Annotated in this window: 51 protein-coding genes; 29 read left to right on the top strand and 22 right to left on the bottom strand. The window is 43.5% G+C overall.

The window, feature by feature from the left end; translation table 11 throughout:
* Positions 1-245 precede the first annotated feature (245 nt).
* On the top strand, positions 246-1,547 hold the full coding sequence (locus M1L62_RS10625; protein ID WP_254413015.1) for a DUF3472 domain-containing protein: 1,302 nt from the start codon (positions 246-248) through the stop codon (positions 1,545-1,547).
* Here M1L62_RS10625 and M1L62_RS10620 read toward each other — a convergent pair whose 3' ends face one another.
* Entirely contained in the window at positions 1,548-2,123 is a 576-nt protein-coding gene (locus M1L62_RS10620) for a Crp/Fnr family transcriptional regulator (RefSeq protein WP_254413014.1), read from the bottom strand. It abuts the gene before it with no gap.
* A 188-nt stretch (positions 2,124-2,311) separates the two neighbouring features.
* On the opposite strand from M1L62_RS10620, the gene M1L62_RS10615 reads away from it, so the two are divergent.
* The gene (locus M1L62_RS10615; protein ID WP_254413013.1) at positions 2,312-2,884 is read left to right on the top strand and encodes an outer membrane beta-barrel protein; all 573 of its coding nucleotides are present in this window, start codon (positions 2,312-2,314) and stop codon (positions 2,882-2,884) included.
* A 10-nt stretch (positions 2,885-2,894) separates the two neighbouring features.
* Positions 2,895-3,470: a hypothetical protein gene (locus M1L62_RS10610; RefSeq protein WP_254413012.1), complete on the top strand. Its 576-nt coding sequence runs from the start codon at positions 2,895-2,897 to the stop codon at positions 3,468-3,470.
* A gap of 86 nt (positions 3,471-3,556) precedes the next feature.
* Here M1L62_RS10610 and M1L62_RS10605 read toward each other — a convergent pair whose 3' ends face one another.
* Complete coding sequence (locus M1L62_RS10605; protein WP_254413011.1) at positions 3,557-6,187, bottom strand: valine--tRNA ligase; 2,631 nt, start codon at positions 6,185-6,187, stop codon at positions 3,557-3,559.
* Between the two features lie 118 nt (positions 6,188-6,305).
* The gene (locus M1L62_RS10600; RefSeq protein WP_254413010.1) at positions 6,306-8,126 is read right to left on the bottom strand and encodes a sensor histidine kinase; all 1,821 of its coding nucleotides are present in this window, start codon (positions 8,124-8,126) and stop codon (positions 6,306-6,308) included.
* Positions 8,127-8,325: 199 nt separating this feature from the next.
* On the opposite strand from M1L62_RS10600, the gene M1L62_RS10595 reads away from it, so the two are divergent.
* The 17 genes from M1L62_RS10595 (at position 8,326) to M1L62_RS10515 (ending at position 28,129) form a co-directional block, all read left to right on the top strand.
* Positions 8,326-9,114, top strand: coding sequence for a T9SS type A sorting domain-containing protein (locus tag M1L62_RS10595; protein ID WP_254413009.1), 789 nt, complete (start codon positions 8,326-8,328; stop codon positions 9,112-9,114).
* Positions 9,115-9,270: 156 nt separating this feature from the next.
* The gene (locus M1L62_RS10590; protein ID WP_254413008.1) at positions 9,271-9,843 is read left to right on the top strand and encodes an adenylate kinase; all 573 of its coding nucleotides are present in this window, start codon (positions 9,271-9,273) and stop codon (positions 9,841-9,843) included.
* Between the two features lie 120 nt (positions 9,844-9,963).
* Positions 9,964-10,971 (top strand): GTPase ObgE, encoded by a 1,008-nt coding sequence (obgE, locus tag M1L62_RS10585; protein WP_254413007.1) that lies wholly within the window; start codon positions 9,964-9,966, stop codon positions 10,969-10,971.
* 104 nt (positions 10,972-11,075) lie between these two features.
* Positions 11,076-14,237, top strand: a complete 3,162-nt coding sequence (locus M1L62_RS10580; RefSeq protein WP_254413006.1) for a T9SS type A sorting domain-containing protein — start codon at positions 11,076-11,078, stop codon at positions 14,235-14,237.
* Between the two features lie 72 nt (positions 14,238-14,309).
* Positions 14,310-15,944 (top strand): glycosyltransferase family protein, encoded by a 1,635-nt coding sequence (locus tag M1L62_RS10575; protein ID WP_254413005.1) that lies wholly within the window; start codon positions 14,310-14,312, stop codon positions 15,942-15,944.
* A 169-nt stretch (positions 15,945-16,113) separates the two neighbouring features.
* Entirely contained in the window at positions 16,114-18,249 is a 2,136-nt protein-coding gene (locus M1L62_RS10570; protein WP_254413004.1) for a T9SS type A sorting domain-containing protein, read from the top strand.
* Between the two features lie 196 nt (positions 18,250-18,445).
* A complete protein-coding gene (locus M1L62_RS10565; protein ID WP_254413003.1) occupies positions 18,446-18,820 on the top strand; it encodes an NADH-quinone oxidoreductase subunit A in 375 nt (124 codons plus the stop codon).
* A 28-nt stretch (positions 18,821-18,848) separates the two neighbouring features.
* Positions 18,849-19,391: an NADH-quinone oxidoreductase subunit B gene (locus M1L62_RS10560; RefSeq protein ID WP_254413002.1), complete on the top strand. Its 543-nt coding sequence runs from the start codon at positions 18,849-18,851 to the stop codon at positions 19,389-19,391.
* Between the two features lie 7 nt (positions 19,392-19,398).
* Positions 19,399-19,899 (top strand): NADH-quinone oxidoreductase subunit C, encoded by a 501-nt coding sequence (locus tag M1L62_RS10555; RefSeq protein WP_254413001.1) that lies wholly within the window; start codon positions 19,399-19,401, stop codon positions 19,897-19,899.
* A gap of 23 nt (positions 19,900-19,922) precedes the next feature.
* Positions 19,923-21,149: an NADH dehydrogenase (quinone) subunit D gene (nuoD, locus tag M1L62_RS10550; RefSeq protein WP_254413000.1), complete on the top strand. Its 1,227-nt coding sequence runs from the start codon at positions 19,923-19,925 to the stop codon at positions 21,147-21,149.
* 43 nt (positions 21,150-21,192) lie between these two features.
* Complete coding sequence (locus tag M1L62_RS10545) at positions 21,193-21,690, top strand: NADH-quinone oxidoreductase subunit NuoE family protein (RefSeq protein WP_254412999.1); 498 nt, start codon at positions 21,193-21,195, stop codon at positions 21,688-21,690.
* 33 nt (positions 21,691-21,723) lie between these two features.
* Positions 21,724-23,061 (top strand): NADH-quinone oxidoreductase subunit NuoF, encoded by a 1,338-nt coding sequence (nuoF, locus tag M1L62_RS10540; RefSeq protein ID WP_254412998.1) that lies wholly within the window; start codon positions 21,724-21,726, stop codon positions 23,059-23,061.
* Positions 23,062-23,263: 202 nt separating this feature from the next.
* On the top strand, positions 23,264-24,697 hold the full coding sequence (locus tag M1L62_RS10535; RefSeq protein ID WP_254412997.1) for an ArnT family glycosyltransferase: 1,434 nt from the start codon (positions 23,264-23,266) through the stop codon (positions 24,695-24,697).
* A gap of 26 nt (positions 24,698-24,723) precedes the next feature.
* Complete coding sequence (locus tag M1L62_RS10530) at positions 24,724-25,839, top strand: NADH-quinone oxidoreductase subunit G (RefSeq protein WP_254412996.1); 1,116 nt, start codon at positions 24,724-24,726, stop codon at positions 25,837-25,839.
* A gap of 37 nt (positions 25,840-25,876) precedes the next feature.
* A complete protein-coding gene (gene nuoH / locus M1L62_RS10525; protein ID WP_254412995.1) occupies positions 25,877-26,956 on the top strand; it encodes an NADH-quinone oxidoreductase subunit NuoH in 1,080 nt (359 codons plus the stop codon).
* A gap of 22 nt (positions 26,957-26,978) precedes the next feature.
* Positions 26,979-27,572, top strand: coding sequence for a NuoI/complex I 23 kDa subunit family protein (locus tag M1L62_RS10520; protein WP_254412994.1), 594 nt, complete (start codon positions 26,979-26,981; stop codon positions 27,570-27,572).
* Between the two features lie 38 nt (positions 27,573-27,610).
* Positions 27,611-28,129, top strand: coding sequence for an NADH-quinone oxidoreductase subunit J family protein (locus M1L62_RS10515; RefSeq protein WP_254412993.1), 519 nt, complete (start codon positions 27,611-27,613; stop codon positions 28,127-28,129).
* Positions 28,130-28,461: 332 nt separating this feature from the next.
* Here M1L62_RS10515 and gcvP read toward each other — a convergent pair whose 3' ends face one another.
* Together gcvP and M1L62_RS10505 are read right to left on the bottom strand one after the other, a co-directional pair.
* Positions 28,462-31,353 (bottom strand): aminomethyl-transferring glycine dehydrogenase, encoded by a 2,892-nt coding sequence (gene gcvP, locus M1L62_RS10510; protein WP_254412992.1) that lies wholly within the window; start codon positions 31,351-31,353, stop codon positions 28,462-28,464.
* A 445-nt stretch (positions 31,354-31,798) separates the two neighbouring features.
* Entirely contained in the window at positions 31,799-33,064 is a 1,266-nt protein-coding gene (locus M1L62_RS10505; protein ID WP_254412991.1) for a metallophosphoesterase, read from the bottom strand.
* A gap of 177 nt (positions 33,065-33,241) precedes the next feature.
* On the opposite strand from M1L62_RS10505, the gene M1L62_RS10500 reads away from it, so the two are divergent.
* A complete protein-coding gene (locus tag M1L62_RS10500; RefSeq protein ID WP_254412990.1) occupies positions 33,242-33,463 on the top strand; it encodes a hypothetical protein in 222 nt (73 codons plus the stop codon).
* Between the two features lie 33 nt (positions 33,464-33,496).
* Here M1L62_RS10500 and M1L62_RS10495 read toward each other — a convergent pair whose 3' ends face one another.
* Positions 33,497-34,057 carry a YqgE/AlgH family protein gene (locus tag M1L62_RS10495; RefSeq protein ID WP_254412989.1) on the bottom strand — a complete coding sequence of 187 codons (561 nt, stop codon included), beginning with the start codon at positions 34,055-34,057 and terminating at the stop codon, positions 33,497-33,499.
* Between the two features lie 133 nt (positions 34,058-34,190).
* Between M1L62_RS10495 and M1L62_RS10490 the strand changes: the two genes are divergently transcribed.
* Positions 34,191-34,709, top strand: a complete 519-nt coding sequence (locus M1L62_RS10490; RefSeq protein WP_254412988.1) for a gamma carbonic anhydrase family protein — start codon at positions 34,191-34,193, stop codon at positions 34,707-34,709.
* A gap of 37 nt (positions 34,710-34,746) precedes the next feature.
* Here M1L62_RS10490 and M1L62_RS10485 read toward each other — a convergent pair whose 3' ends face one another.
* Positions 34,747-35,382: a DedA family protein gene (locus M1L62_RS10485; RefSeq protein ID WP_254412987.1), complete on the bottom strand. Its 636-nt coding sequence runs from the start codon at positions 35,380-35,382 to the stop codon at positions 34,747-34,749.
* Between the two features lie 65 nt (positions 35,383-35,447).
* Entirely contained in the window at positions 35,448-37,334 is a 1,887-nt protein-coding gene (locus tag M1L62_RS10480; protein WP_254412986.1) for an ABC-F family ATP-binding cassette domain-containing protein, read from the bottom strand.
* A gap of 142 nt (positions 37,335-37,476) precedes the next feature.
* On the opposite strand from M1L62_RS10480, the gene M1L62_RS10475 reads away from it, so the two are divergent.
* Positions 37,477-38,463, top strand: coding sequence for a formylglycine-generating enzyme family protein (locus M1L62_RS10475; protein WP_254412985.1), 987 nt, complete (start codon positions 37,477-37,479; stop codon positions 38,461-38,463).
* Between the two features lie 28 nt (positions 38,464-38,491).
* The gene (locus M1L62_RS10470) at positions 38,492-39,835 is read left to right on the top strand and encodes a Gfo/Idh/MocA family protein (RefSeq protein WP_254412984.1); all 1,344 of its coding nucleotides are present in this window, start codon (positions 38,492-38,494) and stop codon (positions 39,833-39,835) included.
* Positions 39,836-39,890: 55 nt separating this feature from the next.
* On the opposite strand, the gene M1L62_RS10465 is transcribed toward M1L62_RS10470, so the two are convergent.
* The gene (locus tag M1L62_RS10465; RefSeq protein WP_254412983.1) at positions 39,891-40,781 is read right to left on the bottom strand and encodes an FAD:protein FMN transferase; all 891 of its coding nucleotides are present in this window, start codon (positions 40,779-40,781) and stop codon (positions 39,891-39,893) included.
* 145 nt (positions 40,782-40,926) lie between these two features.
* Here M1L62_RS10465 and M1L62_RS10460 point away from each other — a divergent pair, with 145 nt between their 5' ends.
* Positions 40,927-41,115 carry a hypothetical protein gene (locus tag M1L62_RS10460; protein ID WP_254412982.1) on the top strand — a complete coding sequence of 63 codons (189 nt, stop codon included), beginning with the start codon at positions 40,927-40,929 and terminating at the stop codon, positions 41,113-41,115.
* On the opposite strand, the gene aroC is transcribed toward M1L62_RS10460, so the two are convergent.
* Both aroC and M1L62_RS10450 read right to left on the bottom strand, forming a co-directional pair.
* Positions 41,112-42,191: a chorismate synthase gene (aroC, locus tag M1L62_RS10455; protein WP_254412981.1), complete on the bottom strand. Its 1,080-nt coding sequence runs from the start codon at positions 42,189-42,191 to the stop codon at positions 41,112-41,114. The genes M1L62_RS10460 and aroC overlap by 4 nt on opposite strands.
* A 6-nt stretch (positions 42,192-42,197) precedes the next feature.
* The gene (locus tag M1L62_RS10450; RefSeq protein ID WP_256527670.1) at positions 42,198-43,592 is read right to left on the bottom strand and encodes a BatD family protein; all 1,395 of its coding nucleotides are present in this window, start codon (positions 43,590-43,592) and stop codon (positions 42,198-42,200) included.
* Between the two features lie 102 nt (positions 43,593-43,694).
* Here M1L62_RS10450 and M1L62_RS10445 point away from each other — a divergent pair, with 102 nt between their 5' ends.
* The gene (locus M1L62_RS10445) at positions 43,695-43,901 is read left to right on the top strand and encodes a hypothetical protein (protein ID WP_090337142.1); all 207 of its coding nucleotides are present in this window, start codon (positions 43,695-43,697) and stop codon (positions 43,899-43,901) included.
* Positions 43,902-43,996: 95 nt separating this feature from the next.
* Here M1L62_RS10445 and M1L62_RS10440 read toward each other — a convergent pair whose 3' ends face one another.
* The 6 genes from M1L62_RS10440 to M1L62_RS10415 form a co-directional block, all read right to left on the bottom strand.
* Positions 43,997-45,766, bottom strand: a complete 1,770-nt coding sequence (locus M1L62_RS10440) for a tetratricopeptide repeat protein (RefSeq protein WP_254412979.1) — start codon at positions 45,764-45,766, stop codon at positions 43,997-43,999.
* A gap of 79 nt (positions 45,767-45,845) precedes the next feature.
* On the bottom strand, positions 45,846-46,802 hold the full coding sequence (locus M1L62_RS10435) for a PstS family phosphate ABC transporter substrate-binding protein (RefSeq protein WP_254412978.1): 957 nt from the start codon (positions 46,800-46,802) through the stop codon (positions 45,846-45,848).
* A gap of 224 nt (positions 46,803-47,026) precedes the next feature.
* Complete coding sequence (locus M1L62_RS10430; protein ID WP_254412977.1) at positions 47,027-47,851, bottom strand: energy transducer TonB; 825 nt, start codon at positions 47,849-47,851, stop codon at positions 47,027-47,029.
* 56 nt (positions 47,852-47,907) lie between these two features.
* Positions 47,908-48,480, bottom strand: coding sequence for an ExbD/TolR family protein (locus M1L62_RS10425; protein ID WP_254412976.1), 573 nt, complete (start codon positions 48,478-48,480; stop codon positions 47,908-47,910).
* Between the two features lie 27 nt (positions 48,481-48,507).
* Complete coding sequence (locus M1L62_RS10420) at positions 48,508-49,122, bottom strand: ExbD/TolR family protein (RefSeq protein WP_254412975.1); 615 nt, start codon at positions 49,120-49,122, stop codon at positions 48,508-48,510.
* A 64-nt stretch (positions 49,123-49,186) separates the two neighbouring features.
* Positions 49,187-50,026 carry a MotA/TolQ/ExbB proton channel family protein gene (locus M1L62_RS10415; RefSeq protein WP_254412974.1) on the bottom strand — a complete coding sequence of 280 codons (840 nt, stop codon included), beginning with the start codon at positions 50,024-50,026 and terminating at the stop codon, positions 49,187-49,189.
* A gap of 609 nt (positions 50,027-50,635) precedes the next feature.
* Between M1L62_RS10415 and gatC the strand changes: the two genes are divergently transcribed.
* Positions 50,636-50,923 carry an Asp-tRNA(Asn)/Glu-tRNA(Gln) amidotransferase subunit GatC gene (gatC, locus tag M1L62_RS10410; RefSeq protein ID WP_254412973.1) on the top strand — a complete coding sequence of 96 codons (288 nt, stop codon included), beginning with the start codon at positions 50,636-50,638 and terminating at the stop codon, positions 50,921-50,923.
* Positions 50,924-50,930: 7 nt separating this feature from the next.
* On the opposite strand, the gene M1L62_RS10405 is transcribed toward gatC, so the two are convergent.
* Genes M1L62_RS10405 through ruvX form a run of 3 tightly spaced genes read right to left on the bottom strand, consistent with a single transcriptional unit; the run spans position 50,931 to position 52,807 of the window.
* Entirely contained in the window at positions 50,931-51,719 is a 789-nt protein-coding gene (locus M1L62_RS10405) for an amidohydrolase (protein ID WP_254412972.1), read from the bottom strand.
* Positions 51,720-51,746: 27 nt separating this feature from the next.
* Positions 51,747-52,337, bottom strand: coding sequence for a peptide deformylase (gene def, locus M1L62_RS10400; protein ID WP_254412971.1), 591 nt, complete (start codon positions 52,335-52,337; stop codon positions 51,747-51,749).
* A gap of 56 nt (positions 52,338-52,393) precedes the next feature.
* Complete coding sequence (gene ruvX / locus M1L62_RS10395) at positions 52,394-52,807, bottom strand: Holliday junction resolvase RuvX (protein ID WP_254412970.1); 414 nt, start codon at positions 52,805-52,807, stop codon at positions 52,394-52,396.
* 143 nt (positions 52,808-52,950) lie between these two features.
* Between ruvX and recJ the strand changes: the two genes are divergently transcribed.
* Entirely contained in the window at positions 52,951-54,663 is a 1,713-nt protein-coding gene (gene recJ / locus M1L62_RS10390; RefSeq protein ID WP_254412969.1) for a single-stranded-DNA-specific exonuclease RecJ, read from the top strand.
* 36 nt (positions 54,664-54,699) lie between these two features.
* A complete protein-coding gene (gene lptB, locus M1L62_RS10385; RefSeq protein ID WP_254412968.1) occupies positions 54,700-55,431 on the top strand; it encodes an LPS export ABC transporter ATP-binding protein in 732 nt (243 codons plus the stop codon).
* A 347-nt stretch (positions 55,432-55,778) separates the two neighbouring features.
* Here lptB and M1L62_RS10380 read toward each other — a convergent pair whose 3' ends face one another.
* Together M1L62_RS10380 and M1L62_RS10375 are read right to left on the bottom strand one after the other, a co-directional pair.
* Positions 55,779-56,987: a GTP-binding protein gene (locus tag M1L62_RS10380; RefSeq protein ID WP_254412967.1), complete on the bottom strand. Its 1,209-nt coding sequence runs from the start codon at positions 56,985-56,987 to the stop codon at positions 55,779-55,781.
* Between the two features lie 82 nt (positions 56,988-57,069).
* Positions 57,070-57,624, bottom strand: a complete 555-nt coding sequence (locus tag M1L62_RS10375; RefSeq protein WP_254412966.1) for a copper chaperone — start codon at positions 57,622-57,624, stop codon at positions 57,070-57,072.
* Positions 57,625-57,671: the final 47 nt, after the last annotated feature.

The following is a 57,671-nucleotide window of genomic DNA, read 5'->3' as shown; positions in this document are numbered from 1 at the left end:
TAAAATATGAACAAGTTATCAATATATCAATTCACCATCTGATGTATCAAATTTCAAACACTTTTCGGAAAAATCAGCAGGTTATGCAATATATTTTTTAAGTAGAAAATTACCTATATACGTCATTCAGGGTGAATGAATTAATCGCTCGTCACGCGACATTCATGAATAAAATACACATATATTTTTATCCCAAACTTGTTCTATTTTTACACGTTAAAAAATATCATATCCTACCTGAACCCATGTATCAATTACTTTTTATCGTTTTATCACTATTCAAATTCCCATTTTCAGAAAGTGCAGCTGCTGAAAATAAATTAACAACCACAAAGGATTCCAGCCAGATCAATGTCCCGATTGGGGGTAATTCCTGGGTAACTAAGGGAAAAACTGAAAAAATTTCCGAAGCAGGTTTAACACAGTGGACGAGCCCGGAAGCGCTTTCGCAGACCTATATCAAATTTGCGAAAACCGGTAAGGTCAGCATTTCGCTAAAAGCCTCTGTCCCGGCAGGAAAAAGCAAAATCCGTGTTTCTTTTTTAAATAAATCAAAAGAAATAGAAATAACGGGCCCTGAAAAAGTTTACGATCTGGGCATCTGGGACGTTGAAAAAACCGGTTATCTGCAACTCACTTTGCAGGGGATTTCCAAATCAGGTAAAGAATTTGCCGAGCTGAATGAATGGATTTTATCAGGCGACGCAGCAAGTGAAACTGCGTTCGTTAAAAACAATCAGGATAATTTTTTCTATTGGGGAAGGCGCGGACCATCGGTTCACCTCAATTATCCGCTCCCCGCTGATGAAGACATCGAATGGTTTTATAACGAGGTAAAAGTCCCGGAAAAAGAGGACGTGACAGGTTCTTATTTTATGGCAAACGGCTTTGGCGAGGGTTATTTTGGCATGCAGGTTAACTCGCCCACCGAACGCCGGATTCTCTTTTCGGTATGGAGCCCTTTTCACACGGATGACCCTAAATCGATCCCAAAAGACAAACAGATTATGATGCTAAAAAAGGGTGCTGACGTTCATACGGGTGAATTTGGCAATGAAGGTTCGGGCGGCCAGAGTTATTTGAAATACAACTGGAAGGCGGGCAATACCTATAAATTTCTGTTACAGGGAAAACCGTCCGGCGACAGCACCACCACTTACACGGCCTACTTTTTCGCGCCGGAAGAGGGTCAGTGGAAACTTATTGCCAGTTTCAAGCGTCCGAAGACCCATACGTATCTTAAAAAGTTTCATTCCTTTTTGGAGAATTTCATACCCGAAACAGGTGACAAAGGCCGGATGGTTTATTTTGGGAATCAATGGGTCGGGAATACCGCCGGGAAATGGACTGAGCTGAATCAGGCAAAATTTACAGCAGACGCCACGGCCAGAAAGGGTTATCGTCTTGACTACGCCGGAGGCAGGGAGAATAATTATTTCTTCTTAAAAAATTGCGGTTTTTTCAACGAACTGACAACGATCAACGAAATATTTATCCGGGAACGATCCGGGCAAATGCCAAATATTGACTTTAATCTTTTACCCTGATTAATGAACCTGTTTGAAGCGCTCCGGGCCAATGGCTTTCAGACAACGACTGAAAGTCGCGCCTGTAGTGCCCAGATAGGTAGCAATGTAATGATCGGGAATGCGCCGGAAAACGGACGAAGGATGATTGATATAATATTCAATCCGCTGCTCCACGGATAAGTATTTAAAAACTTTCACCTTGTCTGTGAAATTGACCAGATGCTGTTCGAGCAATTTTACAGCCAGGCCGGCCATATGCACATCCTCCTCGATCAGCTTCCGGTAAACATCGTAAGAAATCGAATAAACCGTTGTGTCTTCCAGCGTTTCTAAAACTTCTTTGGATAGTTTCTGCAAAAAGAAACTTTCTGCGATGCAGACGACATCACCATCCGAAACCAGCAGCGACGTAATATCCTCAGAACCTCTGAGATAATAAGTCCGCATCACACCCTTCTGGATAAAATAAAGGGAAGGACTTACCTGTCCAAGATCGACCAAAACCCGGCCTTTGGGAATGGTAAAAGACCCGAAATTTTCCTGAATCCGCTCCATTACCGAAGGTGTCAGATTGAACTTCGATGCCTCCAGCATGTTCTGCAAGGGTTTAAAGCTTTCCATTATCTCATAAATCAGCGGTGAGTTTACCAGTTGTTGTCCTGCTGCAAGTCAAAATCTTGTCGTAGAACAACTTGAATCCTTGTCATAGAACAAGATATAGATTTATATGATAGAACTTACTTTGTATTGAATAAAAATAATACTCACCAACAAAGTAGACCATGAACAGATTTATATCCAAAATGATATTAATGGCCGCCGTCACATACCCATGCCTGGCTCAGGATAAAGGCAGGAGTGAAATTTCAGCGAGCTATTCCATTCTGCCCTCCGAGAACACGTTCGGAAATATCTGGCTCGGATTTTCAGACAAAGGTCCCCATGGAAACCGGGACCTGACCCTCCGCCGGGGAGCTTTTTTTGCTGGCTATAAATACTTCGTCACGGATCGAATTGCTGTCGGGGCAGCTACGGGTTTTAACGGCCATGCCCATGAAAGCAACTTTCGGTATACGGATTTCACCGGGCTTGAAGCGCAAACTTTGACCGTGGCGGGCGAAGTAACATGGATCTATTTAAAAAGGCCGGCAATTAAACTTTACGCAACGGCCGGACTTGGGTTTTATACCATGCGCGCCTCGGTAGACAGTTATCATTCAGCGACCACCACCAATGGAGCCACTGCGCAGATAACACCTATCGGCATTCGATTTGGAAAAAAGCTAGGCGTATTTACAGAGCTGGGTTACGGGTATAAGGGCATACTGAATACCGGGTTTAGTATTAAATTTTAAATACACAACCATGATACGAAATCTGATTACGAGTACGGTACTGATTTTGGCAGCACTTGATGTTCCGGCACAAACAACCGGTAAACATGAAATACAGATTGGGGTGGGATTGCATTCCGATGAAGCCGTGATACCTCATATGTTGGAAAATTTTGTCAATGTACTTTTTGGGTGGTCACCCACGAGTATTGAGCCTAAAACTTTTCTGAATATTTCATACAGATACAGGCTTAAACCCAAATTCTCGCTAGGCGTTACAACCGGTTATAGAAGTCGTACTTATGACAAAAAACACGATAGAAGCGGCAGGTACGGCTATAAAAGCAAATCGGCTGTGATGGCCTTTGAGTGTGTCTTCCACCATTATCACAAACCCAATATAGCAGTATACAGCCTCGCCGGCCTTGGAAGTTATTTCAAAGAGGAGCGATCCATTTTGTATCCGGATGAGACCTATTCCGATGCGGCTATGACTTTTCAGGCAACTCCGTTGGGTATAAGGTTCGGTAAAACAGTAGGCGTATTTGCAGAACTGGGATATGGATATAAAGGAATATTGAATTTTGGAATCAGCGGTAAATTCTGATCAACAGGATTTCCATTTTTAATCCGGAAGGGTTAATTATCCAACATAACAGCTAACCCTTCCGGAAAAATTTTTTATTTCTATAATCAACCTAAACGAACCAGTGCCTCTTTCAGCGTGACAATCTTCGCTTCTGCGTCAGCCAGTTTTTGTCTTTCTTTCTCGACAACATCCGCATTCGCATTCTGTACAAAACGTTCGTTCGAGAGTTTTTTAGCAACCGAATTCAGGAAGCCCTGCGTGTATTCCAGTTCTTTTTGCAGGTTTTCACGCTCTGCCTCAACGTCAATTTCTCCTTCCAGATTGATAAAGAATTCGTCAGAACGGATCAGGAATGACATACCCGGTGCCTGTTCGGTCACGAAATTAATTTTGGCCACGTTGGCAAGTTTTCTCACCAAGGCTTCCAGTCCCTTATAAAGCTCCGGCTGATCACTTTTCACCGCCAAAGGAAGTTCTACTTTCGGACTGATATTTTTGGTATTTCTCAAATTCCGAACGGCAGATATCAGCTCAAACAGAACTTCAAAATTTGCCAGCAAGTTGTTGTCCACCGCGCCAACCGTCGGGAATTCGGCCACACAAATACTTTCCTTTTCCTGACGCTCACGAATATTCTGCCAGATTTCTTCTGTGATAAACGGCATGAAAGGATGCGCCAGACGCATCAGCTTGTCAAAAAATTCAAGCGTTGCTTCAAATGTTTTTGCATCGATCGGCTGTTCAAAGCCAGGCTTGATCATTTCCAGATACTGCGCACAGAAATCATCCCAGATCAGTTTGTAAACCACATTCAGGGAATCTGATATACGGAATTTGGTAAAATGATCCTGAACTTCGGCCAGCGTCTGGTTGAGTTTGCTTTCAAACCAGTTAACGGCAAGGGCTGAACCTTCCGGTGTCGTTAACGAAGTATCTACGCTCCATCCCTTTACAAGACGGAATGCATTCCAGATTTTATTACAGAAATTCCGTCCCTGCTCAATCAGTTTTTCATCATAAGGCAAATCATTACCCGCCGGCGAGCTGAAAAGCATACCCGTACGAATTCCATCCGCACCATATTTCTCAATCAGGTCAATCGGATCCGGAGAATTACCCAACGATTTCGACATTTTCCGTCCCTGTTTATCACGAACGATACCCGTCAGATATACATTCTTGAACGGATAAGTGCCTCTGTATTCATAACCGGCAATGATCATACGTGCCACCCAGAAAAACAGAATTTCAGGAGCCGTTACAAGGTCATTGGTCGGATAGTAATAATTAACTTCTTCATTATCCGGATTTTTTATTCCGTTGAAAACCGAAATCGGCCACAACCACGAAGAAAACCACGTATCCAGTACGTCGTCATCCTGCGTAAGATCTTCCTCTGTCAAAGCAAAAAGCTGATACTCATGCTGCGCGATGTGCAAAGCTTCGTTTTTACTTTTGGCAACAATCACCGTGCCATCCTGTAAATAATAGGCCGGGATCCGGTGTCCCCACCAAAGCTGACGGCTGATATTCCAGTCGCGCACGTTTTCCATCCAGTGACGGTACGTATTTTTGAATTTTGGCGGAATAAGCTGGATCGTATCATTCATGACATTTTCCAGAGCAGGCTCGCTCAACCGGCTCATTTTCAAAAACCACTGTTCCGAAATTCTCGGCTCAATCACAGCGTTCGTACGCTCCGAATGCCCCACATTCGATTTATATTCTTCGCTTTTTACCAGATTTCCTGACTCTTCAAGCAACTTGATGATCTTCTTACGGGCAACGAAACGGTCCTCTCCAACCAGAATCTGTGCTTTTTCACTCAGCGTTCCATCCTCATTCAAAAGATCGATGATCGCCAGGTTGTGTTTTTTACCCAGTTCATAGTCATTGGTATCATGTGCCGGCGTCACTTTCAGCGCACCCGTACCAAACTCCATTTCCACATATTCGTCCGCAATGACGGTAATGGCACGATTAATCAACGGGATATTTACCTGTTTTCCGATCAGATTCTGATAACGTTCATCATTCGGGTTCACACAGATCGCCGCATCGGCCATGATGGTTTCCGGACGGGTTGTCGCGATAACCACACCTTCTCCTTCTGCGCCGCCAACAAGGTCGTAACGGATATAAACCAGTTTCTGGTTAACTTCCTTTGTAATTACCTCCTCATCAGAAACCGTTGTACGTGCCTGCGGATCCCAGTTTACCATACGGTGACCGCGGTAGATATCCCCTTTTTTGTACAGGTCAATAAATACGTCGATAACGGAATCGTAAAGATCCGGATCCATCGTAAAGCTGGTACGGTCCCAGTCGCAGGAAGCACCCAGTTTACGCAACTGCTGCAAAATGATACCGCCATATTTATGCGTCCATTCCCAGCAATATTCCAGGAATTCGTCACGGGAAAGATCACGTTTGTTGATGCCACGCTCTTTTAACATCGCCACCACCTTGGCTTCTGTCGCGATGGAAGCATGATCCGTTCCGGGCACCCAGCAAGCCTCCTTACCCTCCATCCGCGCTTTACGGATCAGAATATCCTGAATGGTATTGTTCAACATATGCCCCATGTGCAACACGCCTGTCACATTAGGTGGCGGTATCACGATGGTATAAGGTTCCTTATCAGTATTTGGCTTGGAATTAAAATATTTGTTTTCGATCCAGTAGCTATACCATTTATCTTCTATCTCTTGCGGCGCGTAGGTTTTGGAGATCATTCTTTTTGTAAAATATGGGCGTTGATAACAATTGCAGTCTTAAAAAGATGGCAAGTTATCACTTGAAACCGATATTTTCACGTGAATGTTAGGAGATTAATGCTTGCCGGGACAATTTTTATGCTTCCGAAGGAGCAATCGGCAGCCAGATTTTAAAAGTACTTCCATGCCCCGGCCGGCTCTGCACCTGCACAGTTCCTTCGTGAGCTTCCACCATTTTTTTTACATAACTCAGGCCAAGACCAAAACCTTTTACGTCATGGACATTGCCGGTTGGCACCCGGTAAAATGTGTCAAAAATGCGTAGCAATTGTTCCTTGCTCATGCCCAGGCCATGATCCGCGATGGAAATGGAAACACCATTATTTTCATTTTCCGTTCTGACCGTCAGATGAAGTTTATCAGGAGAATATTTGATCGCGTTATCAACCAGGTTATTGAGCACATTGGCAATATGCACTTCATCACAGGAAATCATTTCGTGAACGGCCTCAAATTCCAGGTCCAGCTCTCCTTCCTTCTGTTCAATCTGCACACTCTGGCTGTTCAGTACTTTTTCAATCAGATTATGGATATTGGCTTCGCTGCGTTTCAGTTTCACATGTCCTTTATCCAAAAGGGCCATTTGCAAAACTTTCTCAACATGGGTGCCAAGCCGTTTATTTTCTTCCCTGATAATGCCCAGATAACGTGTCATTCGGGGTGAAACCTCAGTCCCGGATGAGCGCGAATTCTCCTGCGCCATTTCCGCTGCCAGGGCAATGGTAGAAATCGGCGTTTTGAATTCATGGGTCATGTTGTTGATAAAGTCGTTTTTGATATCAGAAAGCTTTTTCTGATGCAGGATTGTGGAAACGGCCATGTAAAAACAGGCCATGATCACAACGATCAGAATCCCCGAACCACCGAACATCACACCCATGTTGCTCAAAATATATTTCTGCTGATCGGGGAAAAAGACATAAAGCAGGTTATTGCCCTGCAACGTTTCGTTCGGGAAAAGCGAGGCTTTGTAGGATCGCTGCTGCCATTCGTTTGATTTCAGGCTCGCCGTTGAAAAAATCATCCCATTATTAACATTACCCTGCACCGCAAATTCATAAGGCAAAGTAATCCCGTTTTCCGTCAGCTCTTTTCTCAGCAATGTATCCAGCAAAAACCGGTTCACACGCTCCTGAATAGGCCTTTTGGTATACATCAGATCCTTCATAACCTCACGCAAAAGATCGGCCCGGTCGAGATCCTTTGCTTTTCCGTTGATAAGTGGTTTCGTGCCGGTCAACTTTCCGGATTTGTCGCCGCCCGGATAAGCTCTCCTGTATTCCGTCGCACGATTAAGAGAATCGCGCCTTCCCTGATTCCTTGCGCCATTTTTTTGATTTGGAAAAACCTCCTGAAAAGCATTGCCCAGTTTTCTTTCATCATCCATCCTTCTGCGCATAAACTCGTCCATGCCCTCCGCACCGAAACGCTGCGCCTGAAAAAACTCCTCGATAATTTGTTGCTGATGATCGACCATCACCCTGAAATTGGGGCTCAGCACATCTGACGGCGCCGCTTCGGCCAAAACCTGGTAATGTATTTCTTCTCCGTTCGGGCCGATAAAAACCTGAATGTTGGGTGGCGTTGAAGCCGCCGAGACGCGTTTTTTCTCGTTATGCTGCGAAGCCGTCCTCTTCACCGGCATCTCTCTAAGCTGCGTGATCCGGTTCAGTTTATCTTTTTGCTGTTCAGTTTCAATGCGTTGTTGCAGCAGGTACATCATTTCCTGTTTTTCCAGACGGTGCACCACTTCCTGTACCGACTCGGCTACTTTATTGTTGAACTGCTCATTCCGGATCGCGATGGCTTCACGGATCCAGTACCACTGAAAACCGATGAGGCCGATCAATGCCAGGCACATTAAACCAATAATTATCTGAATCTTCCGCTTCGTCATTGCTATTTAGATCTTCCTCGCAAAACTGTTCGTGCAACATTGTTCATGCAACATTGTTATTTTTCCTGCGACTTTATTCTGTTCAACAAATTTAGTGTATCCCGGATACCCGTTTCTCTTTTTAACAAAATTTAACAGCGTTTCAATTCAGGCAGGAGTTAAATTTGTAATCATCTCACAAACAAAACAATAGAACATCATGACGCCAAACATCCTATCCCGAATAGCCTTGTCTGCACTGGTCATCAGCGGGCTTTCTTTTGCAGAAAAAGCCGTGGCGCAGTCCGACAAGGAGCCGCAGAAAAAAACGACCGTCCGTATTAAAGTTATCGAAGATAAGGATGATAAAGCCAAAACGATCGAAAAGAAGTATGAACTTCCGGATATGTCTGACAGCGAGCGAGAAGATTTTGTCGACAAAGCACTGGATTCTCTGAAAGTCGATTCCAATGGAAAAAGCCAGGTGACCATAACGGTTGACGATGGAAACGGCAATAAAAACGAACAAAGACGCCGCATGAAAATTCATAAAAAATCGGGTGACGACGATGTTTTTGCATACAATTTTAACAAAGATTTCAATTTCGATGATTTGCGGAGTAAGACCCGAAACTTTGAAAGAGAGTTCAGGCCAAAAGCCAAGATCATGATGCGGGATATGGAAGATTTTGGAAACCGTGTCGGCGAACGCATGGGAGACTTCTGGAATAGTGAATCGGCCAAGGCTTCCACCGTCCGCGAATTATCGGCCTATCCGAATAATCCTGATAATGGCGTACTTAACCTGCGTTTCTTTGTTCCGCAAAAAGGTGACGTCAATATTATTATTTCCGATACAAAAGGTAAGGAAGTCGGACGCAAAGAAATCAAAGATTTCAGCGGAGATTTTGTCGGGCAAATTGACGTGAAGAAAAATATAAAAGGAACTCTGTTTGTGACAGTTACACAAAATGAAGATGGTGCCGTGAAGCGGGTTATTATCCCCTGATTTTTTGGCCTTTTTCGGGTTATTCCTCTTGATTAGTAATAATTAAGAGGATTTTTTATTGGAAAAAAACGAGACAATAGCGCCTACATGTATTAAGTAATTGTAAATTTGTGGCCAAATCATCATTTTGTCCAAAATTTGTTTCATTAAGCAACTATGCTGAATCTTATACTATTTGGTCCTCCGGGCGCCGGAAAAGGCACCCAAAGTGAGAAAATTATAGCAAAATACAAACTCATTCACCTTTCTACCGGCGACTTGCTTCGTTCTGAAATTCAGGGAGGTACCGAACTAGGGCTTAAAGCAAAAACCTTAATGGACCAGGGTTTATTGGTTCCTGATGAAGTTGTTATCGGGATGATCGATAACAAACTAAAGGAACACAAAGGCGCGCCGGGATTTATTTTTGATGGTTTTCCGAGAACAGTAGCGCAGTCCGAAGCATTGGATGCCCTATTGGCAACTTATGACGAAAGCATTTCTGTGATGGTGGCACTGGTTGTTGACGACAACGAGTTACTGGCCCGTTTGTTAAACAGAGGAAAAACTTCCGGCAGACCTGACGACCAGAATGAAGAGCTGATCAGCAAGCGCATTCAGGAATACAACAGCAAGACAAAACCTGTGGCGGATTATTACCAGGCACAAGGAAAATACATAGCAATCAATGGTATCGGTGAGATCGAAACGATTTTCGAAGGCATTACAGAGGCTATCGAGCAAGCATAATATCAATTTCAAAGAGGTGTGGAAAACGAGGTTTTTAGGGCCTGATTTCTGCACCTTTTTGCTGTAAATACACGAACGTAAATTACACTTCTCATTTTATCTTAACAACGGCAGCAGGGTATGGCATCTTCCAACTTTATAGATTACGTAAAAATAAATGTTCGTTCCGGTGCAGGTGGCGCGGGAGCATTACACTTTCGTCGTGAAAAACACGTCGAAAAAGGTGGTCCGGATGGTGGAGACGGAGGCCGTGGCGGTCACGTGATCCTGAAAGGCACTACACAGGTCTGGACACTTTTACATTTAAAATATACAAAACACATCCGCGCATTCGACGGCAAAGGTGGTGAAGGTGGAAGACGAAAAGGGGCTGACGGAAAGGATATTATCCTGGAAGTTCCGCTGGGAACCATTGCCCGTGACGTAGAAACCGGAGAGCAGTTGCTGGAAATAACAGAAGATGGACAGGAAGTGATATTGATGAAAGGCGGCAGAGGCGGAATGGGAAATGATCATTTCAAATCCTCCACAAATCAGACGCCTCAGCACGCACAACCGGGTGACCCTTCGGTGGAATCCTGGATTATCCTAGAATTGAAAGTATTGGCGGACGTCGGTCTGGTGGGTTTCCCGAATGCCGGAAAATCAACATTACTTTCTGTGGTTTCGGCAGCACGTCCTGAAATTGCGGATTATCCGTTCACGACGCTTGTTCCCAATCTTGGTGTCGTTGCCTATCGTAATTACAAGTCATTTGTAATGGCAGATATTCCGGGAATTATTGAGGGTGCCTCGCAAGGAAAAGGACTTGGTTTGCGTTTCCTTCGCCACATCGAAAGAAACTCGATCCTGCTGTTCATGGTCCCGGCAGACAGCGAAGACATTGAAGCCGAATACAATACACTTGTAAACGAACTTCAGCTTTACAATCCGTCGCTTTTGGACAAACACCGGCTTCTCGCAATTTCCAAAATGGATATGTTATTTGATGAGGAACGTGAAGAAATTGCAAAAAAACTACCAAAGGATATTTCCTGCACGTTCATTTCTTCGCTGACTCAGGAAGGGATTGATCAGCTGAAAGATAAAATCTGGGAGTTGCTCAACGAGGCTAATCCCGTTGAATAACAATTTCCCGTTAAATAAATTAAGAGATACATATTTTTAAAAACAACCATTTAGGCCCTTCTTTGCGTTCAAGAAGCCATAGCCATTGCGTTGTCCTGATTTCCATGAAGCCTAATTTATCGTTTTTCTGCACCACACTATTATTATGTCTGGGTTTACTTCCCGTTTTTGGACAAATAAATATTGACTATCCGGCCAACAGAGCCGTATTTCAACGTGACAAAGGCAACAATGCAACGGTTTATATCGCGGGCAGTTATACCAAGATTATCGACCGTGTGGAAGCCAGACTCAATGCGATAAACGGCGGCAACTCCACTAACTGGACAACCATTCAGTCCAATGTTCAGGGAGGGGTGTATTCAGGAAGCATTGACGCAACAGGCGGATGGTACGAACTTCAGGTTCGCGGATGGAACGGCGACCAGCTTGTGGGTTCAGCACAGGTATCAAAGGTCGGTATTGGTGAAGTTTTCCTGATCAGCGGGCAATCCAACGCACAGGGATATAAAAATTACGGTGGTCCCGGCGCAGGTGACGACCGTGTGAACTGCATAAGTTATTACAACGAAGGACAACCCAACAGTGATTTATCCGCACCGACTTTTTCCCATTTAGATGCAGATTCTTATATCGCACCACGCGGAAATTCAGCCTGGTCGTGGGGAAAACTGGGGGATTTGTTAGCAAACCGGTTTGGCGTCCCGATTTTATTTTACAACATCGGCTGGTATGGCTCGGCAGTGAAAAACTGGCGGGAAAGTATCAATGGTACAGCCTATTCGGTTTACAATGGAGAGGCTTTTTATCCAAACGGTGCACCTTATGGCAACCTTCGGTCTGTTCTTCAATATTATGTCCCTGTTACCGGCATCCGCGCTGTGTTATGGTTCCAGGGAGAAGCGGAAATAACTGACCAGAGCAGTTCAACGGCTTCTTACTTCAGTGATCTTTCCACTGTTATCCAGAGCTCACGTAACGAATCGGGCAAAAATCTGTCCTGGATGGTCAGCCTTACTTCTTACAGCAACGTCACAGGCGTAAACACCAAAGCGACGGCGGGACAAAAACAGGTAATTTCATCTGTACCAAATGTATTTGCAGGCCCCAATACGGATGCCGTGCAGGTTCCCCGTATTGACGGTGTTCACTTTCAGGGCGACGGTCTGGTTCAACTTGCAGAAGCATGGAGCGCCCAGATCAACGATGATTTTATGGCAAGGTCGGAGCCTTATAAGGCAGTAAGTCCTTTGAAACTATCGGCCTCCTGTGCCGGGAACAATAACCTGAAATTATCCGTAAATACAGATGGTTATTCGGCTTTCAACTGGACGAACGGACAAAATGCAAGCAGCATACAGGTTGGAAACGGAACCTACCGTGCCCGGGCGAGAGACGGCCATAACAACGTGATCTTTTCGCCTGAATTAAGAATTAACGAAAGCATACAGCCCGCACAGCCTATCCTCACACTTCAGGGTAGCAATCCGGTTTGTAAAGGAAACACCGCTACTTTAATTTCGAATACAACAGAAAATCTGAAATGGAATACGGGGCAGACGGCAGACAGAATAACCATCAGCACCGGCGGTGAATACTTTGTCACAACAAAAAATGCGTATGGCTGCGAAACCAGTTCTTCCCGCATCGCGATTGAAGTGCTGACTTCACCTTTGCCGGACAAACCCAGTATTGCCGTTACGGGAGCACTTACATTTTGTGATGGCGGTGCTGTCAGTCTGAAATCAAGTTCAATAGTGAAAAGTGCTTGGTCAAACGGCGCGACAGACGCGACCGTTTCCATCAAAACATCTGGCCAGTATACCGTGAAGGCAGTGGATAACTTCGGATGTTTCTCTCCTGACTCCGATCCTGTTACGGTAAAAGTTAACCCTTTGCCGGCCAAACCAGTCATTGGCCTCAGCCGGTCGCCTGTATTTTGTGAAGGCGAAAACGTAGTGTTTACATCCAGTTATGACAGCGGCAATATCTGGAATACAAATGCAACCTCAAAAACAATCACCATTACAACAACAGGTACATTCAGCCTGATGCAACGTGATGGAAATGGCTGTGAATCCACATCGGACCCCATCACGACCAAGGTTAACCCCTTGCCTCCAACCCCGACCATCAGCGCCCTTAGACCAACAACCTTCTGCGACCGCGACTACACGACTTTGCGCGGAAGCGAAACCTATGCATATCAATGGAGCAACGGCGGCACCAACCGCGACGTTGAGGTTCGGACTTCGGGCAACTATACGCTATCCGCAAAAGATGCCAACGGATGTTTGTCTGTTCCCTCAAGCGGGATCAGAGTGGTTGTCAACCCACTGCCTCCAAAGCCTGTTATTACCGCGAGCGGCCCTACAACTTTCTGTGCCGATGCAAGTATTAACCTGCAGTCGAACGATGCTGCAAAATATGTATGGAACACCGGAGCAGAAACGAAGGCGATCAACACCAACGTTTCAGGCGATTATTCCGTAAAAACCATCAACGAGTTCAGCTGTTATTCCGACCCGTCGGATGCGATAAGAATCAACGTATTAGCGTTACCTCCTGCCCCGCTTGTTCAGGCGCTTGGCCCTGTTTCATTCTGCGATGGAGATAAAGTGACGCTTAGTGCGTCAAACGGTGCGGCTTTCTTCTGGAATACGGGGGAGCAAAACAGTCTGCTTGAAGTTAGAAAGTCAGGTGATTACAAAGCCCGTGTTCAGGATAATCAGGGCTGTTTTTCTCCTTATTCAAAAGAAATTGTGGTGGATGTAAAACCACTGCCTTCCAAACCGATGATCAGGCAGGTAGGAACTTTCACTTTGATGGCCGAAAACAATATCAATGACGGAAACCACGTATGGCAGCTCAACGGCGCCAATCTTACCGAAAACGGAACCACATTGAAAGCAGTAAAGTCAGGGTCTTATGTGGTGAACAACACCGTTATTTACAGTCCGACGCTGACCTGTTTTTCTGACTTTTCGGAGCCCTTTATTTTTACCCTGGATACACAGGGCGGATCCCTTAGTGTTTATCCAAATCCAAGCTATACAGGGTCGTTTACAGTTGAAACAATTGAGGACCTTAAAGATGCCACAGTACAGGTTTTCGACCTGAGTGGCAGGCTGATAAGAACCTACACTTCGATAAGTTTTAATGAAAGAAGATTTATCGATTTGTCTTTACTGTCGAATGGAATGTATATCTTGTCAGTTCAGTCGGGGGATTTCAAAAAGACGAAAAAAATTAGTATAATCCAATAACATTTTAGTACCGAGTGCGCTTGCTCCTGACCAGTTTAGAGTTCCTTTTGTATAAAAATTGCATTCTCCACTATGGAAAGTCGTTTACGCGTGAATTGGATAGCCCCTGTCGGCTACTTTATTATATGGTTTTTCATTGGAATTTTTATAGTCAAGGATTACGGCGTCACATGGGATGAGCCCATCATGCGGCAGCTCGGGCTTGTCGGATTAAAGTACGTCAACAACATATTGGGACAGCCTTTCACCATCCCGATCAGCAATCAGATTGAAGACTTCAGTACGTTCATTAACCATGAATATGGAAGTTTGTTCGAGATTATCCTCGCAGGTGCAGAACTGGCATTCATCAAACCGATTGTCTACGAATATCTGGACATGGATGGGTCCGCTTACTATTTACGCCACATCATCACCTGGCTTGTCTTCTGGCTTTCAGCTATCTTTTTTTACAAACTCGTTCAGCTTCGTGTAAAAAGTATTGTTATCGCCCTACTGGGTACCTCCATTTACCTGCTTTCACCAAGAATATTTGCTGATTCTTTTTATAATTCCAAGGACATTATCTTCCTGGCATTTTTTGTAATCAACACTTATACGCTCTCGCTTCTGTTTTCGAAATTCACTTTTAAACATGCATTTTTTCACGGCATGTCAACAGGTTTTCTGATTTCGATACGACTGATGGGTATTATTTCAGTTGCGCTTTCCCTGGCCTTTATTGCAGCCTACCTTCTTTTTACTATAAAAAAGCCCGCTATTAAAACCAGTCTGCTGGTTGTCGGAGCTTACCTCCTCTCGGCATCGGTTTTCATTTATCTGCTCTGGCCGTTTTTATGGGAAAGCCCTTTTTCAAGATTTTTCGAAGCATTACGACTGATGGCACATTTTGTCCGCCAGGATAGCCCTATGCTTTACCGTGGTGAGTTTATTAACCGCGATCAGATTCCATGGCACTATGTACCGGTGTGGCTGTTGATAACGATTCCGCCTTTTTATCTTTTCCTTGGTTTTATCGCGGGCGCTGTCACATTATTTTCATTTGGAAAAGAGTTTATCCGCCGGAACTTTGCGGCGATTCCTTTCATTGATTTATATGTCATTGCCTCATTGATCCTGCCTATTGCCTCTATTATTTTCCTTCAGTCCATTATTTATGACGGCTGGCGGCACCTTTTTTACCTGCACGCCTTTATATCGTATCTCGCGACCTTAGGCGGGTATTTTATCGTGAAAGCAGTTTCCGAGAAATATGCGTTATATGCAAAACTGGCCTGGGCAGCGGTGCTTTTGTTCTATGTCGGCATCATTATAAAAATGCACCCGCAGCAACAGGTTTATTTCAGCATGTTTAATAAACATCCGCAAACCGCTTATGAGCTCGATTATTGGGGACATTCTTATAAAGAATCTTTGGAATGGCTTTGTAAAAATTCAGATAAGGACACCATCAAAATTGCTTACATCCGTATTGGAAACCAACCCATGACGATGAATAAAAGGCTTCTGCCTCCGAAGGAGCGTAACCGAATCGTCTTTAAAAAATCATTGAAAGAAAGTGATTATTACATCACCAATTATAAATTTGGCGATCATGATATACTCACAGGCAAACATATCGACATTACGGACAGCCTAGACAAAGAAATCTACAATATTGCCCCGATGGGTTATAAAATAAATACAGTTTTTTCCGTTAAGAAATAGTTGAATCCGCGTTTTCAGGCACCTCTTTTTAATTAAAAACAGTTACATCAAAAAAGAAGTATCTCAAAACCAGAACAAATCTTTAAATTTGCCAGAATTTTCAGACATTTTCCAGGTCGATATTATTTACAAAGTTGTCATAACCTGAATACTTTTTAATTCTATTATAATGCTTGATAAAATTTTTACTTTTTCTTTTCTACGGATCTGGCTCCTTCTTGTTTTAATTCCTTTTGGCGTAAGTGCCCAAATAAAAATTACTTCTCCCGTAGAACGGGCTGTTTACCAACGCGGTGCTGCCGGTCAGGCGACTGTTTCTGTATCCGGAATTTATACCGCACCGATTGACAAGGTTGAAATCAGGGCATTGCCAGCGATTGCAGGGCAAGGAATTCCCACGGACTGGAGTGTTTTACAGACGGATCCTTCCGGTGGTATTTTCAGTGGGACTATCCTGCTCAATTCTGGCTGGTACACGCTGGAAGCAAGAGCTTCCCTAGCCGGAAATGCCGTAGGGCAACCAGCAATTCTTTCCCGAATGGGCGTTGGAGAAGTATTTATGATATCTGGCCAATCGAATGCACAAGGTGTTGATTACGAGGCAAGTTCCAAGCCGGTCGCAACAGATGATCGTGTCAATTTCCTGAATCAAAGTAACGTAGTAAACTCTCTCGGAGATCCCGAATATCCGGTTTTTGATCGTCTTGATAATCCAATAGATAATATTGGGCCGAGGGGTAAAAGTCCATGGTGTTGGGGTATTCTTGGTGATCTACTCGTGCAGAAATTGAACGTACCGGTCATGTTCATCAATTCGGCCTGGGAAGGAACATCAATTAAATACTGGCGTGCAAGCGCTGAAGGCAAACGTGCCCAAAATTTTTACGGGTTCATTTATCCAGACCAAATGCCCTATGCCAACCTCCGCATTTTTATGCAAAATACAGCAAAGCAATTTGGCGTACGGGCAATATTGTGGATGCAGGGTGAAACAGACACCTTTCCGGAGGCTACCAGTTATGAGGAATACAGAAGTAGTTTACAGTATGTAATAGACAGACTTGGTGCAGATATTAACGGCCGGGTTACCTGGGTTATTTCCAGAACATCAAGAATCCGAAATGATAATGGAGCCTCGATTACCAGCCCTGCGGTGATTGGCGCGCAAAATGCTGTTATTGATGGGCTTTTCAGTACTGCTTATCGCGGCCCGGAAACTGATGGACTTTACCCGCAACGTGCCGACGGAACCCATTTCGCGGGTAAAGATAATACGGCGGGACTCTTCATTCTTGCCAATGCATGGAATAGCACGCTGGATATTGATTTCTTCAACAAAGTAAGCCCTCTACTCCCGGCTGCAATGCCTAAAATCACCAGTATTTGTGCCACTAACAACACATCGCTGACACTTACAGCGCCGGATGGTTATGCCTCATACATGTGGCTCCCTAGTTATGCCAAAGGAAAAACGTTAACCGTTACGGGACCAGGAGAATATTACGTTCAATTGAAGGATGCAACCGGAAATACCGTTAACAGCCAGAAACTGATCGTGACTTCATCCATCAAACCTGCCACACCAACGATCGTTCAGTCGGGCTCGCAGCAGGCCTGTGCAGACTCTGCATTTGTTTTCTCGCTGACTTCAAGCAATGACGATTACAGCTGGTTCAAACAAAACACCACAACAGTTCTTGCCAAAGGCCCTACTTTCTCTGTAAAGGAAGCAGGAACTTATCAGGTAAAAAGCCAAAATGTTCTGGGCTGTTCATCTGAAACCTCAGCCGCTGCTTCGTTGGTTATTCGTCCGCAGGTCCCACAGCCGACAATCGCGAAGTCCGGTCCGTTTACCATTATGGCCACGGTTGCACAAACGGGGTTGAACGAAAAATATGACTGGAAAAGAGACGAGAAAATCTTGCTGAATCATAGCAATATTATCAAAACCGATACATCGGGAAGTTACGCGGCACGCACAAAAGTGACTTACACACTCGGCAGCAATGCGCTGACTTGTTACTCGCCATACTCTCCTTCACAGGAAGTGATTACAAACGATAAAAATGACGTGGTAGTTTTCCCTAACCCGGGACTTGCAGACGGTGTTTATATCGAGTCGAGAGACAACATGAAGAATGCTGAAATTACTGTTTATGACATCTACGGACGGGTTGTAGTGACACAAACTGAGGATTTAACGAGCCGTGTTAAAATACAGGTTAAGAATCTTACGACAGGAAAATACATCATTCGCGTTAAATCCGCAGAGGTGGATCTAAGTAAGCAAATTATGATTAGATAAATATTTTGTCTTTAAAAAATACTAAATAAGCCACGGGTGACCGTGGCTTATTTAGTATGATACTAATTAGGTAAAAGATAAAGTAAAGAATTTGATTGATAAATTTGCAAAGGCTAATTTTGACAGTAATAAAGTTTTCCCTGGTGTTTATCCAACGGATTTCTGATAGCAGTATATCAATTGAAATTAACAATCAATGAATAATAACTATCTTCCTTCCGACTATTTACCGATTATTGTTCAATTCATTCTGGCTGCCGGGTTTATTGGCGGAACGATGATTGTGACCCATTTAATTGGCCCAAGTCGCAAAAGCAAGCTTAAGGACGATCCTTTTGAATGCGGGATCGAATCCGTTGGTGATGCAAGAACACCTATTTCAGTTAAGTATTTTCTAGTAGCTATTCTTTTCGTTCTTTTCGATGTCGAAGTAATATTTATGTACCCATGGGCAGTCAATTTTAAACAATTGGGAATGTTCGGGTTTCTGGAAATGTTACTGTTTATGGCATTACTTCTTTCCGGATTTTACTACATCATCCGTAAAGGCGTACTCAACTGGGAAGACTAGTATATAAAACATTGTAATCCAACAGATTATGAAAGAAGTAACGATAGCGGAAGCACCTCAGGGACATAGCGGATCAGGATTTTTTGCCACTTCATTTGATGAAGCAATCGGTCTTGCCAGAAGTTACTCACTCTGGCCTTTACCATTTGCAACCTCTTGCTGTGGTATCGAGTTTATGGCAACCATGGGCGCTCACTACGATATATCACGTTTCGGATCGGAACGTCCAAGTTTCTCACCACGCCAGGCAGACTTGCTGATGGTGATGGGTACCATTGCAAAAAAAATGGCCCCGGTTGTGAAGCAGGTTTATCTTCAGATGGCAGAGCCCCGCTGGGTTTTGGCCGTTGGTGCCTGTGCATCAAGCGGTGGTATTTTTGATACGTACAGCGTTTTGCAGGGTATTGACCGTATTATCCCTGTTGACATTTACGTACCAGGATGCCCTCCCCGTCCGGAACAGATCATCGAAGGACTTATGGGCATTCAGAAACTGGCACAAAACGAAAAACTTCGTCGCAGAAACACCGACGAATACCAGGAACTTTTAGCATCCTATAATATTCAATAATTACCCTATGCTAAGCAATCAGGAAGTAGCCGAAGAGCTATTGGGGAAATTTGGTGATCAGGTATATGACTTTGAAGAGCCTTACGGATTACTGACACTCTCAACAACCCGTGAGGAAATTATTCCGATCCTTGAATTTTTAAAAGAGCATAAAACGTATCAGATCAATTTCCTTACGGATATCACAGGTGTTCATTATCCTGACAATACCGGTAAGGAATTTGCTGTGGTTTATCACCTGCATAGCTTTATACATAATTTCAGGATCCGGATCAAAGTATTCATTGCGGAAGCTGATATCCACATTCCAACCACAACAGGGCTTTACGCGAGCGCAAACTGGATGGAACGTGAAACTTATGACTTCTACGGAATTCTTTTTGACGGTCATCCCAATCTGGTGCGAATCCTGAATATTGAAGAAATGGATTATTTCCCGATGCGTAAGGAATATGCTCTGGAAGATGCTACGCGGGAAGATAAAATTGATGCGCTTTTTGGTCGTTGATCCTTTAAGGAAAAGAGTAAGTTATGGCAGATATCGAATTATTACCTCATAATGTTCCTGCTCAATCAGAATTGCCTGAATTGATCGAGGAGCTTACAACCCTGAACCTTGGCCCTACCCACCCGGCTACGCACGGTATTTTTCAGAATATCCTTCAAATGGATGGTGAAAAAATCGTTTCTGGTGAGCAAACCATAGGTTATATACACAGAGCTTTCGAAAAAATCGCCGAAAGACGCCCGTTCTACCAGATTACCACGCTTACTGACCGCATGAATTATTGTTCTTCACCGATCAATAACTTCGGCTGGCATATGACGATGGAGAAGTTTTTGCAGATTGATGTTCCGAAACGTGCGCAGTATATCCGCGTGATCATGATGGAGCTTGCAAGAATTTCAGATCACCTGATTTGCAACAGTATCTTAGGTGTGGACTCAGGCGCGTTTTCAGGTTTCCTTTACGTGATGCAAAAACGTGAGGACATATATGAAATCTACGAAGAGGTCTGCGGTGCACGATTAACAACAAACATGGGCCGTATCGGTGGTATGGAACGTGATTTATCGAGCACGGCACTTCGCAAGATCCGCGAATTTATCAAGACATTCCCGCCTGTTCTTCGCGAGTTTGAAAAACTGATGAGCCGTAACCGTATTTTCATGGACCGGGTAATCAATGTTGGACCAATCTCCCTTGAACGTGCGCTTTCATATGGTTTCACAGGACCTAATTTACGTGCTGCCGGTTTGGATTACGATGTCCGTGTGATGGAGCCTTATTCATCTTACGAAGATTTTGATTTCAGCATTCCGGTCGGACAAAGCGGTGATACATTTGACCGCTACAATGTGCGTATGGAAGAAATGTGGCAGAGTCTGAAAATTGTGGAACAGGCTTTGGAAAATCTTCCGGAAGGACCTTATTACGCAGACACACCGGAATATTATCTTCCTCCCAAAAAAGAGGTTTATGGCAATATGGAGGCACTTATCTACCATTTCAAAATTGTGATGGGAGAGATAGACGCTCCGATCGGTGAAGTTTATCACGCCGTTGAAGGTGGTAACGGAGAGTTAGGTTTTTACCTGATCAGCGATGGCGGAAGAGCTCCGTATCGTCTTCATTTCCGTCGCCCGAGTTTTATATATTATCAGGCCTATCCTGAAATGTGCAAAGGAAGCACGCTTTCAGATGCTATTCTAACCATGAGTAGCCTGAACGTTATCGCAGGAGAATTGGACGCATAAAATCAGATTGATTATTTGATTTTCAAAAGATCGTATTAAAGAAATGACTGAAACACCAAATCCCGTTGCGTTTACCACGGAACGACTGGCGAAAGTAAAAGAAATCATTGCACGTTATCCGGAAGGCCGCCAAAAATCGGCTTTGCTTCCTGTTTTGCACGTTGCCCAGGAACAATGGGGATGGGTGAGCAGCGAGGTGATGGATTATGTCGCAGACATATTGAGCATCAAACCGGTAGAGGTTTATGAGGTTGCTTCCTTTTATACCATGTACCACCTTGACGCTGTCGGAAAACACGTCATTGAGTACTGTCGTACAGGCCCTTGCTGCCTGATGGGTGGTGAAGAAATATATGATTACCTGAAACAAAAACTTGGCATTCAAGCCGGACAAACTACGCCTGACGGTCTTTTTACACTGAAAGAAGTAGAATGTCTTGCAGCTTGTGGCTGGGGCCCCGTTTTCCAGATTCGTGAGAAGTTTTACATGAACCTGACCCGCGAGCGTGTTGACGAAATCATTGAAGAGTTAAGCAAATAAGCCTTTTATAAGCTGAAAATAGTATCCTGAAAAATGGCTAAAAAAATATTAACGGAACACATTAACGTCCCAGGTATTGAAACCTTTGAGGTTTACCGTAAACAGGGAGGTTATACTGCTGTTGAAAAAGCGATAAAAACCATGACTCCCGAGGAGGTTGTGGAAGAAGCTAAAAAATCCGGAATACGCGGACGCGGTGGTGCAGGGTTTCCTATGGGAATGAAATGGGGCTTTCTGGCAAAACCGGAAGGCGTTCCCCGTTACCTCGTTTGTAATGCAGATGAATCGGAGCCTGGTACTTTCAAGGACCACCACCTGATGAAATGCATTCCTCACCTGCTTATTGAAGGCATGATCGTATCCAGCTTTGCTTTGGGCGCGAACAAGTCTTTCATCTACGTGCGTGGTGAGCTTATGTATGTGATCCGTATCCTGGAAAAAGCCATTGAAGAAGCGAAAGCAAACGGTTTTCTTGGAAAAAATATATTGGGCAGCGGTTATGATCTGGAACTTGTAGTACAGCCTGGAGGCGGTGCCTACATCTGCGGAGAAGAAACTGCCCTGCTTGAATCTTTGGAAGGTAAAAGAGGAAATCCTCGTAATAAACCTCCGTTCCCTGCGGTAAAAGGACTTTACCAAAGCCCTACTGTGGTGAATAATGTGGAATCTATTTCCAACATGCCATGGGTGATCAACAACGGTGGTGATGCTTATGCAGCGATCGGAATTGGACGCAGTACCGGAACAAAACTTATTTCCGCATCAGGCCATATTCAAAAACCAGGGGTTTATGAAATCGAATTGGGCGTTAGTGTGGATGAATTCCTTAACTCGGATGAATATTGTGGTGGAATCCGTAAAGGACATCATTTGAAAGCATTGGTTGCGGGAGGTTCGTCCGTACCTATTTTACCTGCGCATTTGATTACAAAAACGGCTGCCGGTGAAGACCGTCTGATGAGTTATGAATCGTTATCGGATGGTGGGTTTGCAACGGGTACGATGTTGGGTTCAGGTGGTTTTATCGTGTTTGATGAAACGGCTTGTATCGTTCGCAATACCTGGAACTTCTCCCGCTTTTATCACCATGAATCCTGTGGACAATGCAGCCCCTGCCGTGAAGGTACAGGCTGGATGGAGAAAGTTTTGCACCGTATCGAACATGGGCACGGAAGCATGCATGACATCGATCTGCTGGTAGACGTAGCTAAGAAAATCGAGGGAAATACGATTTGTCCGCTGGGTGACGCAGCTGCGTGGCCTGTTGCGAGTGCAATCCGCCATTTCCGCGAGGAATTTGAATGGCATATCACCAACCCGCACGAAGCTACCCAACCAGGAGCCGTGTTTATGGGTGCGGTTTTGGCATAGTTGGAAAATTGTGACAACCAGATACTAAATCTTTAATACACCTGATACTAATTCCTTAATACATTTGCGAATTAGCCCGGAAGGTATCCGGATGAATTAAAAATAGCCAAGTATGCAATTATTGATTAGACCAGTTTACAATTTTATAAAGAATAACGCGTACCCATTAACCTTTGCCTTCTGTATTGTTTGTACAGTCATAATGCTCTATATCAAGGGAGTTTTTATACTGAGTTATCATCCGGACATTTCCGGAAGTGAGCGTGGTACTACATTCGGGATACAAATTGTTGCTGATAATCAACCGCTTTACCGAAACCCGGAAGTTCCGCCATTTTGGATTGTGCAGTACGCTCCTTTATATTATTACCTGGTCGGGAAGACTTATCAGTTATTGAATTGGGATCCTACGAATATTTACAGGATACAATTTTTAAGCCGGCTGATATCCTTCATTCTGGTGTCCATTTCTATGGTGGTTGCCTACATCACAGTCAGGAGATTCATTCAGGTTTCAAAACTGCTGAGTATTGTTTTCTGCTGTCTGTTGTTTGGTCAGCTGCAACAGTGGCATTTAACCAATTCCAGAATTGACAGTCTTCTTTTCCTGTTCACGGTACTTTACATCCATGTGATATTAAAAGCACTCGAACAGAAAGATGAATGGAACAAATATTTCGTCCTTGCGGGTTTTCTCGCGGTCGTTGCATTTTTCACTAAACAAAGTGCTTTAATCCACAGTATCGTTTTACTGGGTTATTTCTTTTACAGGTTCCAATGGTCGTCGCTCTTTAAAATGGCGGGTGTACTGGCGGTACTTTTTCTGGTATTTACATTAATTTTCAGCCAGTTACAGTTTAAGGTATTTTACGATAACCTGTTCGGCAGCCTTCAGTTGCCGATTGTTCCGGGTTGGTTTTATGCTTACACTTTCCGCTATCTTGTTCCGGCGCTGAGTGTTTTAATAGCCGTAAGTTTTATCATCAGTTTGAAATGGCTGGTAAATTCTACGGATCCCAAGACCATTTTCCTGTCGTTATCGACACTTTTGTTCTTTGGTTTTGCCACAGCAACGGCTTTCAAACATGGTGCTGCGGTGGGTTATTATCATGAGTTTGCATACGTAGGGTTACTTGGGATATTTTATTACTTTTATAATGAAAACCTGACCGTAACCAATGCGTCACTGACGTACTATTTGTTTCCTGCACTGGTGGGCCTAACGATGCTGTATTTTACCAGTCAGCAGATGGAAAAATATTACACGACCGACCTGGCCAAATATGAAGCCGATTACAGCCAGCAGAATGAAGTGAAGAAGTATGTGGAAGCGCATATCGCTGCGGATGAAAAGGTTGTGATTTCGGGTGGTGAAGATTTCCGCGGATGGCTTTTACAACATATGCTTTTCAAACATCTTCTGGCTTATCAGGATACCGAAGTCCGCTTTTTATTTGAAGCCAAAAGGTTTAATTTTAGTCGCTTTTATGATTTGGTAAAAGAGAAAAAAATACGTTACCTGATTCTGGATAAGAACAGTCCTCCTTACCTGTACGCCTTTGACTACAAATTTGATCTGAAAGATTATTTGCTGGAAAAAGACATTCACGGATATAAGGTATATAGATTAAAATAAATAAGACGATTTAGAGATGTCTTGATATGGAAGAAATAAAACCACAGTTAATCAAAATAACCTTCGACGGCATTGAGGTCGAAGTGGAACCGGGAACTACGATCATGCAGGCGGCGCGTAAAATCGCCGAAGCTGATGAAAGCCAGGGTCACCTGGTGCCACCGGCCATGTGTTATTACAAACCGCTTCCGACATCAGGCGGAAAGTGCCGTGCATGTTTGGTAAGGGTAGCACAGGGATCTGCCAAAGATCCGCGTCCTATGCCAAAACTTGTTCCTTCATGTATTACCCAGGTTCAGGAAGGTATGGTCGTTGAAAACACAACCAATCCTGCTGTCCTTGATACACGTAAAAGCATTGTTGAATTCCTTTTGATCAATCACCCGCTTGACTGTCCTGTTTGCGACCAGGCCGGCGAATGTCATCTTCAGGATTTCTCTTTTGAGCACGGTTCAGCGAAAACACGTTACGAAGAAGAGCGCAGAACGTTCGAAAAAATAGATATCGGTCCGTTTGTTCAGTTACACATGACGCGTTGCATCCTTTGCTACCGTTGTGTTTACACGGCTGACCAGATCACCAACAATCGTGTTCACGGTGTGATGAACCGCGGCGATGCGTCCGAAATCAGTACTTACATCGAGAAAGCAATTGATAACGACTTCTCCGGAAACGTCATTGATGTTTGTCCGGTTGGCGCTTTGACAGATAAAACCTACCGTTTCAAAAGTCGTGTGTGGTTCTCAAAACCGGTAGATGCACACTGCGACTGTGAAAAATGCAGCGGAAACGTGACTTTGTGGTATCGTGGCGACGAAGTGATCCGTGTAACGGCCCGCAAAAATACCTGGGGTGAAGTGAACGAGTTCATCTGCAATACCTGCCGTTTTGAAAGAAAGAAAACAAGCGACTGGACAATCGAAGGGCCAACAAAAGTAAAACGCAGCTCTGTGATCTCAGCCAACAAATACCGTGCTGATGTAATCAAAAAGCCTGATTTTGCTTTGAAACTTTCTGCTACGCAGTTCAAACCCATTGACGATACACGTGAGTACACGACTGACATCGATACAGTACGTCACCAAAGCATAGAAAACAACGATAAGGCAAATCACCGTTCCTTATTATCGCGGAACAACTAATACGTTCTGTCAACATTATTAACTGTGAACTGAAAAAATGGAATTAACGGAATTTATAATAAAGACCTTAACAATCCTGGTTGTTTTTGTTTTAACACTGGTCATCGCGATGTACTCGACCTGGGGAGAACGCAAAGTGGCGGGTTTTATCCAGGACCGGATGGGGCCTAACAGAGCGGGACCGGGCGGACTTTTACAACCGCTTGCAGATGCAGGTAAAATGTTTTTCAAAGAAGATTTTATTCCGGCACTTGCAAACAAATGGCTTTTTATAGCAGGACCAAGTTTGGCCATGCTTACGGCGCTCCTCGCGAGTGCTGTAATTCCTTTTGGCAGCACTTTCCGTTACGATGGCGTTGAAGTGGTTCTTCAGGGTGTTGAATCCAACATTGGTATTCTTTACGTTTTTGGTGTCGTAGCACTGGGTGTTTACGGGATTATGATCGGTGGATGGGCTTCCAACAACAAATTCTCGTTACTTGGAGCCATCCGTGCAGCATCACAAAATATTAGTTATGAGGTAGCAATGGGACTTTCCCTGATCGCTATTCTGATGATGAGCAGCTCTTTGTCATTAGGAGATATTGTAGCACAGCAGCACGGTGGCAACTGGAATATTTTCTACCAGCCACTGGGTTTCATCATTTTCCTTACCTGTTCTTTTGCAGAATGTAACCGTGTACCTTTCGACCTTCCCGAGTGTGAAACTGAACTTGTGGGTGGTTACCACACGGAATACGGAAGTATGAAACTTGGTTTCTACCTTTTTGCAGAATATATCAACATGTTCGTTTCCTCGGCTATTATCTCTACGCTTTATTTTGGCGGGTATAATTATCCGGGTATGGACTGGGTTTACAATCAGCTTACGGCTTCATTGGGAACTACAACAGGACACAATATTGCTACTTTAATCGGTACAGGCGTATTCTTTGGAAAAGCGTTATTCTTTGTCTTTTTCTACATGTGGGTAAGATGGACACTTCCACGTTTCCGTTATGACCAGTTGATGAACCTTGGCTGGAAAAAACTTATCCCTTTGGCTATTATTAACATTATCATCACCGGAGCAAGTGTGCTTTTCTTAAAGCCATTCATTACGTCTCTGTTGAACTAAGTAACAAAAAACAAGTATTGCCATGCAACTGACCAATCGCTCTAAGCAAGTAAGCAATAAAGAAATGACGCTGATGGAACGCGCCTACCTACCCGCTATTGCGACCGGTATGGCAATTACCATCAAGCACTTTTTCAAGAAAAAGGTAACGATCGAATATCCTGAGGTAAAAAGATATCTTGGCCCTGTATTTCGTGGCCGTCACATCCTGAAAAGAGATGCAGATGGACGTGAACGTTGTACAGCATGCGGGCTTTGTGCAGTGGCTTGTCCTGCGGAAGCGATTTCAATGGTTGCTGCTGAACGTCAAAAAGGGGAAGAATCATTATACAGAGAAGAAAAATATGCGGCGGTTTACGAAGTAAACATGTTGCGTTGCATCTTCTGCGGGTTGTGCGAGGAAGCTTGTCCAAAACAGGCCGTATATTTGCGTCACGATGAATTTATACCTGTTTTCCATGACCGTGATCAGGTAATATGGGGTAAGGATTTACTGGTTGAGGACATGAACAACCGTTACACACGGGAAGCATGGACCAAAGAGGAAGCGCATTTACTGGATCAGAAAAGAGCCAATGGTGAAGTTACCAATGTAGTTCCAAGAGCAATTCCCTGATTTTACCCTTTACTATTGAATCAGCAATTCACAAGCATATGAATCCGACATTATCATTTTTTTACTTCTTATCATTCCTGACGGTGCTTAGCGCGTTAATGGTGATTGTTTCGAAGAACCCGATCCACAGCGTACTTTATCTTATTCTGACGTTTTTTACGCTTTCAGGCCATTATATCCTATTGAATGCGCAATTCCTTGCCGCGGTAAATATTATCGTTTATGCAGGCGCTATCATGGTTCTTTTCCTTTTTGTGATTATGTTTCTTAACATAAAGGATAATCATGAGGAAGCTAAAACCAATCTTACCAAAATTGCCGCTGCGATCGTTGGCGGGACTGTATTTGTGATTCTTTTCGGAGCTTATCGCAAAACGATCCTGATGCCTGTTGATCCTGCCACATTTGACTCACAGGTCGGGATGATCGAAAGCCTGGGGAAACTGCTTTTCCGCGAGTACCTGCTTCCTTTTGAACTTGCCTCTATCCTGCTTCTTGTAGCGATGGTTGGTGCTGTGATGATAGGGAAAAGAGAAATTGGGGAGAGACATTTCTGATTAGCTTAAAAATATGTTTTAGCAAAAGCGGGTCGTTATTGATCCGCTTTTTGTTTTTATAATCATTGATCGAACAAGGATAAGCATTCCAAGAACCAGGTTCCGGATTAGGTACGACACGTTAGAACATCCTGTTTATTGAAAGTATTCTTAAAGCAGGATACAAAGTCTGTAAAGTTTCTGATTGTCATAAAAAAGCAGGAAGCTCCTACGGAGTCACGCTTCATTATATTCCAGATGTATCACTATAAACAGAATGCTCCTAAAGGACGAAGGAGCCACTTCTTTCGAAATGGCTCCTTTATTATTCTGATTTATATTTCAGACCTGCCTTATTCTACCTCCTCAGCATAAGCCTCAACAGGAATACAAGAACAGATCAGATTTCTGTCACCAAAGGCGCTGTCTACACGGCTCACGCTTGGCCAGAATTTATTAAAACGTAAATGCGGCAATGGGAACGCTGCCTTCTCACGACCATATGCGTGCTCCCAAACTTCTGCCAATACCACACGTGATGTGTGAGGTGCATTTTTCAATACGTTATCATTACGATCCGCAGTTCCCTCCTCCACTTCACGCACCTCATTTCTGATCGCGATCATGGTATCACAGAAACGGTCTAGTTCCGCTTTTGATTCAGATTCCGTTGGTTCAATCATCAACGTACCAGCAACCGGGAAAGATAAGGTTGGTGCGTGGAAACCGTAGTCCATCAAACGTTTCGCCAAATCCTCAGCCTCCACACCAGCCGCTTTAAACGGACGGCAATCGAGAATCATCTCGTGTGCACATCTTCCGTTTGTACCGGTGTAAAGTACTTCGTAATGGCCGTTCAGACGTTCCTTGATATAATTGGCATTCAGAATCGCATATTTCGTCGCGTTCGTAAGGCCTTCTCCGCCCATCATCGCGATGTATGCGTAAGAGATTGTCAAAATACTTGCGCTTCCGTAAGGTGCAGCCGAAACCGCTCCTGCCTGTCCTTCTTCCAAATGCTCAGATTGTTTTCCAAGATTAACGTGTCCCGGAAGGAATGGAATAAGATGCTCTCCAACACCGATCGGACCAACACCCGGGCCACCACCTCCGTGAGGAATACAGAACGTTTTGTGCAGGTTCAGGTGACAAACGTCAGCACCGATCGAAGCAGGGCTTGTCAAACCAACCTGTGCGTTCATGTTCGCTCCGTCCATGTAAACCTGTCCTCCGAAAGAATGGATCATCGAACAGATTTCAATGATACTTTCCTCGTAAACCCCATGCGTTGAAGGATAAGTTACCAACAAACATGAAAGCTGATCTTTATATTGTTCAGCTCTCGCTCTTAGATCTTCAACATCGATATTTCCGCGCTCGTCACATTTGGTAACGACCACTTTCATACCCGCCATTACAGCCGAAGCAGGGTTTGTTCCGTGTGCCGAAGACGGGATCAACGCCACATTACGGTGATGATCGCCTCTGCTTTCATGGTATCCACGGATGGCCATCAAACCGGCATATTCTCCCTGGGCACCTGAATTAGGCTGCATCGACATCGCCGCAAATCCGGTGATTTCACATAACCAGGCGCTTAGCTCAGCAACCAGTTGTCCATAACCCAAAGCCTGGTTTGCCGGAACAAACGGATGTATTGCTCCAAATTCAGGCCAGGTCAACGGAATCATTTCTGCCGTAGCATTCAGTTTCATCGTACAGCTACCCAATGAAATCATCGAATGGACCAGAGAAAGGTCTTTGTTTTCAAGTGATTTCAGGTAACGAAGCATTTCGTGTTCTGTGTGATAAGCACTGAATACCGGATGCGTCAGATATGAAGAAGTACGAACCAGGTTTTCAGCCAATGTGAACTCCATTTCTTCGTCGATCACCAACTCTCCCTGGAATCCGGATACCTCGGCAAAAAGGTTTAAAAGCGCGATCACATCGTCAAAGGTCTTCGCCTCATCAAATGAAATCCCGATGCTTCCGTCTTTGTTATAACGAAGGTTAATGCCCCATTTCAGCGCATTTTCCCTGATTTTGCTTGTAAGTGTTGTTTTGATCGTAACCGTATCAAAATAATTTGTGTTCACCACTTCGAAATTGAATTTTCTAACGGTGTCAACAAATAAACGGGTCAGACCGTGTACACGTGTTGCGATATTTTTGATACCCTCCGGACCGTGGTAAACGCTGTAAGCTCCCGCGATTACTGCCAGTAGAACCTGTGCAGTACAAATGTTGGAAGTAGCTTTTTCGCGACGGATATGCTGCTCACGTGTCTGGAGTGCCATTCTCAACGCACGATTGCCTTCTGTATCAACCGATACGCCAATAATACGGCCAGGAATGTGACGTTTGAAAGCATCCTTTGTAGCAAAGTAAGCCGCATGAGGACCACCATAACCCATCGGAACACCAAAACGCTGTGAAGAACCTACCACAACATCGGCACCCATTTCGCCCGGCGCCTTCAAAAGTGTAAGCGCTAATAAGTCAGCTGCAACTGCCACGGTGATGTTAACATCGTGCGCCGCCGCGATAAAATCTGTATAATCTATTACCTCACCGTTTGTTGCAGGATATTGCACCAATACGCCGTAAAGATTTTCCTCTGTAAGGTCAACGGTTTCATGGTTTCCAACAACAACCTCTATACCAATCGGTTTAGCCCTTGTATAAATAAGGTCGATGGTTTGCGGATGGCAAAGCTCGGAAACGAAAAATTTATCTGCCTTCTTTTTAGCCGACGGACGAAGGCTGTGAAGCATCGTCATCGCTTCTGCCGCAGCCGTTGCTTCATCAAGCAAAGACGCGTTGGCGATCTCCATGCCTGTCAGATCCGTGATCACAGTCTGGAAATTCAGAAGCATTTCCAATCTTCCTTGTGCAATTTCTGCCTGATATGGCGTATAAGCCGTATACCAGGCCGGATTTTCGAGGATATTTCTTAAAATAACATTGGGCGTAACGGTATCGTAATATCCTGTTCCGATATAGGTTTTCAGGATCGCGTTCTTACGTGCCAGTTTCTTGATTCCGTCCAAAAACTCCTGCTCGGATTTCGGGCGTGGTAAATTCAAAGGCTTAGGCAGGCGAATAGCCGCCGGAAGCGTTTGTTCTATCAATTCATCCAGGGAAGATGCCCCAACCGTGCGCAACATTTCCTGTAATTCCTGCTCATTCTTACCGTGGTGTCGGTTTTCGAATTTATCCTGGCTTCGAAGATTGATTTTCATTATTTGGGCTAACGTGACCGTTAATAGTTGGTTATAAAATACAAAAGTAAGCAAAACCCATGAAATCTCTGAGAGAATATCGGGATTGCTTACTCTTGAATATGTTCGAAATTAATAAATTTTTATTTTTAGTGCTTAGGGCAGCCGCAATCGGTTTTGCGCTTGAATATTCCTAAGAATTTTTTGGATCTTGGTTTTTGATACCCGCGATTTTTCTTTCTTTTGTTCAAAAACATTTCAGACTCTGCGTGCTTCGGATTTGCACTCACCGGCTGAACTCCGGAAAAGCTCAACATCAATCCGGAAAGAAGAAACAATGCAACAAATTTTTTCATAACTGTTATTTTTAAAAACCTGCGGAAGATTACTTATTCAACGTCACGATGGGTTGGATAAGTATGTTGTAAACAAGTTAATACCTTCTTTTTACAAAGATCATATTTCCTCAGGCTTTAACCAACTCCACGATTGTGATTTCGGGCAATATACCAACACGCCCCGGGTAACCGAGATAGCCAAATCCCCGGTTTACGTAAAGATACTGATCGTTTTCCTTATACAACCCGCCCCATTCTTTGTAACGGTACTGCACCGGGCTCCATTTGATTCCGGCAAGTTCAACACCAAACTGCATGCCATGGGTATGGCCGGCAAAAGCCAGGTCTATATCATCATATTTCGGAAGCACCTGTGCCCTCCAGTGGCTCGGGTCATGTGACAAAAGAATTTTTACCGGATATTGATCCGTACCCTGATAAGCTTTTTCAAGATTACCATATTTGGCAAAGTTACCTGCTCCCCAGTTCTGAATGCCAATCAGTCCTATTTCTTCACCATCGACGCGGATCGCACGGTTTTCATCAAGCATCAGATTCCATCCCAATAACTGGTGGGCTTTTTTAAGATTTTCGAGATTCTGATTTTTTTCCTGCTGCGAGCTCCATTGGTAATAATCACCATAGTCATGATTTCCCAATGTCGAATGGACGCCCAATGGTGCCTTTACTTTATCAAAAATATTGATGTAATCTTTTACTTCAAGCGCACGGTCATTCACCAGGTCACCGGTAAAAAAAGCGATATCCGGTTTCTCCTTCATCAGCATTTCGACACCACCTTTTACGGCCGTTTTATTGAAAAAACTACCTGAATGGATATCCGAAAGCTGAGCGATTTTTATGCCATGGAATGCTTTCGGAAGATTTTTCAGCGGAACTTTTACTCTTCTGATCCGATAATCATGCGCACCAGACAAAATACCAAAAGCAAATGTGCCCATTAAAGCAGAACCCGCCACCAGGGCAGTAGTTTCTAAAAATTCGGATCTTGGAATTTTCGGTGCAGAAGGATCCACAGGGTCAACGGGGACAGGCGCAACGGAAGGAATAAAATAACTCACAATCCATTGAAGCAGGCGACGGGCGTCATCGATCAGCAAAAAGAAAACCACCAGCAATTTTGACAAATAAGGAATTGCGATGCCGGCGATAATAAATGTCCTTGTCATCCGGTTAAAAAAATCTGCCGGCAGCAGCTGCATCACCACGTAGGCAAACAATGTAAGCGAAGTGAAGCTCCAATAGCCCCAGGAAATCCATTTTTGTGTTGGCTGGGAAAAATTCCTGATGACAAATTTTAAAGCCTGCCAGACATACCAGTCGATACCAAAAAGTACGACAGTAAGTAATATAAAAAAAAGAGTGCGGTTCATTCGAGTCAGAAAGTAATTATATCAGAAGTTAACAACTTGATTATTTTTCTCGTTCGTCATCCCGGATTTTAAACGGAGAAATAAGTTTTAAAGGAAAAATTTTAACCTTGAACGGCAAGCTTGCCAATGTAAAAGGTTAAAGTTTATAATTTTGTAACGACAACAATAAAAACAAACATGCCAGATTTCGATTTTAAACGATTTCACATCCGCTCGATGAACGCGGGTTCCGACGAAGAACGTGCAGCCATTAACCAGGAATTGAAAGACTTATACGCTTCATTACCAGAAGAGGAAAAACCGGCTTTTAACGAGCAGCTTCAAAAATTTCTGGTCAGTGAAATGGCAAGGGTAAAGTCGGATTATGAATCCATCCACGGATTTAATAACCCGAACTGAGGCTGTACATTCGATCAGTCTATGCTAGAACGGCTAGTTTAGTCTGGGATCGGTCGGATAATGGGCGATTGACCGGTATTCGCCCCCCATATTTTTAAGAATTTCCCGCCAGAAATCCGCAGGCGGTGTTGTGAACAGAAAATCAGAAGTGGCCTGGGTAATAATCCATGAATCCTGGGTTACTTCATTTTCCAGCTGCCCTCCGCTCCATCCGGAATAACCGATGAAGAATCTGACATCATCCGCAGTCAGCTTATTGATGTTCAATAAAGTCCGGACTTGTTCGAAATCTCCGCCCCAAAATACATCCGGCATTATTTTGGCTCCGCCATGAATCAAATCAGGCCGCCTGTGAATAAAATGCAAGGTATTTTTTTCAACCGGACCGCCTAAATGCAATGGGATATCCTGGTAAATGGTGTCTTCCAGCACATCTCCTAAAAACAAGTCTGTCACCTGATTAAGTACAAATCCGAAACTTCCCTGGGTGTTATATTCACAAAGCAGAATGACGCCCCGCTCAAAATTTGGATCTCCCAAAAATGGTTTGGCGATCAGCAAAGATCCTTTTGAAGGATTTTCAGAAGGTGACATAACGAGGCAGATTTAATTAATTAAAAAACGAAATATATTTATTTTTAAGTAACATTACCCAATTTTATATTCCTCGTTGATTAACGAAAAAAGGGAATTTTAATTTAAAAAACCAACATATACTCATTTAAATATGGCACTTGTCAGATCGGTTCGTGGAAACCACCCTCAATTCGGCGAAAATTGCTGGTTAGCAGAAAATGCAACGGTTGTAGGGGATGTCATTATGGGCGAGCATTGTACCATCTGGTTCAACGCCGTGGTCCGCGGAGATGTAAACGTGATCCGTATCGGTGATTATTCCAATGTTCAGGATGGGGCGGTTATTCACTGTACCTACCAGAAAAACGGAACATACATAGGCAATTATGTTTCCATTGCCCATAACGCGATCGTTCACGGTTGTGTGATCGAAGACCACGTATTGATCGGCATGGGGTCCATCGTGATGGACGGGGCCGTGATCGGCGAAGGCTCGATTGTTGCGGCGGGCGCTATCGTGACACAAAATACGATTGTCCCCCCAGGCACCATTTATGCAGGAAATCCGGCAAAATACCTTAAAGATGTTTCACCGGAATTGAATGCTGCTATTGACAGAACTGCCAATAATTATATAACTTATTCGGGTTGGTTTAAGGAAGAGGAATAAGCTGAATTATTCCTTTTTCCATAAATTCGAAAAGATCTTAATCTTCAACCATCCCCTTCCTCGCATTGAAATAACCTTTGATCACCGTAAAAGTGGTCACCGCGAGGAAGAACAGGATAATGTAGTGTACGTAGTCAACAATCCATGGAAATTTCTCACCGAAGAGATATCCGCCGCCTGTCAGGGCACCGATCCAGATTGCGCCACCCGCTACATTATTCAGTAAAAAAGAAGGAAAAGACATTTTCACCAAACCCGCCAATATCGGGGCGAAAGTTCTTACTATGGGTAAAAAACGGCTGACGATCAGCGTTCTGCTACCGTATTTATCAAAATATTTTCGGGTTGTCTGTAAATGTTTTTTCTTGAAAAACAGCGAATCCGGCCTGTTTTCAAACATATCGCCAAAGTATTTCCCGAAGATGTACCCCACCAGCGAACCCAGCACTGCCGCAGCAAACATACAGAGGATAAGAACAAGAATCGGGACATCCAGAATGCCTGTACCACAAAAAACGCCAGCCAGAAATACGAGGTAATCGCCCGGTAAGAAAAAAGCGAAGAAGAGTCCGTTTTCAGCAAAAACTATAAATGTTATCACGAGCAGTCCGCCGGTACGGATTAATTCTTCCGAATTCAGCAGATACTGGAAAAAATCGACAATTGAATTCATAGGGTAATCTTAGTGAGTTGGGCTACAAGATATTCATTGGAGCCCAACTTCAATCTTTTTTAAAATTAAGCATTTTCCGACAGTTCCAGCCAACGCATTTCTTTATCAGATTGTGTCTTTGTTATTTCTTCTATTTCCAGCGCCCAGGAAGTCACTTCAACGTGTGAACCTCCGTGATTTAATTTTTCGAGCAACTGATTTTTTTTCTTTTCCAACGCCGCCATCTCAACTTCAAGCTGTTCGAACTCACGTTGCTCCTTGAAGCTTAGTTTTTTCTTCGGCGCAGACGGGGCTGCTGCCACTTCCTTAACCGGAGCAGGTGCTGCCACCGGCGCAGTACTTTTTCCCGAAGCCTGGCTTTTCTTTTCAGCTTCAACCTCATCCTGATAATCCCTCAGTTCGGTATAATTACCTGGAAAATCGCTGATCTTGCCTTCTCCTTCAAAAACAAAAATATGCTCAACCAAACGATCCAGGAAATACCTGTCGTGGGATACGATCATGATACAACCCGGGAAATTCATCAAGAATTCCTCCAAAACATTCAAACTCGCAATATCCAGATCGTTGGTAGGCTCATCCAGAATCAGGAAGTTAGGCTGCTTGATCAGGATCAAAAGCAGCTGCAATCTTCTTTTTTCACCGCCACTCAGTTTCGATATGAAATCGTATTGTTTGGATGGTGAGAATAAAAACGCTTGTAACAAATGCCCGACAGTAACAGTTTCGCCGGTTCCCAGCTGAACAACCTCTGCCACATCCTTAACAATATCAATTACCCGCTGAGTTTCATCAAAAACAAGATCAGTCTGTTTGTAATAACCAAACTGCACGGTTTCACCCTTTACAATTTTTCCGCTATCCGGTTCCAGTTCGCCTGTGATCATGTTCAGCAAAGTGGATTTACCCATCCCGTTTTGTCCAACGATCCCTATACGGTCACCTCTGCGGAAAGTATATTCAAAGTTTTTGATCAGCTGACGCTCACCAAAACCCTTGCTGATATTCTCCATTTCAATAATCTTGCTTCCCAAACGCGCAGTACGTACGTTAAGCTCCATTTGGGTATCAAATTTTTTCTGGCTCGCTTTCTCTTTTAATTCTTCGAAAGCATCCACCCGATATTTTGCTTTGGTACCACGTGCTTTGGGCTGACGTCTGATCCAGTCAAGTTCCTTACGCATCAGGTTCCTTGCTTTGTCAATGCCGGCAGCTTCCATCTCCTCGCGTTCAGCCTTCTTTTCAAGGAAGTAAGAATAATTTCCTTTATACGTATAAGCAGAGCCATGATCCAGTTCCAGCACCTGATTACAAACCGTATCAAGGAAATACCTGTCGTGGGTTACAACCAGAAGCGTGGTGTTTTGTGTATTCAGATATTTTTCGAGCCATTCTACCGTGTCCAGGTCCAAATGGTTGGTAGGCTCATCCAGAATCAATAATTCAGGATCTTCCAATAATATTTTAGCCAGTGCCACACGTTTTTTCTGTCCACCGGAAAGTGTTCCGTACAGGTTTTCAGTGTTATGAATTCCCAACCGGCCTAATACTTCTTTCACTTTGTATTCAAAATCCCATGCTTTGAAGGTATCCATATCCTCCATTGCTTTGGCCAACGCGTCATGATTATCCGTTTCAATGGCATGCTCATAATTTTTTACGGCAATGGCAACAGGGTTATTGGATGAAAAAATCACCTCGATTACCGGCAGTGCCGGATCAAACGAAGGACTTTGATCCAGATAACCCACCCTGATATCTTTGCGGATACTTACCTCTCCCTCCTGTGGGGGCATCTTACCAGTCAGAATATTTAAGAAGGTTGTTTTCCCGGTTCCGTTCGTTCCGATAAGCGCCACTTTATCACCGCGGCTGATCCCAAAATTGATATTTTTAAAAAGCCACCGGTCTCCAAATGACTTCGCAATATTTTCTGCTGAAAGGTAATTCATAGGTAAAATTTGGATTCTATATATACAAAGGTAGGATAGATATTAAAGAACAAAGAAAAAATTCGTTTTCATAGGGTAAATAGCATAATATTGCTACTTATTCTTTGTTATATGGTTCAATGCGAACACATTTTTAAAAATTATGTACAAAAAAATCCTTAACCTAATCCCTGTAATTCTTATTTGTTTTAATGCTTCCGCGCAAGACAGTAATTTTAAAAGTTACACGCAGAAAATCGGCGGAAGTTCACAAGTTTATGACATGGTTGCCATCCCGGGCGGCGAATACCAAATGGGAAGTCCAGCCGCCGAAAAAGGCAGAAGAGCCGACGAAGGCCCTCAGCACAAGGTAAAAATTGATCCTTTCTGGATGGGAAAATTTGAAGTTGTATGGGACATTTATGACCTGTACGCTTTCAAGAATATGGAGAAAGAAATGGCATTGCGTAATCCTGATCCGGAAAAAAGCGTTGCCAAAACAGATGCAAGTACCCGCCCAAGTCCTCCCTATGTGGATATGTCCTTCGGAATGGGGCGCGCTGGTTACCCGGCCATCAACATGACGCAATATGCGGCTATTCTTTTCTGTAAATGGCTTTATGAAAAAACGGGCGTTTTCTACCGTCTGCCAACAGAAGCGGAGTGGGAATATGCATGCCGCGCCGGTTCAAAAACTGCTTATTCTTTTGGAGCCGATCCTTCGAAAATCGATGAATATGCATGGTACCGTAAAAACAGCAACTCTGCATACAAAAAAATTGGTACGAAAAAACCGAACGCATGGGGTCTGCACGATATGCACGGTAATGTAATGGAATGGACTCTTGACCAGTATATTCCTGATTATTATGCAAAACAACCAGCCGGAGAAGCCTTTGCACCTGTCAAAGAACTTTATCCGACAGCCGTTCGCGGAGGGTCATGGGATGACGAGCCAACGGATTTGAGAAGTGCTGCCCGTACTGCTTCAAAACCGGAATGGAAAGTTTTGGATCCACAACTTCCAAAAAGCGAATGGTGGATGACCAGTGCTTCTTTTGTAGGATTCAGATTGGTAAGACCGCTTAAGACGCCATCCGCAGAAGAGATCGCAAAATATTACAGCCCAGCATTAATAGAAGATTATTGATATACAAACTCTTAATTAAACATTAAAAATGGAAAAAAACAGACGCGAATTCCTTAAAGCTTCCGGCTTGGTTGCCGGTGGTGTTATCCTTAGCCCTCTTGCTGGTTATGGGTATAACAGTGCTGTGGGTGATACCATCAAGGTAGCATTGATAGGCTGTGGTGGACGCGGAACAGGTGCAGCTGCGCAGGCATTGAGCACAAGCCAGAATGTTCAGATTGTGGCAATGGCTGATGCTTTCAAAGACAGACTGGATGAATCTTACAGAAACCTTACTGCAAAAAAATACAAAAATGCAGCAGGTGTTGTTGTGGATATCAAAACAAAAGTAGATGTACCTGACGACCGCAAATTCGTGGGTTTTGACGCTTTTAAAAAGGCGATCGCGCTGAAAGATGTGGACGTTGTTATTTTGGCAACACCTCCGGGATTCCGTCCTTCACATTTTGAAGAAGCTGTCAAAAATGACAAACATATCTTCATGGAAAAACCGGTAGCAACGGATGCGCCGGGTATCCGTAAAGTGCTGGCTGTTGCAGAAGAAGCCAAAAAGAAGAAATTGAACGTGGTTGTGGGTCTTCAGCGCCACTACCAGCGCAATTACCTTGAAGCAATCAAGAGAATTCATGATGGTGCTTTGGGGGATATCGTTGGCGGACAGGTTTACTGGGTGGGTAGCAGCCCTTGGATGAAAGAACGTCAGCCAAACCAGACAGAAATGGAATACCAAATGAGAAACTGGTATTATTTCAACTGGTTATGCGGTGATCATATTTCAGAACAACACGTACACAATATCGACGTGGCCAACTGGGTAAAACGCGGTTATCCTGTTCAAATCCAGGGAACGGGTGGACGCGAGGTACGTACCGGAAAGCAGTACGGTGAAATTTTTGACCACCATACACTTGATCTTGTTTATGCAGACGGAACGACCATTTCAAGCCAGTGCCGCCAGTTTGAAGGTACATGGAATAAGGTAGACGAAGCGTTTGTAGGAACAAAAGGGCGTATCGACAGCTTCGACGGAAAGAAAACGATCCTGAAGGATTACAAGGGAGGCGTTATTTACCAACATGATGACAAAGGCGACATTAACCCATATCAGGTTGAGCATGATGACTTATTTGCTGCGGTAGCGAAAGGTGAATACAAATTTGCCGATGCTGAAAACGGAGCAAAAAGTACTATGACAGCCATCATGGGTCGTATGGCTACTTATTCCGGTAAAATGATCAAGTGGGATGAGGCATTGAATTCTGATATCAACTTGTTCCCTGACAAGCTTGCATGGGATGCAAATCCGAAAATCCTTCCGGGACCAGACGGGTTATATCCTGTTGCAGTACCAGGAAAAACAATCGTGATCTAATATTTTTCCAATAAAACAATAAAGGCTGTGGTTTCGAATCGCAGCCTTTATTGTTTTATTTATCTTTCAAAATCGTATTCCAGCTTTTTACCTGATCGTTTTTTGTTTCGACCAGCCAGACTTTATTGTTAGGGAAACGCTTGATATATTTCTTTCCCTCGGTTATCCCCGAAACACTGAAAGCTGTCGCCAGTGCATCAGCTTCTGTGGCATTTGGAGAAATAACCGTAGTTCTTACATGGTGTTCAAGTCCTATGCCCGTTTTAGGATCGACAATGTGCGAATAACGCTTTCCGTTGTATTCAAGATATCGGTAAGTAGGTCCGGATGTCGCGATGCCGACATTGGCATATTCGATCGTCTCGATCGAATCCCTTCCTGAGGAAATAACGATTTTCCAGCCTTTTTCTCCCGGCGGTGGATCCATTAGCGCAAGTTTTCCACCTGCATCAATCATGGCCGATTTTATACCATAACTTTTCAGAACTTTCACCGCCTCATCGGCTGCAAATCCTTTACCCAGACCGCCAATATCCAGTCTCATGCCTTTATCTTTCAACTGAACACGCTGGGTTGCTGCATTGAATTTAATCTTACGATAACCCGTTCTTCCAAGTGCATTTGCAATGAGTTCTTTATCCGGAAAATATCCTTTGCGTGTGGCACGTCTCCACTCCTGCACAATCGGGCCGAGTGTAGCGTCAAAGGCTCCATTGGTCTTTTTGCTTATATCATCCGAGACAAACAAAATGTCAAACAGGTCTTTACTCACATGAATCCATTGATCAGAACCTGATTGCGCCGAGACGGCATTAATCTCACTATCGTCCCTGTAATCGCTTAAAGACAGATTAAGGTCTTCGATGCGCTTGAAAGCATGTTGCGCTGCCTTGTTCGCCAGCGAGTCGTCAGGAGCATAAATGATGAGCTTAAAGGGCGACCCCATAAGTCCTCTTTCAAAGGAGTACCGTTTTTCCTGCGCAAATATTTGAGTTGGAAAATAGCATAGCAGAAATAGAATCCCTATATTCGATACATAGTAATTCTTTGAACCAAAGTTTTTAATAAAGTGGAACGAACGATATAATCGGGTGAAACTGAATCTACTAAACGCTATTATCATCTTATCAGCAGGTCTGCTATTAATTGCTACGGGTGCTTTTATCAAGCCTACACATGTGCAATTTAGTAATCCCACCATTCTGAGCGGTCTTACGGTTGAATTTCTGGGAACCATCTGGCTCGTTTTAAGCCTGAACCGCAGGCGCAAAAAAAGTTAAAGCTTACTCGCTTTATTTCTCAAATAGAAATCTGCCAGGACCAATGCTGCCATCGCTTCCACGATCGGTACAGCACGAGGCACAACGCAAGGATCATGGCGCCCTTTACCCTGCACAATAGCGACATCACCTTGCGCATCAACGCTTTCCTGATCCTGCATAATCGTTGCCACAGGCTTGAATGCTACTCTGAAATAAATGTCTTCTCCATTGGAAATACCACCCTGTATCCCGCCTGAATGGTTCGTACGGGTATGTACATCCCCCTTTTCATCAATGTAAAAAGCATCATTATGCTCCGAACCCAGCATCGCAACGCCGTCAAAACCGCTTCCGTATTCAAATCCTTTTACAGCATTGATACTTAACATGGCTTTGCCAAGCTCAGCGTGCAGTTTGTCAAAAACAGGTTCGCCCCATCCCACCGGAGCCCCTTTCACAACACAGTTCACAACGCCTCCAATAGAATCGCCCTTTTTACGGACGTCGTCTATATAAGTAAACATTGCCGCCGCCATTTCCGGATCCGGACAACGTACAGCATTATTTTCAGTCTCTGTCAAATCCAGTTCCGTGTAAGACTTATCCAGCTTCATCCCGCCTACCTGCGACACATAAGCCTGAATGTTTACCCCGAAGTTCGCCAGCAGCAATTTCGCCAGCGCACCCGCTGCCACCCGCGCTGCGGTTTCCCTCGCGGAGCTTCTTCCCCCGCCACGGTAATCACGCACGCCGTATTTTGCCTGGTAGGTATAATCTGCATGAGAAGGACGGAACTGAGCGGCAATGTGCGAATAATCTTTACTCCGCTGATCTTCATTCCGGATGATGAGCGCAATAGGTGTACCAGTCGTTTTTCCTTCAAAAACACCCGATAAAACTTCGAATTCATCCGCTTCCTTACGTTGTGTCGTAATACGCGACTGCCCTGGTTTGCGGCGTGTCAGTTCGCTTTGAATAAAATCAGTGTCAAAATCCACACCTGCCGGGCACCCTTCCACCACAACACCGATTCCTACTCCGTGTGATTCCCCGAATGTGGAAATCTTAAATATTTTTCCGTATGTACTACCCATGAAAGTTTATTTTCTAAATATCCAAACCATCGTAATTAACAGTAAAATTACAACAGCATTGGTCACATCTTTTAATATTTGTTTAAAATCAAAATATTCCTGGCTGCTGTCCAGCCTTTCCAGGTTATCATACAGGCCTGCTGAGCCATGTAATGATATGTTTCCTAACTTATAATCTTCTCCCTTAACCTGTAGGGTTTGCTGCGAAATTAAGGTATCATATTTTGCCGTTCTGGGGTTGAAATAGATCCATTGAAAATATCTTCCCAGGGGAAATGTTCCGTCCTGCCGGGGCACAACAAAATAGTCAAAGCTCTTTTCTCCGGTCACGTACTGGCTGCTTCTTTTTATCACCCTGCTGACATCTGGCGGATAAAAATCGAAGGCAGAATTCGTTGCAATCTCAGGCATGGGTATCGCAGCAATATTACCGCGTCCTTCAATCCTGAACAAATAACGGATGCTCTCGCCCGGATAAACCATCTTGCTCGACAACCGCTCCACAAGGCCGTATTCCCCAACGGCAATCTGATCCTTCAACGGATGTGGCGGCAGCGGTTTTACAACGATCTTAATCGCTTTGGAGCGAAAAGACTTTATCACCTTACCCTCTCCGGTTTTACCACCTCCCACCAACATGTCCAAAGTTACCGACGGAAATACAATATCCTGCAAAGTCATCGGGAAAAACTGGGCCTGATATAAATTGTAAGCTGTGTATTTTCTGCCACCAATGGTGATGCGGTGTTTGATAATTTCTTCAATACCCACATTTTCTTCCCAACAACCAACCGGGCGCAGTTTTTTTAATATCGCTTGTAATTGTGTATTAACCTGATAAAAATCCATTTGCACGGGTGCGTTTTCAGCCACATATAACGACATGCCCAGTGCAAAACCCTCACGCATGAAAACACTCTTTTTATTGGTACCAACAGAAAGGAAAATATCCTCGCCATTGTTATCGGATTCAGGAACCACTGTAACGTCGTCCTGGACCGCAACATCAGGATTGCTCACCGAGCCCGGCGAGTATACCACTGTTAACTCCTCAGACTTTATTTTTACACCATTTACCGTGATAAAAAATGGCTCGATATTGTATGTTCCCTGCTTTAATGCGAAATATTGCTGACTAATGGTCTGTACTACTACCTTCTTCCCACCGACGGTATTAATAGCACTTGTGGCTGATTTACTCCGTTTTTCCAAACCTGCAATTTCCGGAAAAGTTACAGAAGGACGGTTTTCCACATCGGGTACCACTACCGAAATCGTGAATGGCTCGTCCATTTTTAGATTTTTCGGACCAAATTCAATAATTGGATCATTATTTATAATTTGCGCATGAATAGTACAAGAAAAACACAAAATTATGCTTAAAATTACATATAATTTCATGGAAAATATTCGTTACACTAATTGGTGATTGTCGCGGGACAATATTCCCCCAAGATTTTTCTAACCTTGTGTCTTACCTAAACCGCAAAACTACATAATACTATGGCCTCTATGCTTGAATACATTAAAATTATTCTGCAAAAGGTTAGTTTCGACCGCAGATTGTTTGAAAAAGAATTAAGAAAAGCAATCCGCATGTTAATGCCCGCTGAAGTTAAACGTTTAAGGAACTGGTGCTACGAAAATTACGGAGCTGTGCATCTTACCGTACTTAACAACTGCTTTCCGCTGCCATCTACACTTGGCTGATCATGATACAGAGTTAAAAAATTATTGTTCAAAATAAAACGAAAAAGACCCGTCGAATATTTCGATGGGTCTTTTTCGTTTCTTATTACGGACTATTATTTCTTCTTTGGAGCTGGTTTTTTAGTGGCCGTTGCAGCAGCTTTTGGCGCAGTTCCAGTTGAATCAGTTGCAGGAGAAGGAGCCATTCCAAGTGCTTCTTTCGCAGCAGCACTGTTAGGATCGATCGCTAACAACTTAGTCCAGTATTCCTTAGATTTTGCTTCATCCTTCAATGTAGTCTGAGCATGGAAAGCTAAATAGTTGTAAGCAAGTTTCAGATACGACTTGTATTTTGAAGGATCCGGATCTTTCTCAGCCAGTTCAGTCAACTTCAAGTAGTAAGGAGCTGAAATTCCTTTATCAATGTTTTCCTGTTTGTCGTATGCGTTGTAAAGCGCACTTGCTCTCCAGTAGTAACCATATGGCCAGTCAGGAAGTTTTTGCGTAACCGTAGCAAAAGTCGAGTCAGCTGACAAGTAAAGATTACGTTTTGCAGTAGCAATCTGAGCACTGTCACCAGCAGTGTTGTTAAGCGCGCCCATTGCACCAGCAGTCTGGAATTTAGAAAGTCCCAAATAGTAGTAATCATTTGCAGAAGCCTTAGCTGTATCCAAAGCAATACCTTTGTAGTAAGTTTTGGCAGCATTAGGGAAATCTTTTGCAGCGTAGTACAATGCTCCAACTTCTTTGTAAGTATTGGCAGCGTCTGTTTTGTTAGTATCCAAATCAGCACCTTGCAAAATGTACTTCACCCCTGTTGAATCATATCCTTTTCCGTCAGTAGCTTTTGCATTGTAAGCACGGCCCAGGTATTTGTAGTCATCTCCGATAATTTTTTCCTTAGGATAAACTTTAAGGAATTCTGTCAAAGCTGCAATCGCTTTATCAGGTTCGTTGGTTTTCGCATAAGACCAGCCATACATACGAAGCGTGATCGGGTTATTGATTTTCCCTTTCATTTCATCAAGAATCTGCAAAGACTTTGCATAGTCGTCAGCTGTAAATGCAAACTGAGCAGCACGAAGTTTTGTTTCAGGATCAAGATTTCCGCTTTTCTGCATGTAAAGATCGAAGTTATCAGCAGCTTGTTTGTATTTCTGAGCGAAGAAATAAAGCTCAGCCAAATCTTTGTAAGCAGGACCGAAATTTGGATCCGCTTCAATGGCTTTTTTGTAGTTTTCAAGAGCAAGGTTATAGTTTTTTCCTCTCAAATACACCGAACCAATACGGTTGTGCGCAACTGCGTAGTTCGGTTTTGCAGTCAATGCGTATTCGTAAGCAGTTACCGCAGCACCACCTTCGTTACGCAACATCAAAGCATCTCCTTTTGCGATGTATGCATCAGCAAGATTTTTATCTCTTTTAACAGCTTCGTCCAAAAGTCTGATTGCTTCCGCAGGATCGTTTGACTTTTCGAACAATGTGTAAGCCTCACCTATACGGAAAAGAACTTCTGCATCTTTCCCTTTTTTCTTTTCAGCAAGCTCGAACAATTCTTTTGCTTTTGCACGATCTCCCTTTCCCAAGGCTACTGTTCCAAGACCCACCTGATTCAAATAAGATTTCTCGTCAGTCTGAATACCTTTCTCAAAAGCCTTCTGCGCCTCATCCAACTGTTTGGTAATTACGTAATAATAACCAAGGTAATATTGATTATCGGCTGACGGAGATGCCGCAGCCAGTTTTGTAAACAAATCACCTGCCTCCTTATTACGTTCAGCGTGTAACAAAGCCAAACCGTCCTGTACTGTTTGTGCGTGTACTTTTACCAAAGAAAATACGCATAATACCAGCGCTACTAACTTCATTCTCATGTTTCTGTTCATTTTTACCCGGTTAATATAATGACAAAAAATTTGGCCTTTCAATAAACAAGTTCCAAATGTAATAAATTGTATAAGAACACTAAAAATTTTGTCCGGTCCTTATTTCCAGTTCCCTTGGATACACCACCGTTGGAATCAATCCCATCTTTTGGATGATCAGTCCGCCGACGTCTCTGGCGATATAATTCAGCATACCGCCGCCAAGTCCGGCATATCCTTCCCTGATGATAATATACACATCGCGGGCAAGCGGATAGTTTTTTAATTCCAATCCATTTTGGAACGGCTGATAATATTCAGCAACAGAAGCGGGATTTGATTTCTGGGAAACTCCAAGGACTCTTATTCCGTCTGAAAGCTCTCTTGCCAGTTTCTCGTGTCCGTCGCTAATCCAGTTTACCCCGATAATACCAAGGCTTAGGGGATTCTTTTTAATATCGTCAACCACATTTTTGTTGGATCCTGCCGATGTAATTCTCAAATTCTGAATGCTTTTCAAGTTAAACTTGGTCATTACAAAATTGAGATTACTTGAATTCGCATTATCAAAAACAAGTGTAATTGCACCTTTCTGGCTGCTTCCTTTCAGTTGCGACCAATCTGTTATTTTCCCTTCAAAGATAAGTTTCAGCTCATCCATTGTGATCAAACTGTCGGTATTGCTCTCATTAACAACAAGCGCAAGCCCGTCCAGTGCAATGTGATGTGCTTTTTGAATTCCATCCTGCTGTTTCACCATCAGAACTTCCTTATCACTCAATTGTCTGGTAGCAAAAACCATTCTTACGCTATCCTTCAAAAGTTCAAGAATAGCTTCCTGCTCCGGTTTATACACCACATTGAAATGGGCTCTGGGATAAATTCCCTGATACGCTTTCGTTAATGCATCTACCAGTGGTTTGAATGATTCGTCCGATGCTATCGTAATCGTCCCCTGAACCGGGTTGTCTCTTTCCTTTTTGGCGGACTGAGTACATCCCGAAAGCAGGAAAACCGTACATACAATGCCTATCCCCGCGCTGAACAAATATCTCATGCTTCTTTTACGATAACTCATTTCTTCCAAACCCTGTAACCACGGTAAAATCCGTATAAAATAAGTATGCCAGCAAATGCATGCCTCTGCATACTACCAACAGGGAGCAAATTAAAAGATAAGGAGGAGGCGATCAAGTAGATCCCTCCTCCTATATATGTAAGAGCCATTAACAAAGAAGCAAGATCAATGATCTTCTCATGCAATGGTTTTTCCTTCATGAGTTACTCAAGTTGGAAATTAATAGGCAAGTTATACTTAACCCTAACTGCACGTCCTGATTGTTTACCTGGTTTCCACTTCGGCATTGCTTTCACAACACGGATAGCTTCTTCATCACAACCAAAACCTAAGCCTTTAAGTACTGCAACGTCCTGAATACTTCCATCCGTATTAACAACGAATGACATAAATACTCTTCCTGAAACGTTCGCACGAGAAGCTGCACTTGGGTATTTGATGTTCTTTCCTAAGTACTTGTACATCTCAGCTGTTCCACCCGGGAACTCAGGCTGCTGTTCAACCACTGTAAATACTTTTTCCTCAGCAGGAGCGGCTTCAACCACTGTACCTTTACTTGGTGCAGCAACTTGTTCCGGAGCAACGATTACCTCGTTAGCATTTGGATCACCTTCTACTGTTTTATCAGCAATTACAGCTTCCTTAAGATCCTCAACCGTTGGCGGAGGTGTTTCTTCAGGAACTTTCTCATCCATTTTCACCTCAGGAGGCAAAAATTTCACCGTGGCTACCTTAGGCTGCTCAATTGGCGGCGGCGGTGGCGGTGGTGGCTCCGTAGGGTCGATTGGCGGTGGTGGCAAGTTCATTAAATCCACGTTAACCATTACTTCCTCTTTTTCCTCTTCTCCCTTAATTGCATCAATAAGTGCAGGAGAGAACATTGCAAAAACAAAAAGAGCAGCGCCGATCAAAGTTGATTTCGTGATATCTGCACGATATCCCTTTCTCAGTGAAAATGCACCATACGCCTTATTACGATTGGCAAACACTATATCATCCAGTGTCGCATTCGGGCTAACTTCTGCCATGGCGTTTAAATTAAATGTTTAAAATATCTGTACTAATTAAACCTTGAAGATATTCCTTAAGGTTTTACTTTGTCTCCAAGTAACTTCTTCTCCGCATCAGTAAGATTGTCTACAAGAGCATACTTTTTAGACTTGGTGATGGCCATTTCATCCAACACATCAACCATGTTTTTATAAGTAGACACTACGGTAGGCTTAATTACACAAACGAAAGCTCCGTAACCTTTTTCATCTTTTGCATTTGCCGCGTTGATACGGTTTGCTGACTCAAAAATTACGCTTCTCAGGTCAGATCCAAAACGAGTAGTTTTAAGAGACTCTTCTGCTTTCGGATCGTCCGCTGCAATACCATCCAGATATAGAACGTCATCGTTCTTACCTAGAAACAATGTTAAAACTTTCGATGCTTTAAGCGGTTCTGTTTCCTCCTTTGTCTCAGTCTTGTCAGGAACGTTCAATGTCATCGACGTAGGTTTAGACATTGTTGTTGCAAGCATAAAGAATGTGATAAGCAAGAAACCTAAATCCACCATGGGTGTCATGTCGACGCGGGTGGACATTTTCTTGCCCCGAACCTTACCGCCGTCCTGTTTACCACCACCACCACCGCTTTCTTCTATTGCTGCCATTTTATTCTTTTATTTCAAGTGAAATACTTAATCCATCTTAAACCCGGCAGGAGCATCTTCGCTACCTGTAATCAGATTGAATCTGTTGATGTTCTGAGATTGAAGATTACCCAAGACATCCTTGAAAACAGGGAATTTCGCCAGGTTATCTCCTTTCAGAGCGATCCTCAATCCAGGATCCGCTTTCCTTGCTGCATAAACCCAGTCAGCCAATTCACTTGTTCCCGTTGAGTCAACAGGAATACCTGGTTGTTTGATCTGAGCTTTTTGCGCGTCCGGCGTATTCAAATAGGCTTTCAACTGATTCAAAGGAAATCCGAAGCTCGACTGAAGCGAAAACTTCTTTTTCTCTAATTCTGTGAATGAAATCCCTTTCGATTGAGCGATGTTATCCAACATAGAAATTCTTGTTGTCTGAGCATCTACGCCAAAGAAAACTTTACCCGTCTTGTCAATACTAATGATCATAATTTTATCATCTGGCACTTTAATCGTAGACACAGAACTTGGCGTAGTTACCTCCGCGTCGTTGGTCTTAAAAGTGGCCGTCATAATAAAGAATGTCAGTAGTAAGAATGCCACATCCGTCATGGCCGTCATATCGGTATGAGGCGGATGTTTCTTAGGCTTAACTATTGCCATAACTTTACAAATATATAAGTTTTTTTAATATTAACGAAAATTATATATCAATAGTATTAAACTATTAATAATGAGCAGCAAAATTTTGCTGAAGGCTCAAACCAATTTCGTCAATACTGTAAGTCAGGTCATCCACACGGCTGTTAAGGTAAGCGTATGAGATTGTTGCAATCGCAGAAGTACCGATACCAATCGCAGTGTTGATAAGGGCCTCAGAGATACCCGCTGCAAGAGCTCCTGAATCAGCAGATCCAGATGCACCAAGAGCCGCGAACGCACGAATCATACCAAGTACCGTTCCAAGAAGAGCGATAAGTGTAGATGCTCCAGCCAATGTTGCAATGATTGTAAGGTTCTTTTGTAGCATAGGCAATTCCAAAGTAGTTGCTTCATCAACTTCTTTCTGCAATGCTGCAAGTTTTTGTTCTTTGTCTAATTGGCCATCCGTAGCAAGTTGTTTGTATTTAACTAAACCAGCTTTGATTACATTACCAACTGAACCTTTTTGCTTATCACATTCTTTGATAGCTTCGTCAACTTGATTTTTGTCAAGAAGTGCTTTGATTTTACGTACGAAAGAATCAATGCTTCCAGTACCGTTAGCTTTACCAATTGTAATGATACGCTCGATTGTAAACACAAGTACAATAAGAAAACAAGTCATTAACAAAGGTACGATAGGTCCTCCTTCGTGTACAATACCGAAATAATCACCTTGTTTTGGCCCTTTTTCATGATCTCCGTCAATAAAGTGCTCAGGAGCTCCTAAAACAAAAATGTAAACACAAAGGGCAATAACGAATAGTAGGGGGATCACCAATGCCGGGTTCAAACCACCTGAGCCTTTTGATGCTGCTGTTGCAGGCTTTGGTGCTGGTGCCGGAGTCGTTGCTTTCTTTTCCATCAGACTTACTTTTAAAGGTTAAATTGAGATTTTGGTTGTGAATTAAATAAAAGTTTTGGTTAAACTAGGTTTTTGTAAAATAAAATTTTGATTGTGGTGTTACTATTTTGAATTCTACAAAAGTATGAGTTTTCCTTTTAAAAAAAAGCAAGCTTTTGTCTGGTTTTTTTATTCCAATTCTGCATGAAATATTTGTCAATTGTACATTTTAAAGAATGCCTACTAAACCAGGTTTTGTTTTTTTCATCTATTTTTCATTGATAAAGAACGATATATAGGCATTTTAATCAGTTATATAAAATTGCACTATACGCTACAAAGCCTGAGAACATATTTTTTCAAAAGGGCGATACCATTTTAAAAAATTTTATCTTTTGTCTTCAAAAGCAAATATTATTCGCCAACTACTGATTTGTTTTGGGATAATTTAAAGATTCTCCTGCCCGAAAAATCTCCAGCTTACAAATTCGGATTATTTCTAACTTCAAAAATCCGAATTCATACCACCATTTCTTTTCAAAAGTCCAATATCTGTTTGAGTTCGCAAAAATGTGGTAATTTTGGATTCTATTTAACAGCCGGATGCTAACATAACAAATTCTTAACATAATGAAAATCGACCACGACTCTCTGAAAAAAATAGCTCATCTGGCCAAACTCCATGTAAAACCCGAAGAAGAGGCTGCTCTACTCAACAGCATGGATAATGTTTTGACGTGGATGGAGCAGTTGAATGAAATCGACACGGAAGGTGTGGAGCCTTTGACACACATTATGGATGAAGTCAACAGTTGGCGCGAAGATTCAGGAAATAACATGCTGACCAGAGAAGAAGCACTGGCCAATGCACCAAGTCAGGATGGTACATATATAAAGGTACCCAAGGTGATCGAATAGGTTACTATTATATAAGGTTAAATTCGTCAGCGTCCAGATAGGCCGGAAAAGATTGCCGGTATTTTTGAAGCTCCGGTTTTGAAAGGTTGACAATCTTTTCTGTCTCTTTGTTGCCCAGATCAAAAAGCGGTTCTCCCAGGAAGTCCAGCGCTACAGAGTCGCCCTGATGCGCGACACCATTTGCGTCTTCTCCAATCCGGTTCACGCCGATGACATAACTCAGGTTCTCGATTGCACGCGCTTTAAGCAGCGTACGCCAGGCGTGCGCACGTCGGGCAGGCCAGTTTGCCACGTAAATCAGCAGATCGTAAGGATCCGGTGCCACGTTCCGGCTCCACACTGGAAATCTCAGATCATAACACACCAGCGGAAAAATATTCCATCCTTTCCAATTTACCTGCAACCGCGTATTGCCGGGAGTGTAATTCTGGTGCTCCTCCCCCATTCTGAATAAATGCCTCTTATCGCTGTGCAGGAAAGATCCATCCGGCTGCACACACATGAGCCGGTTGAAAAAGCTGCCGTTTTCCTTCACCGCGAAACTTCCGATTATCAACGCGTTGGTTTGCAAAGCAATATGCTTCATCCACTTCGTTGTCGTCAGGTTCATCGGTTCTGCCAAACGGGTGTCCATTGTAAAACCTGTGTTGAACATTTCAGGTAAAACAATCACATCAACCGGCTGGTCGATTCCCGCAATTTTTTCTTCCAGCGAAGAAAGATTGGCGGTAACATCTTCCCAATACAATTCGGTTTGTATTAAACAAACCGCGAGTTTATCAACCGGATGGATCATCGTAAATCAAAAAAAGGTCTTTATGTCTTATCTGCGTCCCGGAAAACGCATACGGTAGTCTGCGTCTGTTTTTCCTTTGGAAATATCGGTCAGTTTCTTTTTAATCAACTGTTTTTTCAATGTCGGAAGGTAATCCACAAACAGCTTGCCAAGTAAATGGTCATATTCGTGCTGGATAATGCGGGCAGCCATTCCCGTATATTCTTCTGTAAACTCGTTCCAATCTGTATCACGATAACGGATAACAAGCCTTTCCGGCCTGTACACATCGCCGCGAATCCCCGGAATGCTCAGACATCCTTCTTCAAAAGCCCACTCTTCACCATCTTCTTCCAGAATTTCAGGATTGATGAATGTTTTTTTGAAACCCACCAGGCTCAAGTCTACTTCATCATCATCGTCGTCATCTTCGTCTTTTTCACTGAAGGGCGTGCCGTCAGCTACAAAAACACGAATATTCAAACCAACCTGCGGTGCTGCGAGCCCTACCCCATTCGCAGAATACATCGTTTCGAACATATCTGCCGAAAGCTTTTTCAGGTCCATTTCATCTTTTTCTATAAAGCGGGTTGCCTTTCTTAGTATAGGGTCGCCAAAGGCTACGATTGGGTAAATCATCTTAATTAAGTATATGAGATTTCTGGATAATTATATTTAAAACGGAGAAGTCCGGCTTACCGCCTGCTCTCCATGTAAGACTGTAAAATGATCGTCGCACTGATCTTGTCAATATTTCCTTTTTCACGCCGGTCACTTTTTTTCGACCCTCCTGCAATCATCGACTGCAAAGCCATAGACGACGTAAATCTTTCATCATGGGTATGGATGGGTGTATCCGGGAAATTTTTTTTCAACAATTTTATGAACGCGTGTACACGGGCAGCGTTGTCACTTTCCGTATTATCGAGCCTGCGCGGCATACCGATCACAAATGCTTCAAGTGGCTCACTTTGAGAATATTTTTTCAAAAATTCCAGTAAATCGTGCGTTCTTACCGTGTCCAGAGCCGTTGCGATAATCTGCAAAGGATCTGTTACAGCAATCCCGGTGCGTTTTGCACCATAATCAATAGCCAATAGACGAGGCATTTTTCCAGTCAATAAGTGAATAGTCGATAAACGACTAAAAATTATCTTGCAAAGATAAGACGTTTCACTTAGCTTTCCCTGATTCCGATGCCCGATAATAGATTTTGATACATGCATCACAGAATCCCATTATCTTTGTGAATATGATTGAAAAGCGCTGGATACAAAACCCCGAATTACCCTCTGATCAACTTGAAGTTGCCCGTGAACTGGCTGAGGCGTTAAATGTGAACCCATTTTTGGCTACACTTCTGGTGCAGCGTGGCATCACCGATTTTGAGCAGTCGCGCAATTTTTTCCGTCCTGACCTTTCTCATTTACACGATCCTTATCTGATGAAGGATATGGATCTGGCCGTCGAACGCTTATCCCGCGCCATCGCCAACGGTGAAAAAATTCTTGTTTACGGAGACTATGATGTAGACGGAACGACATCCGTTACGCTGTTTTATGGTTTTTTAAGAAAAATTTACGACAATCTCGATTATTATATTCCCGACCGTTACAATGAAGGGTACGGCGTTTCCTGGCAAAGTATAGATTTTGCGCAGGAAAATGGTTTTACATTAATTGTAACGCTGGACTGCGGCATTAAATCCGTTGACAAGGTTACCGAGGCAAATAAAAGAGGCATCGACTTTGTCATCTGCGATCACCACCGACCGGGGGATGAACTTCCGCCTGCGGTTGCCGTTTTAGATCCTAAAAGAGAGGACTGCATTTATCCTTATAAAGAGCTGACGGGTTGTGGTGTCGGATTTAAATTGTTGCAGGCCTTTTGCCTGCATCACAATATGCCGCAGGATTCCCTGTTTGAATATCTTGATCTGCTTGTAGTCAGTATTGCCGCTGATATCGTCCCGATTACGGGTGAGAACCGGGTTTTATCGTATTACGGGCTAAAACAACTGAATGCCGCGCCGCGTATCGGAATGAAAGCGCTGATCCAGATTGCCGGGATAACCGGAGCACTGGATATTACCAATGTCGTATTCGGCCTGGGACCCAGGATCAATGCAGCAGGGCGGATCAAACATGCCAAGGAAGCAGTACGATTACTACTTTCTGAGGAAGAACAGGAAGCTACTGATTTTGCTTTTGAAATAAATAAACACAACAGCGAGCGACGGACCTTCGACAGCAGCATCACAGAAGAAGCCTTGCTGATGATCGAAAACGACAGCTGGTTTACGGATGCAACGAGTACGGTATTATATAAGGAAGACTGGCATAAGGGTGTGATCGGGATTGTGGCGAGCCGCTGTATTGAAAAATACCACCGGCCTACCATTATATTGACGCAGTCACACGGAAAAGCTGCGGGATCGGCCCGATCGGTACCGGGATTTGACGTGTACGAAGCAATCGAGGAATGTGCAGAACTTCTCGAACAATTTGGCGGGCACACCTTTGCTGCCGGATTGACCTTGCCATTGGAAAACATCGAAGCTTTCAGACTTAAATTTGACCAGATCGTCAGCAGCAGGATACGGCCGGATCAGTTGATCCCAATGATCAATATCGACCTGGATTTGGATCTGAGCGCAGTAACTGCCAAATTTTATAATGTACTGAAACAAATGGGGCCATTCGGACCCGGCAATATGACACCGGTTTTTGAAAGCAAGAACGTATCCCTCGCGGGCCAGCCGATGATCCTGAAAGAAAAGCATATTAAATTTGATGTGAAACAAAACGGGTCGGCCATTTTTACAGCCATCGGCTTTGGTATGTCCCAGTTTTATTCCGACCTGATCAAAGGTCGGCCGTTTTCCATTTGTTATAATCTTGAAGAGAATAACTTTCGGGATAAAAAAACGTTACAGTTGTTTCTGAAAGATATCAAATTTCACTAAACCGGTTGACGGTTATTGAATTACCCTAATTGAACAATGATATTAAGAACCGAAAATCTGGTTAAAAAATACGGTGCACGTCTTGTCAACAACAATGTAAGTTACCAGGTTGAACAAGGAGAAATTGTTGGATTGCTGGGCCCCAATGGTGCCGGTAAAACAACATCCTTTTACATGGCCGTGGGTCTGGTGAAGCCAAACAGTGGAAAAGTATATCTTGATGACAAGGATATTACGGACCTCCCCATGTACAAACGTGCACGGCTCGGGCTTGGTTATCTGGCCCAGGAAGCGTCGGTTTTCCGGACATTGACGGTAGAAGAAAATATCAGGGCAGTACTGGAAATGACCGATATGCCAAAAAGTGCGCAGAAACAAAAAGTAGAAGAACTTCTTGAAGAATTTCACTTGCAGCACGTGCGGAAAAGCAAAGGGATGGTTTTGTCGGGTGGAGAAAGACGCCGTACGGAAATTGCACGTTCTCTGGCCGTTGATCCAAAATTTATCTTGCTGGATGAACCTTTCGCCGGCGTTGACCCGATTGCGGTGGAAGATATCCAGAGCATTGTTGCCAAACTGAAAACAAAAAATATCGGCATCCTGATCACAGACCACAACGTTAACGAAACGCTTTCGATCACAGACCGTGCCTATCTTTTATTTGAAGGAAAAATTTTGAAACAGGGAAGTGCCGAAGAGCTGGCCGAAGACGAACAGGTCAGAAGGGTGTATCTGGGACAAAACTTCGAGCTGAAAAGAAAAGTTTAGTCAACACACCTTCAGCATAGAAAAGGGAACGCTCTGGGCACTCCCTCTCTTACAATTATTCACCATGAACTGTATTTACTAAAACTTATTTTTTAGGGCACTTTTTACAGCGTTTCCCTTTCTTTTTATAGGCCTTGCAACAATCTTTAAATACGCATGCATCACTCTGATTCAGCGATTTTGACCAAAAATTATTCGGTTCGTCAAGTATTGTTTGTTCACTAAAAATCATCCCGTTCATTTCTTCTCCGTTATAACTGAGACAAATGTAGGGCCTATTTAGAATCATTCAAAATTTTTGACAAATTATTTTGAATAAATCTAAATAGGTTACAAAAAAAAGCTGCCTAGAATACCGGAAACGGATCTTTGAATTCTCCTTTTCCTTCCATGTGAATAATTTCAGTAGCGGTGCACAAACATTGTGTCAATTCTGAAATGACTAATTCCTGATCCAGATCCTGACCGATAATAACCAGCTCATTCGTCCGGTCTCCAAAACGCCCCCATCTCGACTCGATCGATTCCCGGTTATCGATATAAGCCTGATAACGTACCCTTTGGCTTAGCGGCATGCTTGCCCACCAGACACCTGCGCCTTCTGCACGCAACGAGCCACCAGCCTGACTCCAGTTTAAGGCGTCACCCGGCCGTGATGCGATCCAGAACAAGCCTTTGCTGCGGATAATACCTACAGGCCAGTTCTGTGAAAGATATTTCCAGAACCGTTCCGGATGAAAAGGACGTTTGTCCCGAAAAACAAAAGACGCAATTCCATACTCTTCAGTTTCAGGTATATGTGATCCGTTTTCCAGTTTTTTAAGCTCCTGGATCCATCCGGCAGACTGTACAGCCTGATCGTAATCAAACAATCCGGTATTGAGAATCGCCTTCGATTCCACCTTGGAAAAAGAGCTTTCAATAACACGGGCCGTAGGATTCAAAGCTTTGAGCACTGCTTTTAATTCTGCCAGATGAACCGGTAGAACCAAATCCGTTTTATTCAGGATAATGACATCGGCAAATTCGATCTGGTCCGTTAGCAGGTTCACAATCGTCCGCCTATCCGATTCATCGTCGTTCAGGTCACGACTCACAATGGTGTCAACCGAGCCAAAATCTTTCGAAAAGTTAAAAGCGTCAACCACCGTGACCATGCAATCGATCGTGGCCCATTTTGAAAGGTCTATACCATTTTCTTCGTCCACAAAACTGAAAGTCTGCGCAATCGGTACCGGCTCCGAGATGCCGGTACTTTCAATAAGCAGATAATCAAAACGCTTTTCTTTCGCCAGTTTTTCCACCTCGATCATCAAATCTTCACGAAGTGTGCAGCAGATACAGCCATTTGACATTTCCACCAGTTTTTCTTCTGTCCGGCTCAATGTTTGCTCGTTTTTAACAAGCTGTGCGTCGATGTTGACCTCACTCATGTCATTGACAATCACAGCTACCTTCAGCCCTTCCTTATTATGAAGAATATGATTTAGCAAAGTTGTCTTACCCGCGCCCAGAAACCCGCTTAACACAGTTACCGGAAGTTTTTTATCTGCCATATTTTTCGCCGTTTATATATTTGCAACATTGTTGCAAATATATAAACAAAACTTAATATGCATCATTGTTGCATTAATATTATTAGTCCGACACCACGTAACCCTTTGACCTAAGATTTTCGAGAATTTCCAACCGTGACGTCCTGCTGCTTTGAAAAGTAAGGGCCACCATACCGTCCGAAATTTGAATACGGTTTGACTTGACGCCCTTTATTTCAGCCAGATCGTTCAGCAATTTTTCATGATCGTAATCTCCGGAGATAGCAATATCCATTTGCCGGTGACTTTTAAAACGCAGAAACTGCTGTTCGGCCAATTGCTGATCTTCACTTTTGAAAGGTTCATAATAACTGATCGTCAGGCCAACGACGGCAATGGCCACACCGATCCAATGAATAACCCGCTCCCTGGCGTCACAAAACGGCTTGATATGGGTTTGGTCAAGGATAATTTTGCCAAGCAAATACATTGTGACAAGAAGCTGAAACACTGTAAACGTCGTTTTATAACGGGCAAAAAGATCAAAATACGGGAGTGATGTGCCGGCAATGGAGAGTAACGGAAGCAGGCAGCAGCCCAGGTGAAGAAACGTGGCCAACAGGGTCAGCGGCAAAGTAAAAATTAATCTGAAACGCATATTATTAAATGATCCGATTGTTTGATTCAATCTTTTTAATCATTTTT

Source organism: Dyadobacter diqingensis (genome assembly GCF_024220585.1).
In the GTDB taxonomy this organism is placed as follows: Bacteria; Bacteroidota; Bacteroidia; order Cytophagales; family Spirosomataceae; genus Dyadobacter; species Dyadobacter diqingensis.
This window is presented reverse-complemented; position numbering and strand designations above follow the sequence as displayed.

Bases quoted from the DNA above. Each gene is read 5' to 3' on its own strand.
- M1L62_RS10625 (WP_254413015.1), top strand. From the start codon at position 246: ATGTATCAATTACTTTTTATCGTTTTATCACTATTCAAATTCCCATTT.
- M1L62_RS10620 (WP_254413014.1), bottom strand. From the start codon at position 2,123: ATGCTGGAGGCATCGAAGTTCAATCTGACACCTTCGGTAATGGAGCGG.
- M1L62_RS10615 (WP_254413013.1), top strand. From the start codon at position 2,312: ATGAACAGATTTATATCCAAAATGATATTAATGGCCGCCGTCACATAC.
- M1L62_RS10610 (WP_254413012.1), top strand. From the start codon at position 2,895: ATGATACGAAATCTGATTACGAGTACGGTACTGATTTTGGCAGCACTT.
- M1L62_RS10605 (WP_254413011.1), bottom strand. From the start codon at position 6,187: ATGATCTCCAAAACCTACGCGCCGCAAGAGATAGAAGATAAATGGTAT.
- M1L62_RS10600 (WP_254413010.1), bottom strand. From the start codon at position 8,126: ATGACGAAGCGGAAGATTCAGATAATTATTGGTTTAATGTGCCTGGCA.
- M1L62_RS10595 (WP_254413009.1), top strand. From the start codon at position 8,326: ATGACGCCAAACATCCTATCCCGAATAGCCTTGTCTGCACTGGTCATC.
- M1L62_RS10590 (WP_254413008.1), top strand. From the start codon at position 9,271: ATGCTGAATCTTATACTATTTGGTCCTCCGGGCGCCGGAAAAGGCACC.
- obgE (WP_254413007.1), top strand. From the start codon at position 9,964: ATGGCATCTTCCAACTTTATAGATTACGTAAAAATAAATGTTCGTTCC.
- M1L62_RS10580 (WP_254413006.1), top strand. From the start codon at position 11,076: ATGAAGCCTAATTTATCGTTTTTCTGCACCACACTATTATTATGTCTG.
- M1L62_RS10575 (WP_254413005.1), top strand. From the start codon at position 14,310: ATGGAAAGTCGTTTACGCGTGAATTGGATAGCCCCTGTCGGCTACTTT.
- M1L62_RS10570 (WP_254413004.1), top strand. From the start codon at position 16,114: ATGCTTGATAAAATTTTTACTTTTTCTTTTCTACGGATCTGGCTCCTT.
- M1L62_RS10565 (WP_254413003.1), top strand. From the start codon at position 18,446: ATGAATAATAACTATCTTCCTTCCGACTATTTACCGATTATTGTTCAA.
- M1L62_RS10560 (WP_254413002.1), top strand. From the start codon at position 18,849: ATGAAAGAAGTAACGATAGCGGAAGCACCTCAGGGACATAGCGGATCA.
- M1L62_RS10555 (WP_254413001.1), top strand. From the start codon at position 19,399: ATGCTAAGCAATCAGGAAGTAGCCGAAGAGCTATTGGGGAAATTTGGT.
- nuoD (WP_254413000.1), top strand. From the start codon at position 19,923: ATGGCAGATATCGAATTATTACCTCATAATGTTCCTGCTCAATCAGAA.
- M1L62_RS10545 (WP_254412999.1), top strand. From the start codon at position 21,193: ATGACTGAAACACCAAATCCCGTTGCGTTTACCACGGAACGACTGGCG.
- nuoF (WP_254412998.1), top strand. From the start codon at position 21,724: ATGGCTAAAAAAATATTAACGGAACACATTAACGTCCCAGGTATTGAA.
- M1L62_RS10535 (WP_254412997.1), top strand. From the start codon at position 23,264: ATGCTCTATATCAAGGGAGTTTTTATACTGAGTTATCATCCGGACATT.
- M1L62_RS10530 (WP_254412996.1), top strand. From the start codon at position 24,724: ATGGAAGAAATAAAACCACAGTTAATCAAAATAACCTTCGACGGCATT.
- nuoH (WP_254412995.1), top strand. From the start codon at position 25,877: ATGGAATTAACGGAATTTATAATAAAGACCTTAACAATCCTGGTTGTT.
- M1L62_RS10520 (WP_254412994.1), top strand. From the start codon at position 26,979: ATGCAACTGACCAATCGCTCTAAGCAAGTAAGCAATAAAGAAATGACG.
- M1L62_RS10515 (WP_254412993.1), top strand. From the start codon at position 27,611: ATGAATCCGACATTATCATTTTTTTACTTCTTATCATTCCTGACGGTG.
- gcvP (WP_254412992.1), bottom strand. From the start codon at position 31,353: ATGAAAATCAATCTTCGAAGCCAGGATAAATTCGAAAACCGACACCAC.
- M1L62_RS10505 (WP_254412991.1), bottom strand. From the start codon at position 33,064: ATGAACCGCACTCTTTTTTTTATATTACTTACTGTCGTACTTTTTGGT.
- M1L62_RS10500 (WP_254412990.1), top strand. From the start codon at position 33,242: ATGCCAGATTTCGATTTTAAACGATTTCACATCCGCTCGATGAACGCG.
- M1L62_RS10495 (WP_254412989.1), bottom strand. From the start codon at position 34,057: ATGTCACCTTCTGAAAATCCTTCAAAAGGATCTTTGCTGATCGCCAAA.
- M1L62_RS10490 (WP_254412988.1), top strand. From the start codon at position 34,191: ATGGCACTTGTCAGATCGGTTCGTGGAAACCACCCTCAATTCGGCGAA.
- M1L62_RS10485 (WP_254412987.1), bottom strand. From the start codon at position 35,382: ATGAATTCAATTGTCGATTTTTTCCAGTATCTGCTGAATTCGGAAGAA.
- M1L62_RS10480 (WP_254412986.1), bottom strand. From the start codon at position 37,334: ATGAATTACCTTTCAGCAGAAAATATTGCGAAGTCATTTGGAGACCGG.
- M1L62_RS10475 (WP_254412985.1), top strand. From the start codon at position 37,477: ATGTACAAAAAAATCCTTAACCTAATCCCTGTAATTCTTATTTGTTTT.
- M1L62_RS10470 (WP_254412984.1), top strand. From the start codon at position 38,492: ATGGAAAAAAACAGACGCGAATTCCTTAAAGCTTCCGGCTTGGTTGCC.
- M1L62_RS10465 (WP_254412983.1), bottom strand. From the start codon at position 40,781: ATGGGGTCGCCCTTTAAGCTCATCATTTATGCTCCTGACGACTCGCTG.
- aroC (WP_254412981.1), bottom strand. From the start codon at position 42,191: ATGGGTAGTACATACGGAAAAATATTTAAGATTTCCACATTCGGGGAA.
- M1L62_RS10450 (WP_256527670.1), bottom strand. From the start codon at position 43,592: ATGAAATTATATGTAATTTTAAGCATAATTTTGTGTTTTTCTTGTACT.
- M1L62_RS10445 (WP_090337142.1), top strand. From the start codon at position 43,695: ATGGCCTCTATGCTTGAATACATTAAAATTATTCTGCAAAAGGTTAGT.
- M1L62_RS10440 (WP_254412979.1), bottom strand. From the start codon at position 45,766: ATGAACAGAAACATGAGAATGAAGTTAGTAGCGCTGGTATTATGCGTA.
- M1L62_RS10435 (WP_254412978.1), bottom strand. From the start codon at position 46,802: ATGAGATATTTGTTCAGCGCGGGGATAGGCATTGTATGTACGGTTTTC.
- M1L62_RS10430 (WP_254412977.1), bottom strand. From the start codon at position 47,851: ATGGCAGAAGTTAGCCCGAATGCGACACTGGATGATATAGTGTTTGCC.
- M1L62_RS10425 (WP_254412976.1), bottom strand. From the start codon at position 48,480: ATGGCAGCAATAGAAGAAAGCGGTGGTGGTGGTGGTAAACAGGACGGC.
- M1L62_RS10420 (WP_254412975.1), bottom strand. From the start codon at position 49,122: ATGGCAATAGTTAAGCCTAAGAAACATCCGCCTCATACCGATATGACG.
- M1L62_RS10415 (WP_254412974.1), bottom strand. From the start codon at position 50,026: ATGGAAAAGAAAGCAACGACTCCGGCACCAGCACCAAAGCCTGCAACA.
- gatC (WP_254412973.1), top strand. From the start codon at position 50,636: ATGAAAATCGACCACGACTCTCTGAAAAAAATAGCTCATCTGGCCAAA.
- M1L62_RS10405 (WP_254412972.1), bottom strand. From the start codon at position 51,719: ATGATCCATCCGGTTGATAAACTCGCGGTTTGTTTAATACAAACCGAA.
- def (WP_254412971.1), bottom strand. From the start codon at position 52,337: ATGATTTACCCAATCGTAGCCTTTGGCGACCCTATACTAAGAAAGGCA.
- ruvX (WP_254412970.1), bottom strand. From the start codon at position 52,807: ATGCCTCGTCTATTGGCTATTGATTATGGTGCAAAACGCACCGGGATT.
- recJ (WP_254412969.1), top strand. From the start codon at position 52,951: ATGATTGAAAAGCGCTGGATACAAAACCCCGAATTACCCTCTGATCAA.
- lptB (WP_254412968.1), top strand. From the start codon at position 54,700: ATGATATTAAGAACCGAAAATCTGGTTAAAAAATACGGTGCACGTCTT.
- M1L62_RS10380 (WP_254412967.1), bottom strand. From the start codon at position 56,987: ATGGCAGATAAAAAACTTCCGGTAACTGTGTTAAGCGGGTTTCTGGGC.
- M1L62_RS10375 (WP_254412966.1), bottom strand. From the start codon at position 57,624: ATGCGTTTCAGATTAATTTTTACTTTGCCGCTGACCCTGTTGGCCACG.